Annotated in this window: 45 protein-coding genes and 2 pseudogenes (2 of these 47 only partly in view); 35 read left to right on the forward strand and 12 right to left on the reverse strand. The window is 71.2% G+C overall.

The window, feature by feature from the left end; all coding sequences use genetic code 11:
- Nucleotides 1-1,117: pseudogene (locus tag ACIO9J_RS20705) on the forward strand (IS701 family transposase); it begins 94 nt to the left of the window's first position.
- 124 nt (nt 1,118-1,241) lie between these two features.
- Nucleotides 1,242-1,545: pseudogene (locus tag ACIO9J_RS20710) on the forward strand (AraC family transcriptional regulator); the annotation flags it as partial.
- Between the two features lie 55 nt (nt 1,546-1,600).
- On the opposite strand, the gene ACIO9J_RS20715 reads toward ACIO9J_RS20710, so the two are convergent.
- The 3 genes from ACIO9J_RS20715 to ACIO9J_RS20725 all read right to left on the reverse strand — a co-directional run bounded on the left by ACIO9J_RS20715 (nt 1,601) and on the right by ACIO9J_RS20725 (nt 3,424).
- Nucleotides 1,601-2,554: a zinc-binding alcohol dehydrogenase family protein gene (locus tag ACIO9J_RS20715; protein WP_402001308.1), complete on the reverse strand. Its 954-nt coding sequence runs from the start codon at nt 2,552-2,554 to the stop codon at nt 1,601-1,603.
- A 333-nt stretch (nt 2,555-2,887) separates the two neighbouring features.
- Nucleotides 2,888-3,160: a hypothetical protein gene (locus tag ACIO9J_RS20720; protein ID WP_402001311.1), complete on the reverse strand. Its 273-nt coding sequence runs from the start codon at nt 3,158-3,160 to the stop codon at nt 2,888-2,890.
- A gap of 12 nt (nt 3,161-3,172) precedes the next feature.
- Nucleotides 3,173-3,424: a helix-turn-helix domain-containing protein gene (locus tag ACIO9J_RS20725; protein ID WP_402001314.1), complete on the reverse strand. Its 252-nt coding sequence runs from the start codon at nt 3,422-3,424 to the stop codon at nt 3,173-3,175.
- Nucleotides 3,425-3,998: 574 nt separating this feature from the next.
- On the opposite strand from ACIO9J_RS20725, the gene panD reads away from it, so the two are divergent.
- The 6 genes from panD (at nt 3,999) to ACIO9J_RS20755 (ending at nt 8,313) form a co-directional block, all read left to right on the forward strand.
- The gene (gene panD, locus ACIO9J_RS20730; protein WP_402001317.1) at nt 3,999-4,415 is read left to right on the forward strand and encodes an aspartate 1-decarboxylase; all 417 of its coding nucleotides are present in this window, start codon (nt 3,999-4,001) and stop codon (nt 4,413-4,415) included.
- A gap of 25 nt (nt 4,416-4,440) precedes the next feature.
- A complete protein-coding gene (locus ACIO9J_RS20735) occupies nt 4,441-4,779 on the forward strand; it encodes a GNAT family N-acetyltransferase (RefSeq protein WP_402001320.1) in 339 nt (112 codons plus the stop codon).
- Entirely contained in the window at nt 4,773-5,417 is a 645-nt protein-coding gene (locus tag ACIO9J_RS20740; protein ID WP_402001323.1) for an arylsulfatase, read from the forward strand. Before ACIO9J_RS20735 ends, ACIO9J_RS20740 begins: the two co-directional genes overlap by 7 nt.
- 183 nt (nt 5,418-5,600) lie before the next feature.
- Nucleotides 5,601-5,780, forward strand: a complete 180-nt coding sequence (locus ACIO9J_RS20745; protein ID WP_402001326.1) for a hypothetical protein — start codon at nt 5,601-5,603, stop codon at nt 5,778-5,780.
- A 162-nt stretch (nt 5,781-5,942) separates the two neighbouring features.
- Nucleotides 5,943-6,923, forward strand: a complete 981-nt coding sequence (locus tag ACIO9J_RS20750) for an acetylxylan esterase (protein WP_402001329.1) — start codon at nt 5,943-5,945, stop codon at nt 6,921-6,923.
- Between the two features lie 121 nt (nt 6,924-7,044).
- Entirely contained in the window at nt 7,045-8,313 is a 1,269-nt protein-coding gene (locus ACIO9J_RS20755; protein ID WP_402001332.1) for a transglycosylase family protein, read from the forward strand.
- 28 nt (nt 8,314-8,341) lie between these two features.
- On the opposite strand, the gene ACIO9J_RS20760 is transcribed toward ACIO9J_RS20755, so the two are convergent.
- Nucleotides 8,342-9,424, reverse strand: coding sequence for a DMT family transporter (locus tag ACIO9J_RS20760; RefSeq protein WP_402001335.1), 1,083 nt, complete (start codon nt 9,422-9,424; stop codon nt 8,342-8,344).
- Nucleotides 9,425-9,661: 237 nt separating this feature from the next.
- Here ACIO9J_RS20760 and ACIO9J_RS20765 point away from each other — a divergent pair, with 237 nt between their 5' ends.
- Genes ACIO9J_RS20765 through glgC form a run of 3 tightly spaced genes read left to right on the forward strand, consistent with a single transcriptional unit; the run spans nt 9,662 to nt 12,905 of the window.
- A complete protein-coding gene (locus ACIO9J_RS20765) occupies nt 9,662-10,447 on the forward strand; it encodes a (2Fe-2S)-binding protein (protein WP_402001338.1) in 786 nt (261 codons plus the stop codon).
- A gap of 47 nt (nt 10,448-10,494) precedes the next feature.
- Nucleotides 10,495-11,664, forward strand: coding sequence for a glycogen synthase (glgA, locus tag ACIO9J_RS20770; protein ID WP_402001341.1), 1,170 nt, complete (start codon nt 10,495-10,497; stop codon nt 11,662-11,664).
- Between the two features lie 20 nt (nt 11,665-11,684).
- The gene (glgC, locus tag ACIO9J_RS20775) at nt 11,685-12,905 is read left to right on the forward strand and encodes a glucose-1-phosphate adenylyltransferase (RefSeq protein WP_402001344.1); all 1,221 of its coding nucleotides are present in this window, start codon (nt 11,685-11,687) and stop codon (nt 12,903-12,905) included.
- 58 nt (nt 12,906-12,963) lie between these two features.
- On the opposite strand, the gene ACIO9J_RS20780 is transcribed toward glgC, so the two are convergent.
- The 5 genes from ACIO9J_RS20780 to ACIO9J_RS20800 all read right to left on the reverse strand — a co-directional run bounded on the left by ACIO9J_RS20780 (nt 12,964) and on the right by ACIO9J_RS20800 (nt 18,706).
- The gene (locus ACIO9J_RS20780) at nt 12,964-13,998 is read right to left on the reverse strand and encodes an ABC transporter permease (protein ID WP_402001347.1); all 1,035 of its coding nucleotides are present in this window, start codon (nt 13,996-13,998) and stop codon (nt 12,964-12,966) included.
- On the reverse strand, nt 13,995-14,963 hold the full coding sequence (locus ACIO9J_RS20785) for an ABC transporter permease (RefSeq protein ID WP_402001349.1): 969 nt from the start codon (nt 14,961-14,963) through the stop codon (nt 13,995-13,997). The genes ACIO9J_RS20780 and ACIO9J_RS20785 overlap by 4 nt, the downstream gene beginning before the upstream one ends.
- Nucleotides 14,960-16,447 carry a sugar ABC transporter ATP-binding protein gene (locus ACIO9J_RS20790; RefSeq protein ID WP_402003513.1) on the reverse strand — a complete coding sequence of 496 codons (1,488 nt, stop codon included), beginning with the start codon at nt 16,445-16,447 and terminating at the stop codon, nt 14,960-14,962. Before ACIO9J_RS20790 ends, ACIO9J_RS20785 begins: the two co-directional genes overlap by 4 nt.
- A gap of 19 nt (nt 16,448-16,466) precedes the next feature.
- Nucleotides 16,467-17,549 carry an ABC transporter substrate-binding protein gene (locus ACIO9J_RS20795; protein WP_402001352.1) on the reverse strand — a complete coding sequence of 361 codons (1,083 nt, stop codon included), beginning with the start codon at nt 17,547-17,549 and terminating at the stop codon, nt 16,467-16,469.
- A gap of 143 nt (nt 17,550-17,692) precedes the next feature.
- Nucleotides 17,693-18,706, reverse strand: coding sequence for a LacI family DNA-binding transcriptional regulator (locus ACIO9J_RS20800; protein ID WP_402001355.1), 1,014 nt, complete (start codon nt 18,704-18,706; stop codon nt 17,693-17,695).
- Nucleotides 18,707-18,924: 218 nt separating this feature from the next.
- Here ACIO9J_RS20800 and ACIO9J_RS20805 point away from each other — a divergent pair, with 218 nt between their 5' ends.
- The 8 genes from ACIO9J_RS20805 (at nt 18,925) to ACIO9J_RS20840 (ending at nt 33,091) form a co-directional block, all read left to right on the forward strand.
- Nucleotides 18,925-21,558, forward strand: coding sequence for a PA14 domain-containing protein (locus ACIO9J_RS20805; protein ID WP_402001358.1), 2,634 nt, complete (start codon nt 18,925-18,927; stop codon nt 21,556-21,558).
- A gap of 164 nt (nt 21,559-21,722) precedes the next feature.
- Entirely contained in the window at nt 21,723-24,074 is a 2,352-nt protein-coding gene (locus ACIO9J_RS20810) for a GH92 family glycosyl hydrolase (RefSeq protein WP_402001360.1), read from the forward strand.
- A gap of 139 nt (nt 24,075-24,213) precedes the next feature.
- The gene (locus tag ACIO9J_RS20815; protein ID WP_402003516.1) at nt 24,214-25,623 is read left to right on the forward strand and encodes a wax ester/triacylglycerol synthase family O-acyltransferase; all 1,410 of its coding nucleotides are present in this window, start codon (nt 24,214-24,216) and stop codon (nt 25,621-25,623) included.
- A gap of 71 nt (nt 25,624-25,694) precedes the next feature.
- Complete coding sequence (locus tag ACIO9J_RS20820) at nt 25,695-27,182, forward strand: SDR family NAD(P)-dependent oxidoreductase (protein WP_402001363.1); 1,488 nt, start codon at nt 25,695-25,697, stop codon at nt 27,180-27,182.
- Between the two features lie 518 nt (nt 27,183-27,700).
- Nucleotides 27,701-27,874 (forward strand): hypothetical protein, encoded by a 174-nt coding sequence (locus ACIO9J_RS20825; RefSeq protein ID WP_384547461.1) that lies wholly within the window; start codon nt 27,701-27,703, stop codon nt 27,872-27,874.
- Nucleotides 27,875-28,385: 511 nt separating this feature from the next.
- Entirely contained in the window at nt 28,386-30,248 is a 1,863-nt protein-coding gene (locus ACIO9J_RS20830) for a family 20 glycosylhydrolase (RefSeq protein ID WP_402001366.1), read from the forward strand.
- 46 nt (nt 30,249-30,294) lie between these two features.
- Nucleotides 30,295-31,884: an alpha-L-fucosidase gene (locus ACIO9J_RS20835; protein ID WP_402001369.1), complete on the forward strand. Its 1,590-nt coding sequence runs from the start codon at nt 30,295-30,297 to the stop codon at nt 31,882-31,884.
- Nucleotides 31,885-32,182: 298 nt separating this feature from the next.
- A complete protein-coding gene (locus tag ACIO9J_RS20840) occupies nt 32,183-33,091 on the forward strand; it encodes a nitroreductase/quinone reductase family protein (protein ID WP_402001372.1) in 909 nt (302 codons plus the stop codon).
- A gap of 16 nt (nt 33,092-33,107) precedes the next feature.
- Here ACIO9J_RS20840 and ACIO9J_RS20845 read toward each other — a convergent pair whose 3' ends face one another.
- A complete protein-coding gene (locus ACIO9J_RS20845; protein WP_402001375.1) occupies nt 33,108-34,121 on the reverse strand; it encodes a LacI family DNA-binding transcriptional regulator in 1,014 nt (337 codons plus the stop codon).
- 350 nt (nt 34,122-34,471) lie between these two features.
- On the opposite strand from ACIO9J_RS20845, the gene ACIO9J_RS20850 reads away from it, so the two are divergent.
- The 5 genes from ACIO9J_RS20850 to ACIO9J_RS20870 all read left to right on the forward strand — a co-directional run bounded on the left by ACIO9J_RS20850 (nt 34,472) and on the right by ACIO9J_RS20870 (nt 42,103).
- Nucleotides 34,472-35,767, forward strand: a complete 1,296-nt coding sequence (locus ACIO9J_RS20850; protein WP_402001378.1) for an ABC transporter substrate-binding protein — start codon at nt 34,472-34,474, stop codon at nt 35,765-35,767.
- Nucleotides 35,768-35,800: 33 nt separating this feature from the next.
- The gene (locus ACIO9J_RS20855) at nt 35,801-36,781 is read left to right on the forward strand and encodes a carbohydrate ABC transporter permease (protein ID WP_402001380.1); all 981 of its coding nucleotides are present in this window, start codon (nt 35,801-35,803) and stop codon (nt 36,779-36,781) included.
- Nucleotides 36,782-36,852: 71 nt separating this feature from the next.
- Complete coding sequence (locus ACIO9J_RS20860) at nt 36,853-37,674, forward strand: carbohydrate ABC transporter permease (RefSeq protein WP_402003519.1); 822 nt, start codon at nt 36,853-36,855, stop codon at nt 37,672-37,674.
- A gap of 58 nt (nt 37,675-37,732) precedes the next feature.
- Nucleotides 37,733-38,989 (forward strand): glycosyl hydrolase, encoded by a 1,257-nt coding sequence (locus ACIO9J_RS20865; protein WP_402001383.1) that lies wholly within the window; start codon nt 37,733-37,735, stop codon nt 38,987-38,989.
- A gap of 96 nt (nt 38,990-39,085) precedes the next feature.
- Entirely contained in the window at nt 39,086-42,103 is a 3,018-nt protein-coding gene (locus ACIO9J_RS20870) for an alpha-mannosidase (protein WP_402001386.1), read from the forward strand.
- A 99-nt stretch (nt 42,104-42,202) separates the two neighbouring features.
- Here ACIO9J_RS20870 and ACIO9J_RS20875 read toward each other — a convergent pair whose 3' ends face one another.
- On the reverse strand, nt 42,203-42,913 hold the full coding sequence (locus tag ACIO9J_RS20875) for a FadR/GntR family transcriptional regulator (RefSeq protein WP_402001390.1): 711 nt from the start codon (nt 42,911-42,913) through the stop codon (nt 42,203-42,205).
- A gap of 181 nt (nt 42,914-43,094) precedes the next feature.
- Between ACIO9J_RS20875 and ACIO9J_RS20880 the strand changes: the two genes are divergently transcribed.
- Genes ACIO9J_RS20880 through ACIO9J_RS20915 form a run of 8 tightly spaced genes read left to right on the forward strand, consistent with a single transcriptional unit; the run spans nt 43,095 to nt 51,207 of the window.
- Nucleotides 43,095-44,183, forward strand: coding sequence for a sugar ABC transporter substrate-binding protein (locus ACIO9J_RS20880; RefSeq protein WP_402001393.1), 1,089 nt, complete (start codon nt 43,095-43,097; stop codon nt 44,181-44,183).
- 8 nt (nt 44,184-44,191) lie between these two features.
- Nucleotides 44,192-45,841, forward strand: a complete 1,650-nt coding sequence (locus ACIO9J_RS20885; protein ID WP_402001396.1) for a sugar ABC transporter ATP-binding protein — start codon at nt 44,192-44,194, stop codon at nt 45,839-45,841.
- Nucleotides 45,834-46,880, forward strand: a complete 1,047-nt coding sequence (locus tag ACIO9J_RS20890; RefSeq protein WP_402001399.1) for an ABC transporter permease — start codon at nt 45,834-45,836, stop codon at nt 46,878-46,880. Before ACIO9J_RS20885 ends, ACIO9J_RS20890 begins: the two co-directional genes overlap by 8 nt.
- Before the next feature lie 50 nt (nt 46,881-46,930).
- Nucleotides 46,931-48,286: an L-fuconate dehydratase gene (locus ACIO9J_RS20895; protein ID WP_402001402.1), complete on the forward strand. Its 1,356-nt coding sequence runs from the start codon at nt 46,931-46,933 to the stop codon at nt 48,284-48,286.
- Nucleotides 48,283-49,038, forward strand: coding sequence for an SDR family NAD(P)-dependent oxidoreductase (locus tag ACIO9J_RS20900; protein ID WP_402001404.1), 756 nt, complete (start codon nt 48,283-48,285; stop codon nt 49,036-49,038). Before ACIO9J_RS20895 ends, ACIO9J_RS20900 begins: the two co-directional genes overlap by 4 nt.
- Nucleotides 49,035-50,054: an aldo/keto reductase gene (locus tag ACIO9J_RS20905; protein ID WP_402001407.1), complete on the forward strand. Its 1,020-nt coding sequence runs from the start codon at nt 49,035-49,037 to the stop codon at nt 50,052-50,054. The genes ACIO9J_RS20900 and ACIO9J_RS20905 overlap by 4 nt, the downstream gene beginning before the upstream one ends.
- Complete coding sequence (locus ACIO9J_RS20910; RefSeq protein ID WP_402001410.1) at nt 50,051-50,365, forward strand: L-rhamnose mutarotase; 315 nt, start codon at nt 50,051-50,053, stop codon at nt 50,363-50,365. The genes ACIO9J_RS20905 and ACIO9J_RS20910 overlap by 4 nt, the downstream gene beginning before the upstream one ends.
- Nucleotides 50,362-51,207 carry an amidohydrolase family protein gene (locus tag ACIO9J_RS20915; RefSeq protein ID WP_402001412.1) on the forward strand — a complete coding sequence of 282 codons (846 nt, stop codon included), beginning with the start codon at nt 50,362-50,364 and terminating at the stop codon, nt 51,205-51,207. The genes ACIO9J_RS20910 and ACIO9J_RS20915 overlap by 4 nt, the downstream gene beginning before the upstream one ends.
- Here the strand turns inward: ACIO9J_RS20915 and ACIO9J_RS20920 are convergent.
- On the reverse strand, nt 51,195-52,622 hold the full coding sequence (locus ACIO9J_RS20920; protein WP_402001415.1) for a lipase maturation factor family protein: 1,428 nt from the start codon (nt 52,620-52,622) through the stop codon (nt 51,195-51,197). The genes ACIO9J_RS20915 and ACIO9J_RS20920 overlap by 13 nt on opposite strands.
- Before the next feature lie 128 nt (nt 52,623-52,750).
- Here ACIO9J_RS20920 and ACIO9J_RS20925 point away from each other — a divergent pair, with 128 nt between their 5' ends.
- The 3 genes from ACIO9J_RS20925 to aroF all read left to right on the forward strand — a co-directional run.
- Nucleotides 52,751-53,929 (forward strand): DUF6777 domain-containing protein, encoded by a 1,179-nt coding sequence (locus ACIO9J_RS20925; protein ID WP_402001418.1) that lies wholly within the window; start codon nt 52,751-52,753, stop codon nt 53,927-53,929.
- 422 nt (nt 53,930-54,351) lie between these two features.
- Nucleotides 54,352-57,219, forward strand: a complete 2,868-nt coding sequence (locus ACIO9J_RS20930) for an ATP-binding protein (protein ID WP_402001421.1) — start codon at nt 54,352-54,354, stop codon at nt 57,217-57,219.
- A 409-nt stretch (nt 57,220-57,628) separates the two neighbouring features.
- A protein-coding gene (gene aroF, locus ACIO9J_RS20935) for a 3-deoxy-7-phosphoheptulonate synthase (RefSeq protein ID WP_402003521.1) crosses the window boundary here: on the forward strand, nt 57,629-57,671 show its start. Its footprint extends 968 nt past the window's final position; the window shows 43 of its 1,011 coding nt (coding positions 1-43); its start codon is at nt 57,629-57,631; its stop codon lies off the right edge, out of view.

The raw sequence follows: 57,671 nt of genomic DNA on the forward strand, positions 1-57,671 counted from the left end.
CGATGGCAGCCCGGCTGGGCGAGGACGGCAACCGGCAGGCCCTGGCGCACTTCGTCACCTCCAGCCCGTGGGAGGCGGCGCATGTGCGGGCCCGTCTCGCGTGGCGCATGCAGTCGGCCGTCAAGCCCACCGCGCTGATCATCGATGACACCGGGTTCCTCAAGGACGGGAACGCATCGGCGTGCGTGACCAGGCAGTACACGGGGACGGCGGGCAAGGTCACCAACTGCCAGGCCGCGGGGTCTCACTGCACCTGGCGTCCAACGGCGCCTCGGCGGCGGTGAACTGGCGTCTGTTCCTGCCCGGTAGCTGGGACCCGGCCTCGCCGAGGGTCGATGCGGACAAGGTGGCCCGCCGGGCGCAGTGCCAGATCCCCGACGAGGTCGGGCCTGTCGAGAAGTGGCAGCTGGCCCTCGATATGATCGACGAGACGCGGTCCTGGGGCATCGAGGTGCCCCAGGTCATCGCCGACGGAGGCTACGGGGACACCGTCGCCTTCCGGCTCGGCCTGGAAGAGCGCGGGCTCACCTACGTGGTCGGCATCTCGACCACAACCACCGCCCAGCCCGCAGACGCACGAACGTGCACTGCGGGCTACACCGGCCGGGGCCGACCGCCAACTCCTGCCTACCCCGAGTGGGCCCAGAGGGTGAAGAGCTTGGTCATCGCGGCCGGTAAGTCTTCCGCTCGGCCGGTGCAGTGGCGGAAGGGATCACGTCCGGGCAGCGGCCGCAGCGGACACAAGCGCATGTACTCGCGCATCGTGGCGCTGCGGATCAGGCCCGCCGGACGTGAGATCCGCAAAGCCACCGCCGGTGCCGAACTGCCGGTGCGCTGGCTGCTGGCCGAGTGGCCGGCCACCGAGAACGAGCCGGTGCAGTTCTAGCTGTCCAACCTGCCCGCCAACACCCCGCTCGCCACCCAGGTCCGCACCGCGAAGCTCCGCTGGCGCATCGAGAACGACTACCGCGAGGCGAAACAGGCCCTGGGCCTGGCCCACTTCGAAGGCCGCACCTGGCCCGGCTGGCACCACCACGTCACCCTCGTCTCGGTCGCCCACGCGTTTTGCACCCTGCAACGGATGCCCCGATCCCCAAAAGAAACGGCGTCAGCCTGAGCCTCTACCAAGTCGTCCGCGAACTGCAAATACTCCTCGCACTCTGGACCGGCGCCTGCCCCACCTGTCACCGCAACATCCCCGAACGCGCACCAACTTGACCAAGCCCTACTAGGAATGGCGCATGCCGAAAGAATCCTCGCACGCACCTGTCGCGGCAGGAGCGCACCGGGGCGTCGTGATCGTGGACGCGAACTCGAATCCCTTCGAACTGGGCTGCGCGACGGAGATCTTCGGCCTGCGCAGACCCGAAATCGGACGCGAGCTCTACGACTTCACCCTCTGCTCCCCTGAACCGCACACCCTGATGCGGGGCGGTCCTTGCCGCCGTGCGGCGGGCGCACGAACGTGGCGCGCGCCTGGTCGGATTCTGCAGCTGCGCTTTCACGCCGGCCGAGGCCGGAGTGCTCGACGGGTGCCGGACGACCGGCCAGCCCATTTCACCCCTGCGCACAGGATGAAAGAGGTTCGCTGACGCGCGGGTCAGGGAGACAGAACGACCTTGCCGAACAGGCCCCCGCCTTCGACCAGTTCGTGAGCCTGGTGCGCCTGTGCCAGAGGCAGCACCTCCTGGACGACACCTCGCAGTCGCCCTGCTGCAGCAGCCTCAAGCAAGACCTGGGCCTGCTGGACGATCGCCGGCCCCGGGAGCGAACCGAGACTGAAGGCGATGAATGTGGGCGACTTGTGGTAGTTCTCCAGCAGCACCTCGCCGAAGTTGGTGTCAGGGACCCCACCGGCGGCGCCGCACAGAACGAAGCGCCCGTTCGGTCGCAGCCGGGCGACCCACGCGCCGACTTCGTCACCGCCGACCGTGTCGACGACGACGTCGTACTCGCCTGAGGCCCCGGCTTCGGCACACGGCACCACACGGGACGCACCGAACTCCTCCAGCCGGTCGTCCGGGCGCCTGCGAGAGACGACCGCGGTGACCTCGGCCCCGAGGGCAGCCGCCTGCTGAACGGCCATGAGACCGATCCCGCCCCGTGCTCCTCGGACCACCACGGAGTCGCCCGAACCGACACCGGCCCGCGCGAGGCCGATGCGGGCCACCAGCCCGTTCACACCAATGGCTACGGCCTCACTCGCACTGATCCCCTCCGGCACAGCGGCCAGGCTGTCGGCTTCAACCAGCGTTTTCTGCGCATAACCACCGCCCTGGACCTGCGCGAACACGCGGCGTCCGATCCAGCCGCTGTCCACGCCTTCACCAACCTCTGTGACCACCCCCGCGATCTCCACTCCGGGGGTGAAGCCCGGCACTGACAGCGGGCTGTACTCGCCGCGCCGGGCCATGACGTCCACGTACCCCACGCCGCTGGCCTCCACCGTGACCACCGCTTCTCCCGCGCCGGCCACCGGGTCGGAGACATCGACCAGAGCCAGAACCTCGGGCCCACCAAAGGAACTCACGACTGCTGCCTTCACCGTCACCACATGCCTCACCGCTCGTCAACGTGTACGCCCCAACGAGCAGCCGACAGCGCCGTTTTGTTCCCCGAGCGGATGGGCCCGGTAATCCGACACCCGCTCACCACTGCCCTCAGCCCACCAGCCGATTCAGCAGCCCAGGTCAGCGGCTTGCGTCGAACGGGATTCATGAAGAAGAAGACCGCGGCCAAGACGACCACCGCGAGCAGGAAGACGACGGCGAAGCGGCGCGGCGCCTGAGGACCCGTCTGGCACGCCTTCGCACCGTTCGCCGCCCGGACCTGGCAGCGAACGGGCTTGACCTTCCCGGTGGACGAGTACCAGGCCCCTGTGTGCTGGTCATCCGACGGGCGCGGGGAGAGGCAGCGAGCCCTCGCCGTCGTCGGCGAACAGCCTTGTCACGAGGGGCTGAGCGGCCCTCAGTTCGTAACGGATCCTGCGGCACTTCGTGTCGGCCCAAGCCCAGTCACCATCGAGCACGCGGCGGGCATGGGCGTCTTCCAGCTCCAGGCGAAGCCTCTGTACCTCGCTGCGGGTGGCATTGACCAGCCCGATGGCCATCTCCTCGTCTATGTTCCGCTCGCGGACGCCCAGGAGCAGGGAGCCGAGCATCGTGAGGACTGTCTACTGGATTTTCTGCTGCTCCAGCCACTTGAAGACCTCGGCCCTCTTGTACAGGACCTTGGCGTTCCTGCCTCGGCCGAGCTTGTAGCCCTTCAATCCCAGTTTCGATGCCTCCCTATAGACCCAGCTCGTGGACATATTGAGCATCGCAGCGACCTCAGAAGTGTCCATGAGGACGGGCTCGACGCTGCGGTGCCTGCGCGACGAGTCGATATCGGTGCGGGTCTCGTCGGGGTGCGACTGCGGTCCCACGGGCAAGATGGCTCCTCGAGGCTGGCCTGAGTCTGATCGCGTCAGTGGTTCGCGCTCTGCTCTGGTCGAATTCCAAACGTCTTTGATGCCCGCCCTGTGCGACCGCCAAGAGTCACCGGACGAGCCACAGCCATGGTCGTGAGGATCGCCGGTTTGGCTAACCGGCGATCCGCCGCTATATTGCCGCCCTGCTTCGGCCACTCAAGTGCATGGAGCTGTGGGCGCCTCATTCTTTGAGACGTGCTAGAAGGGGCCTGGGTCAGCTGACCCAGGGCGGTGCGTGGTCAGACTTCGGGCGAGTGCCTTCGCTCCTGACTGCCGTCCAGACCGCGTGACGGTGATCACGGGCACCCTGCGGGGGTGTTGCGTAAGGTCAGGGAGTCGCCACGGCGGGGGGAGGGGGTGAAGCCCTCTCCAGCTACCTGACGAGGCGTCAGGAAAGTCAGCAAGTGGTCAGCATGAGTCCTGAAAAACGCGGGGGCAGCTGCCCGAACATGCGACTCGTTGTAGAGTGTCGAAACGGCCCTTGACCTGCAAAAAGGCAGGCAGGGAGCCTACTTGTGGAAGTGTTCCGATGTTGCGTACAATGTTCAAGTCCAAGATCCATCGCGCCACGGTGACCCAGGCCGACCTGCACTACGTGGGGTCCGTGACCATCGACGCCGACCTCCTCGACGCCGCCGATCTGCTGCCCGGCGAGCTCGTTCACATCGTCGACATCACCAACGGCGCGCGCCTGGAGACCTACACCATCGAAGGGGAGCGCGGCAGTGGTGTGATCGGCATCAACGGCGCGGCCGCGCACCTCGTGCACCCCGGCGATAGGGTGATCATCATCAGCTACGCCCAGGTCGACGACGCCGAGGCGCGGGCGCTGCGGCCCCAGGTCGTGCACGTCGACGAGGGCAACCGCGTCGTGGCCCTCGGCACCGACCCGGCCGAGCCCGTGCCGGGCGACCACGACCAGGCGCGGAGTCCGCTGAGCCGGTGAAGCGCCCACGGCCTGAGGAGAGTCGATGACCGAGATCAAGGACGACCGGGCCCGGGGTGTGCTCGAAGCGCGCGAGGACGGCGAAGTCGTCGGCCACATCGTGTACTTCACGCTGGCCGAACCCGAGGCCGCACTCGTGCCCGTGCACACCGAAGTGGTGTCCTCGCACGAGGGCAAGGGCATCGCGGGGGCGCTGGCCACCGAGCTGTACGCCGTCGCGGGGCGCGAGGGACTCGCCGTCGCGCCCCTGTGCCCGTACGTGGTGAAGTGGGCCGAGCGCCACCCCGAGCAGGCGCCCGCCGCCTCCGTCGAGCTGCTCCGTGCCGCGCTCGACAAGGTGCGGACGGACCCGTCGGCATGGTGACGCTGGGTCTCCTGCACACGTCGCCGGCGCACGTGCCGGTCTTCGACGCGCTGCGGGACGCGCACCGCCCCGCGCTCGAACTGCGCCACTACGTGGACGAGTCGCTGCTCGAACGGGCCCGGCAGGAGGGCCCGGACGCGGTCGCCGCCGACGTGCGGGCCGCGCTCGAACGGGCCGTCGCGGACGGGGCGGGTGCCGTGCTGTGCACCTGCTCCACCATCGGCGGTGTCGCCGAGGAGGTGGGCGAGGGCGGCGTTCCCGTGCTGCGCGTCGACCGGCCGATGGCGGCGGAGGCCGTCGCCGCGGGGCCCCGGATCGTCGTGCTCGCCACGGTCGAGTCCACGCTGGGCCCCACGGTGGAGCTCGTCGAGGAGGAGGCGCGGCGGGCCGGACGCGCCGCCGAGGTGCGCCCGGTCCTCGTGGCGGGCGCCTGGGAGCTGTTCGGGGCGGGCGATACCGACGGGTACGTGCATTCGGTCGCGGCGGCGGTCGCCGAGGTCCGCGACGCCGACGCGATCGTGCTCGCGCAGGCGTCGATGGCGGTGGCCCAGGAGCTCGTACGGGAGCAGGGCGGAGCGCACGCGCCCGTGCTGTCCAGCCCCGCGCCAGGATTCTCGGCGGCGGCGCGGCTGGTGTGAAGGACCGGCGGGTGGCGCGGGGCCGGTGCGGGCGGCGCGGCGCGGCCAGGTCGCGGGTGGCGCGGCCCGGCTCCGGCCGGTGTGCCCGCCCGCGCGGGCCCGGTCGAATGGTGGAAGGCTTGGGGGCGGGGGCCTCGGGTACGCGGGGGTGAAGCCGACTGAACCACTGGCTGGAGGACCGCAATGACCCATCCGCATCCCGATCCCGTGCCGCCGAAGCCGCTGCCCGACCCGGACCGGCCCTTCCCCGACCCGGAACCCGTGCCGCGGCCCGAGCCGCTGCCCTCGCCGGAGCCGTCGCCGATCCCGCAGCCGCCGGGACCGGAGCCGACGCCCGAGCCCCAGCCGGGACCCCTTTCCTGACGCCACTCCGGCGATTTCCTGACGCTTCCGCACATGTCCGGCGCTTCTCCCGAAGCCGTCCGCGGGACGTCGTGCGGGGGTGCGCGAGGCCGACCGGCCCGCGCGCCCCCGCCCCCGCGTAGCGTGGCTCGTCCGAGCCCGCGTACGGAGGAGGAGCCGCCCGTGCCCCATTTCGACCTGCCGCTCGACGAACTGCGCCGCTACCGGCCCACGTCGACCGAACCCGACGACTTCGACGCCTTCTGGGAGAAGAGCCTCCTGGAGGCGCGTGAGCACGACCTCGACGCACGGTTCGAGCCCGTGCGGCTGCCCCTGCCTGGGGTGCGCGTGTACGACGTGACGTACGCGGGGTACGGCGGGCACCCGATCAAGGGCTGGCTGGTGCTGCCCGCAGGCGCCACGGCCGGCGAACCGCTGCCCGCCGTCGTCGAGTACATCGGCTACGGCGGCGGTCGCGGGCTGCCGCACATGCATCTGCTGTGGGCCGCCGCGGGGTTCGCGCACTTCGTGATGGACACCCGTGGACAGGGCAGCGGGGGATGGGCGCAGGGCGACACCCCCGATCCGGTGGGCAGCGGGCCCGCCCACCCCGGCTACCTCACCCGTGGCATCGAGGACCCCCACGAGTACTACTACCGGCGCGTGTTCGTCGACGCGGTGCGGGCGGTCGACGCGGTCCGCGCCCACCCGCTGGTGGACTCCGCACGGGTCGCCGCGCTCGGCGCGAGCCAGGGCGGCGGCATCAGCCTCGCGGTCGCCGGACTCGTCCCCGACCTCGCCGCCATCGCGCCCGACGTGCCGTTCCTCTGCGACTTCCCGCGCGCCGCCACCCTCACCGACCGGCCCCCGTACAGCGAGATCGGGCTCTACCTGAAGGCGCGCAGGGGCGGCGAGGAACGGGTCTTCCGGACCCTGTCGTACTTCGACGGCGTGAACTTCGCGGCCAGGGGCCGGGCGCCCGCGCTGTTCTCCGCGGCGCTCCAGGACCAGACGTGCCCGCCGTCGACGGTGTTCGCCGCCTTCAACGCGTACGCGGGCCAGGAGCGTTCGATGGAGGTGTATTCCTTCAACGATCACGAGGGCGGCGGGCCCTACCAGCAGGGAGTGCAACTCCAGTGGTTGTCCGCCCACTTGGGGCGGTAGACGGACCAACATCAGTCACGCGTCGCGGTCTTGTCAGTACTTGGTCGAACCCGCTAGCTTGCGGGCTTGTCGTGTGTCCGAGGTGTGCAATCCGTGATGACGTGTGTCTGAGGGGGCTCCCATGGCCGTACGGGGCCGGCACCGCCGGTATCAGCCGAACCGCATCAACCGCGCGTCGCTGACCGTCACGGCGGGCGGCGCGGGCATGGCGCTCCCGCTGACCGTCGCGGGCACCGCGGGCGCCGCCGACGTCGACACCTGGAACAAGGTGGCGGCCTGCGAGTCCACCAACAACTGGAGCATCAACAGCGGCAACGGCTACTTCGGTGGCCTCCAGTTCACGCAGTCCACCTGGGAGGCGTACGGCGGCACGGCCTACGCCCCGCGCGCCGACCGGGCCACCAAGGCCCAGCAGATCGCCGTCGCCGAGAAGGTCCTCGACGCCCAGGGCCCCGGCGCCTGGCCAGTCTGCTCGGCCAAGGCGGGCCTGACACGCGGCGGCGGCACCCCGGACGTGACCCCCGCCGTCGCGCAGGACAAGGCGAAGCCGAAGCCGAAGCGCGACGTCAAGGACGTCAAGCCGGAGGTCACCCCGCAGTCCGCGGCGGGCAGCGCCGAGATGTACACGGTGGTGCACGGCGACACCCTCTCGGGGATCGCCACCGACCGCCATGTCCGCGGCGGCTGGCAGCGGTTGTACGACACCAACCGCCGCGTCATCGGCGGCGACCCCGATCTGATCACGCCGGGGCAGCGGCTCTCCGTGCACGGCGGGGGATCCGGCAAGCGGCCGGCCTCCGACAGCACGGCACGCGAGCGCGCCGCGGACAAGGCCGAGCGGCAGCGGGCCGAGGCGAAGAAAGAGGCCGCCGCCAAGGAGCGGGCGAAGGAGCGGGCCAGCGAGAAGGCCAAGGACGCGGCCAGGGAGAAGGCGCGGGAGAAGCCCAAGGAGCGGCCCAAGGAGCAGGCCAGGCCCGCCACTTCGGCCGCCGCCTTCGCCCCCGTGGCCGCCTCGCCGAGCACCCCCTACCGTGCGGCGGGGAGCTCCTGGTCGAAGGGCTACCACACGGGCGTCGACTTCCCCGTGCCCACCGGCACTTCGGTGAAGTCCGTCGCCGCGGGCCAGGTCGTCTCGGCGGGCTGGGGCGGCAGTTACGGCTACCAGGTGGTCATCCGGCACGCCGACGGCAAGTACAGCCAGTACGGCCATCTCTCCGCGCTCTCCGTGAAGGCCGGCCAGAAGGTCGGCGCGGGACAGCGCATCGCGCGCTCCGGATCCACCGGAAACAGCACGGGCCCGCATCTGCACTTCGAGGTGCGGACGGGGCCCGGCTTCGGTTCGGACATCGACCCGCTGGCCTATCTGCGGGCGCGGGGCGTGCGGATCTGAGGCCGCCCCGGCCGGTCGGGTCCTGGGCTCAGGACCCGATCCGCTGCCCCTTGTGCAGCGGATACCGGGGCACGGACCCACGGCGGCGCGTGCGGATCATGCCGTGCTGCGCGGGAAGCGCGGGCAGCGGGCTCACCGACGGGCGTGGAGCGGGCGTGGACGGCCGTTCCTGACCCGCCTGGGCCACGGGGGCCTCCGACGGCTCCGGGGCGTCCTGCGCCGCCGCCAGAGGGCCCTCGGTGACCTTCAGGCTCGGCGCGGGCGTCGCCACGCCGCCCGTGTCGCCGATCCGCTCCGTGGTCAGCAGGATCAGACCACCCGCGGCGACGACGCCGCAGCCGAGCGCGACGACCGTGCCCGCCGTGCCGTAGCGGAAGGATTCACCGAACAGTGTGAGACCGACGGCCGCGGCGACGACCGGGTTCACGACCGTCACCGTCGACAGCGGCGCCGCGAGCCCGGCACCCCGGTAGGACGCCTGCGAGATCAGCACACCGGCCGCCGCGAGCACCGCGATCACACCGAGGCTGGGGAGCTGCTCGACCAGGCTGACGTGCCGGTCCCAGTCGACCGCCACGCTCTTGGTGAACACCGAGGCGATGCCGAACGCCGCACCGGCCGCGCAGGCCAGGAGCACGCTGCGTACCACCGGGTGACGGTGCACCGCGTGCGCCGCCACGATCAGGGCGAGCACGCCGCCGCCGGTGACGAGCGCGAGCATCATGCGCTCGGCCGCGTCCAGGGTCCCCGCGTCGGAGGCCGAGGTCAGTGAGAGCAGCCCGGCCAGGCCCACCGTCGCCATGATCGCGCCGCGCCAGGCGGTGGCCCCGGCCTTGCGGCGTACGAAGAGGGCCGCCATCGGCAGCGCGAAGACGATGGTCAGGGCGCCCAGCGGCTGCACCAGGCTGAGCGGGCCGTAGGCCAGGGCCACCACGTGCAGCAGCGCGCCCAGGCCGTTGAGGCCGATCGCGCACCACCAGACGCCCCGGCGCAGCGGCGCGTACCGCCGGTCCGGCGTGGACGTCGCCACGCGCTCCTGGAGGATCGCACCACCCGCGTACGCCACGGCGGAGACGAGGGAGAGCAGCACGGACAGCGCGAGGGCACTCATGAGGTGCTCCGCGGTGTGCGGTGCGCGCGGTGATCCCGGCGGGGCGAACGGTCGGCTTCCATGGTTACAACGATGCCTCGCGAAGCGCCGCACGTCGTCGTACCTGAGCACGCAATGGGTCCTACTACCGATGGAGTACGACCAGCCCTTCGTCCTCCCCAGGAGGGGGTACCCCCTAGGGACGGAAGTGGACACCCCGCAGGCCCCGAGGGCGCGGGGACTTGCTGTACTGCTGTCGTGACCACCCACATCGACCTGGCAGAACTCGGCTCCGTCGGCGGTTTCTTCGCGCTGCGCGAGGGGCCGCCGATCGTCAGGGGTACCGCTCCGTTCGCCACGGTGTACGCACCGGCGCCACCGTCCCCCTACCGGTCGGTAGGGGAGGCCCGCGGCACGCCCCCCGAGGGCCAGGACCGTGATCCCCTCGCGTTCCGCGTCGACAAGGTCGGACGGCGGCTCGGCGCCCCCGAGGAGCGCATCGCGGTCTCCGTGGCCCAGCTCGGACTGGCCGCCCGGCTCTGGTCCGTGGCGCTGGGCTCCGCCGCCCTGTACGGGGCCGTGCCCGACCTCGACCCCGCGCTGCTGCACTGGGACGCCGACGGCACGTCCCCCGACGACCTGTGGCTCACCGAGGTGCGCCCGCGGCCCGGCGACCCCGGCACCATCAGGGACGTCGTGCAACACGGGCACCTGGCGCCGCTGTCGGCCGCGCTGCGCGACCGCTACCGCATCTCCCCGGGGCTGCTCAAGGGCAACGCGGGCTCCGCCCTCGCGGGCGCCGCGCGCGAACTCCACGGCTGGGCCGCGCGCGTGGGCCGCGCCGACGTGGGGGAGCGGGCGCTCGATCTGGCCGCCGCGCTCTTCGACCACCCCGAACTGCGCGGCACCGGCACGCTGGAGGGCACCGCCTTCCGGCGCCGCAGCTGCTGCCTCTACTACCGGTGCCCGAACGGCGGCCTGTGCGGCGACTGTTGCTTCGAACGGCCGCCGCAGCGGTCTTCCCCCGGGGCCTCGTCTGGGTGACCATGAGGGAGCGCGGCCGGCCTCAGGCGGACGACGGAGGGTTCTACGTGAAGGTGGGACTGCTCACCCGGGAGTACCCGCCCGATGTCTACGGCGGGGCCGGTGTTCATGTCGAGTTCCTCGCACGGGAGTTACGCACCCTCGCCGACGTCGACGTGCACTGCTGGGGCGAGGGCGAAGCCCCCGAGGGCGTCCAGCGGCACCGGGCCTGGCCCGCGCTCGACGGCGCCAACGACGCGCTGCGCACCTTCTCCGTGGACCTGTCGATGGCCGCCGCCCTCACCGGCTGCGACCTCGTCCACTCGCACACCTGGTACGCCAACCTCGCCGGCCACCTCGGCAAGCTCCTGCACGGCGTCCCGCACGTGCTCACCTGCCACTCCCTGGAGCCCCTGCGGCCCTGGAAGGCGGAGCAGCTCGGCGGCGGATACGCCCTGTCGAGCTGGGCGGAACGCACGGCGGCCGAGGCCGCGGACGGCGTCATCGCGGTGTCGGGCGCCATGCGCGACGACATCCTCGCCTGCTACCCGGCGATCGACCCCGCCAAGGTCCGCGTCGTCCACAACGGCATCGACACCGCCCTGTACAGGCCCGACCCCGGCACGGACGTCCTGGCACGGCTCGGCATCGACACCGAACGCCCCTACGTCCTCTTCGTCGGCCGCATCACCCGGCAGAAGGGCGTCCCCCATCTGCTGCGCGCCGCACGGCGGTTGGACCGCGACGTACAGCTCGTGCTGTGCGCGGGCGCGCCCGACACCCCGGAGATCGACGCGGAGTTCCGCACGCTCTTCGACGAGCTCAGCCGCTCCCGCGCGGGCGTGCGGTGGATCCCGCAGATGCTGCCGCGCCCCGACATCGTCCAACTCCTCACCCACGCCGCGGTGTTCGCCTGCCCCTCGGTGTACGAACCGCTCGGCATCGTCAACCTGGAGGCGATGGCCTGCGGCACCGCCGTCGTCGCCTCACGCGTCGGCGGCATCCCCGAGGTCGTCCAGGACGGCACCACCGGACTGCTCGTGCCGTACGAGCAGAAGGACCCCGAGGGGTTCGAGCACGACCTCGCACTCCTCCTGAACAGGGTCGCCACCGACCCGGAGCGGGCCAGGGCGATGGGCGGCGCCGGGCGCTACCACGTGGTCAGGGAGTTCGGCTGGGACGCGGTCGCCCGGCGCACGGTCGAGGTGTACGAGGAGATCCTGCACGCCGACAGTTAGCCGACAAGTAGGAGGCCGGGATGCGCGGTGGACCTTCGGTGCTGGGAATCGTGCTGGCGGGCGGGGAGGGCAAACGGCTGATGCCGCTCACCGCGGACCGCGCCAAACCCGCCGTCACGTTCGGCGGGACGTACCGCCTGGTGGACTTCGTCCTCTCCAACCTCGTCAACGGCGACATCCTGCGCATCTGCGTCCTGACGCAGTACAAGTCGCACTCCCTGGACCGGCACGTGACGACGACCTGGCGCATGTCCAGCCTGCTGGGCAACTACGTCACCCCGGTCCCCGCCCAGCAGCGCCTCGGCCCGCGCTGGTTCTCGGGCAGCGCCGACGCCATCCTCCAGTCCCTCAACCTCGTCCACGACGAACAGCCCGACTACATCGCGGTGTTCGGCGCCGACCACGTCTACCGCATGGACCCGCGGCAGATGCTCAAGCAGCACGTCGAGAACGGCGCCGCGGTGACCGTCGCGGGGATCAGGGTGCCGCGCGCCGAAGCGTCCTCGTTCGGCGTCATCACGCCCGCGCGCGACGGGACGAAGGTCGAGAGCTTCCTGGAGAAGCCGGCCGACCCGCCGGGCCTGCCCGGCGCCCCGAACCAGGTCTACGCCTCGATGGGCAACTACCTCTTCACCACCAAGACCCTCGTCGACGCCCTCCAGCAGGACGCCGAGGACGAGGACTCCGCGCACGACATGGGCGGCTCCATCCTGCCGCTGCTCACCGAGCGCGGCCTCGCCCAGGTGTACGACTTCGACGGGAACCACGTGCCCGGCGAGACCCCGCGCGACCACGGGTACTGGCGTGACGTCGGCAGCCTGGACTCGTACTACGAGGCGCACATGGACCTGATCTCCGACCACCCCGTCTTCAACCTGGACAACCGCCGCTGGCCCATCTACACCCACCCGGGCGGCCTCCCGCCCGCCAAGTTCTGCGCGGGCGGCATCGCGGGCGAGTCGATCGTCAGCCCCGGCTGCGTCATCCGCGGCCAGGTCACCCGCTCCGTCCTCTCGCCCGGCGTGAGCATCGAGGAAGGCGCCGTCGTCCAGGGCTCCGTGCTCCACGACAACGTGCGGGTCGGGCGCGGCGCGGTGGTGCGCGGCGCCGTGCTCGACAAGAACGTCGACGTCCCGCCGGGGGCGACGATCGGGGTCAACCCGGAGCGGGACGAGGCGCTCTACACGGTTTCCAAGGGCGGCGTGATCGCGCTGGGGAAGGGGCAGATCGTGCCGGAGTGAGGCGGGCCGGGGACGGGGCCGTGCCGAGGCGGGAGCGGGCACTTCGTCCGCTCGCCGCTCACAGCACCCGCCGCCTGCGCCCCAGCCACGTCTGCGCGATCACCACCACGGCGAGGAACGCGCCGCTGACCACCTGCTGGTACGCGGAGTCCAGCGAGCCGATCTGGTTGATCACGTTCTGGATCACCTTCAGGAGCAGCACGCCCACCAACGACCCGCTGATGAAGCCGAATCCGCCGGTGAGCAGCGTGCCGCCGATGACGACCGCGGAGATCGCCTCCAGCTCCATGCCGGAGCCGAGGATCGTCACCCCGGAGACCAGCCACGCCGCGTTGAGCGCGCCGGCGAGACCCGCGCAGAGCCCCGAGAGGGTGTAGACCGCGATCTTCGTACGGGCCACGGGCGCGCCCATCAGGGCCGCCGCGTCCTCGTTGCCGCCCACCGCGTACACGTACTGCCCGAAACGGCTGCGGCGCAGCACCACCGCGCCCGCCACGAACAGCGCGAGCGTGATCCAGACGGGCACGCCCACACCGAGCAGCTCGCCCTGGCCGAGCTGCGCGAAGAACGAGTCCTTGTCCACGAGGTAGGTCTTGGAGCCCTCGTCCGTGACGGCAAGGAGGATGCCGCGCGCGCCCAGCATCGCCGCCAGCGTCACGATGAAGGGCGCGAGCCGGGAACGGGCGATGAGCAGGCCGTTGACCAGGCCGATCAGCGCGCACACGGCGAGCGGAAGGAGTAGCGCCACGGCCGATCCGTACCGCGACCCCCACGCGGCGAGCACCCCGCCCAGCGCGAACAGCGAGCCCACGGAGAGGTCGATGCCGCCGGTGATGATCACGAACGTCATGCCGAGCGCGACGACCGCGAGGAACGCGGACGACACCGCCATGTTGCCCAGGTTGTCGGTGGTCAGGAACGTGTCGAAGCTGAGCGAGGCGGCGCACACCGCGACGATCAGCGTGACGAGGGCGCCGTGCTGCTGGGCGAGGGCGCTGAGGCGTTCGGAGCGGGTGGGCGAGGTGGCTGCCTCGTCCCCCACGGCAGGGGCGTCGCTCATGGGGTCCATCGGCTTGTGGGTGTCGGTCGTCATCGCTTGACCCTTTCGCGGGCCGCGTAGACGGCCAGGACGATCACCACGGCCTGCGCGATCTGGGTCCAGGACGGGGGCAGGTCGTGCTTGATGAGCGTGGCGGTGAGCAACTGGATGAGGACCGCTCCCGCGACGGTGCCGCCGATCCGGACGCGGCCGCCGCTCAGGGGCGTGCCGCCGACGACGACCGCGGTGATCGCGGAGAGTTCCATCAGGGTGCCGAGCGAGGTCGGGTCGCTCGCGGTGAGGCGGGCGGTGGCCAGCACCCCGGCGATCGCCGCGAGGGCGCCGGACGCGACGTACACGAGGATCAGGACACGGCGTACGGGGAGGCCCGCGAGCCGGGCGGCGGGGCGGCTGTCGCCGATCGCCAGGAGCTGGCGGCCGAAGGTGGTGCGGCGCACGACGAAGGCGACCAGGAGGGTCAGGGCGGTGGCGATCAGGACCAGATAGGGGACGCCGAGGAGGTCGCCCGAGCCGAGCGATGCCATGTTCGGGTCGTGGACGTCCTTGAGCTGGGGGAGCAGGACCAGGGCGAGGCCGCGTCCCGCGACCATCAGGGCGAGGGTCGCGACGATGGGCTGCACGCCGATGAAGGCGACGAGCGCCCCGTTCGCGGCGCCCACGGCGGCGCCGCCGAGGATCGCGGCGGCCAGGGCGATCCAGATGCCGTAGCCGAGGTAGAGCGAGATCAGGGAGGTGGCCAGCGCCATCACCGAGCCGACGGAGAGGTCGACCCCCTCGCTGCCGATGGCCAGCGCCATGCCCAGGGCGACGATCAGGACGGGGGCCACCTGGACCGCCTGGGTGCGGAAGTTCTCGGTGGAGAGGAAGTGCGGGGTGAAGACGATGTTGACGAGGAGGAGGACGGCCACGCCCAGATAGACGCCGTAGTCCTGGAGGACGCGCAGGGTGCGGGTGTGGTCCTTGGCCGCGGTGGGGGCGGTTGCCAGGTCGGTCGTCATGCGGGCTCCGTCGCGGCGATGGCGTGCAGCAGGTTCTCCTCGGTGACCGACGTGCCCGTCAGTTCCGCCACGGTGGTGCCGTCCCTGAGGACCACGACGCGGTCCGAGCCCTCGATCAGTTCCTCGGGGTCGGAGGAGATGAGCAGGACGCCCAGGCCCTGTTCGGCCAACTCGTCGATCAGCGCCTGGACTTCGGCCTTCGCGCCGATGTCGATGCCGCGGGTGGGCTCGTCCAGGAGGAGGACCTTGGGGTGCATCGCCAGCCAGCGGGCGAGCAGGACCTTCTGCTGGTTGCCGCCGGAGAGCTCGCCGACCTTCTGGTGCGGGCTCGACGCCTTGATGCGCAGGCGCCTGACGAAGGTGTCGACGACGGCGTCGATGCGCTTCTCGTCGACCAGACCGAAGCGGGAGAGGCGGGGGAGCGCGGCCAGGGCGATGTTCTCGCGGACCGAGAGGCCGGGGACGATGCCCTCGGCCTTGCGGTCCTCGGGGAGCAGGCTGATCCCGGCCCTGATGGCGGCGGGTGTGCTGCCGGGGCGGACGCTGTCGCCCGCCACCGTGACGCTGCCGGAATCGGTCGGCAGGGCCCCGGCGATCGCCTTCGCGGTCTCGCTGCGGCCCGATCCGAGGAGGCCGCCGAGTCCGACCACCTCACCCGGACGGATCGTGATCGACACGTCGTGGATGTGGTGAGCGACCGTCAGATCGCTGGCCCGGAGGATCGGTTCGGTCTGTGTGTCGTGCGTGCCCGTGAAGTTCGTCAGGCCCTCTTCGCGTACGGTCTCGATCTCCCTGCCCAGCATCAGTGCCACCAGACGCAGCCGTTCGAGCTCGGCCAGCGGGCCCGTGTGGACCACCTTGCCGTCGCGCAGGACGGTGACGCTGTCGCATATCTCGTAGAGCTCGTCCAGGCGGTGGCTCACGTAGATCACCGCGATGCCGCGTTCGCGCAGCATGCGGATCACGCCGAACAGGGTGCGGACCTCGCGCGGTTCGAGGGAGGACGTCGGCTCGTCCATCACGACGACGCGTGCGTCGACCGAAACGGCGCGGGCCAGCGCCACCATCTGCTGGGCGCCCACGCCCAGTTCACGCAGCGGGCGGCGCACGTCGACGCTGACGCCGAGGCCGCGCAGGGCCTCCTCGGCCTCGCGGTGCATGCGGGCGAAGTCGATCAGGCCGAGGCGCCCGCGGGGCTCGCGGCCCAGGAACAGATTGCGGGCCACGCTCATCAGGGGGACGAGGTTGACCTCCTGGTAGATCGTGGAGATGCCCGCGTGCTGGGCGTCCAGGGGGGTGGCGAACCGGACGGGCGAGCCGTCGTAGGTCAACTGGCCCGCGTCGGGAGAGTAGACGCCCGTCAGGACCTTGATCAGGGTGGACTTGCCCGCGCCGTTCTCGCCGATGAGGGCGTGCACCTCGCCCGCGCGTGCGGTGAAGTCGACCTCGTCCAGGGCGCGCACGCCGGGGAACGTCTTGGACATCGCCTTGGCCGACAGCACGTCAGTAGGCCTTGTTCAGGTCCGACTTGGCGTTGTCCTCGGTGTACGCGCTGTCCTTGATGACGATGTCCTGGCCCACCTTCTTGCCCTGGGTGAACGCGTCCAGGGTCTGGAAGGCCAGCGGGCCGAAGCGCGGGTTGGACTCGATGACGCCGTCGATCCAGCCGTCCACGATGCCGCGCACGGCGCCCTTCGTGCCGTCGATCGTCACGATCTTCACGTCGCCGGCCTTCTTGCCCGCGCCCTTGAGGGCGTTGACGGCGCCGAGGCCCATCTCGTCGTTCTCGGCGTAGATACCGGTGATGTCCGGCTTGGACTGGATCAGCTGCTCGGTGACCTGCTGGCCCTTCTCGCGGGCGAACTCGCCGGTCTGCTTGAAGACGACCTTCAGGTCAGGGGCCTTCTCCTTGATGCGGTCCTCGAAGCCCTTGGTCCGCTCGGTGGTGACGTTGTTGCCCGCCGCGCCGAGCAGGATCGCGATCTTGCCCTTGCCGCCCGTGGTCTTGATCATCTGGTCGGCCGCCCGCTTGCCCTGTTCGACGAAGTCGGAGCCGATGAACGAGACGTAGTCCTTGCAGGCGGCCGCGTTGATCTTGCGGTCGATGGTGACGATCGGGATGTGCTTGGCGCCCGCCGCGCGCAGCACGGGCTCCCAGCCGTCGGAGTTGAGCGGCGCGATGACCAGCAGGTCGGCGCCCTTGGCGATGAGGTCCTGGACGTCGCTGATCTGCTTGGAGAACTGCGACTGGGCGTTGGCGGTGAGCAGCTTGACGCCGCGCTTGTCGGCCTCGGCCTTGAGGGACGCCGTCTCGGCGATGCGGAACGGGTTGGCCTCCTTCTCGGACTGCGAGAAGCCCACTGTCGCGTCCTTCAGGTCGAGCTTCTTGCCGCCGTAGGCGTCTATCGCGCAGGTCTTGCCGCCGCCCGGCTCCGAGACGACCTGGCCGGAGTCGCCGCTCGCCGTGCTCTTGTCGTCGGACGCGTCGTCCTCCGACTTGGCGCATCCGGCGGTGAGGGCGAGACTCGCGGCGAGGCCGGCGGCGAGCAGGGTCCTGGCTGAGGTACGGAGGGTGATCGGCTTCATGGAGTCCCCAAAACGGCACGGCCCCGGCACTGAGAGCGCTCACGGGAGGATCGGCACTTGCGGTCAACTCGCGGTACGGGGAGCTTTTTACATCGTTGAAAGTGGGCTGTAAACCCTCCGCGCAGCGGCCGTGGGCCGTTCGCTCAGCGCCGGCCGAGCGTGCTCTCGCGCTCCACCAGGCGGAATTCCGCGGTGATCTCCCGTCCGCCGGGCTCCGCGGGGGTGGCCAGGCTGCGCAGCAGCGACTCGACCGCGAGCCGCGCGATGGCCCGCTTGTCCGGCGCGACCGTGGTGAGCGTGACCGCCCCGAACTGCCCCTCCGCGATGTCGTCGAACCCCACCACCGCCACGTCCCACGGCACCCGCAGGCCGCGCTCGTGCAGCACCCGCATCGCGCCGATCGCCACCAGGTCGTTGTACGCGAACACGGCGTCCGGCCGCACCCCAGCGTCCAGCATCCGCGCCATCGCCTTGGCCCCGTCCCAGCGGTCCCAGCCGCCGACCGGCCCCACCAGGCTCTCCGGCGCGGCGATCCCGGCCGCCGTCAACTCCTCGCGCCAGCCCTGGAGTCGCAGGTGGGCGGGCCGGTTCGCGGAGTCGGTACGGGCTCCGAGGAAGGCGATGCTGGTGCGGCCGCGGCCGATGAGGTGGCGCACCGCGGTGCGGGCCGCGGCGACGTTGTCGATCGCGATGTGGTCGTAGGGCTGGTCGTACTCGCGCTCGCCGAGCAGCACCAGCGGGACGTCGTCCTCGCGGCCCCGCAGGTCCTCCGACTCCAGCTCCAGCGGGCTGAGGATCAGACCGTCGATGACCCGGGTGCGGAAGCCCTGGCTGACCAGGACCTCCTGCTCGCGGTCGCCGCGGGTGTGGTCGAGCAGGACGGTGAACTCGTGCTCGGCGGCCGCGTCGATGACGGCGCCCGCGAGCTCGGCGAAGTACGGGTTGCCCAGCTCGGGGACGGCGAGCGCGATGATGCCCGTACGCCCTTTGCGCAGATGCCGCGCGGTCAGGTTCGGCCGGTAGCCCAGCTCGTCGATGGCCTCCTGTACGCGGGCCCGCATCGCCGGGGTGACGTGCTGATACTTGTTCACCACGTTCGAGACGGTCTTGATCGAGACGCCCGCGCGCTCCGCGACGTCCTTGAGGCTAACCCGCACTGGATCTCCCTGCGTCCGTGAACCACCCCGGCCGACCGGGGCAGTCGTCCTGCACCCTGGACAGCACGCCGGAGCCGTGCTGTCATGCCAACTGCCGTTCCTTCCAACGTTGTACAGATTCGTTGTACCGACTGCGACGGCGAGCCGCCACCCTTCCCCGGTACGAGCCGCCGCGCTTCCCGTAACGAGCCGCCACCCTTCCTCGACAAGGAGGATCCGTGCGCATACGACGTCCCAGACGACCCGCGAGAATCGGTCCACGACTGGCCCTGCTGCTCGCCCTCGCCCTGGCCCTCGCCGGGCTGACCGCCGTGCCCGCCACGACCGCGACCGCGGCCGACGAAACCCCCGAGGTGCACGGCCTGAAGGGCGAGTACTACACCCAGTCCGCCCCCGGCGCCTTCGACTTCCACGAGCTCAAGGCCACGGGCTTCGACCCCAACATCGACTTCGACAACCTCGAACCGCGCCTGTCCTTCGCCACGGGCAAGCCCGACGACGCCACCGTCCGCTGGACCGGCAAGGTCGTCCCGGAGAAGTCCGGCGCCCACACGTTCTCGATCACCGGTGACAACGGCTTCCGCCTGTGGGTCGACGGCAGGCTCGCCATCGACCACTGGGTCGACGACTGGGACAAGGAACAGACCTCCGCGCCCGTCGAGTTGACCGCGGGCAAGGCCTACGACATCAAGGTCGAGTACTTCGAGCACTACGGCGGGTCCAACCTGCATCTGCGCTGGACCGAGCCCGGCGGCGCCAAGAAGGCCGTGCCGAGCTCCGCGTTCCGCCTTCCGGACGGCTACGACTACGACGGTGCCACCGCCGCCACGGTCGGCGAGGACGGCCGCACCCTCAAGCTCGACTTCGCCCAGCGGATCGCCCCGCCCCCGGCCGGACTCGCCGCGCACATCGAGGCCGTCATCGGCGGGGCCAAGTGGCCGCTGAGCGACGTCAAGGCGGACCCGGACGACCCGCGGGCGCTGCTCGTCGGGCTCAAGGAACCCGTCGTCGGCAACAAGCAGGGCACCGCTCGCGGCACCGCCGATCTGCGCTACGACGGCAAGGGCGGGCTCGCGGGCGACGACGGCGAGTCCGTCGCCGCGTTCTGGAGCAGCGGGCCCAACCACTCGACGCACGAGCTCAGCACCAAGTGGGGCGACGAGGTCACGCCCGGCAACGCCCACCGGGAGTACCCCAGGCCGCAGTTGAAGCGCGACGCCTGGCAGAACCTCAACGGCTCCTGGCAGTTCGCCGCCGCCGAGAAGGGCGAGAAGCCGCCGGTCGGCAAGCAGCTGGGGGAGAAGATCCTCGTTCCCTACCCCGTCGAGTCCCAGCTCTCCGGGATCCAGCGGCACGAGGACCGCATGTGGTACCGCCGCACCTTCACCGTGCCCGCCAACTGGAAGGTCGGCGACGGCAAACGGCTCCGGCTGAACTTCGGTGCCGTCGACTGGCAGTCCGAGGTGTACGTCAACGGCAAGAAGGTCGCCGAACACCAGGGCGGCTACGACAAGTTCAGCGCCGACATCACCGACGCCCTGAAGCCAGGACGCACCCAGGAACTCATCGTCGGCGTGCACGACCCGACCGACTCGGCGGACGGCGCGAACCCGCCCGTCGGCAAGCAGCGCCTGGACCCCAGCGGCATCTGGTACACGCCGTCGTCGGGCATCTGGCAGACGGTGTGGATGGAGCCGGTCGCCGCCGACCACGTCGACTCGCTGAAGCTCACGCCTGATGTGGGACGCGGTCAACTGGCCGTGGAGACCAAGGGAGTCCGGGACGGTCTGCCCGTCACCGCCACCGCGTACGCGGGCGGCAAGAAGGTCGCGGAGGTGCGCGGCAGGACCGGCGCCCCGCTGACCTTGAAGATCGCCAAGCCGCGCCTGTGGTCACCGAGCGACCCGTTCCTCTACGACCTGAAGGTGAGCGTCGGCGGGGACCGCGTGCGCAGCTACTTCGGGATGCGCTCCATCTCCGTCCAGAAGGTGAACGGCACCCCGCGCACCATGCTGAACGGCAAGCCGGTCTTCATGATGGCCACGCTCGACCAGGGATTCTGGCCCGACGGGCTGCACACCGCGCCGAGCGACGAGGCCCTCGCGTACGACCTGAAGATGCACAAGGAGATGGGCTTCAACTCCGTGCGCAAGCACATCAAGGTCGAGCCGGACCGCTGGTTCTACTGGGCGGACAAGCTGGGCCTGCTCGTCTGGCAGGACATGCCGTCCATGCGGTCCGACCGCAATCCGAGCACGGCGGCCCGCGCGCAGTACGAGCACGAGATGAAGCAGATGATCGACGAGCACGCGAGCCATCCCTCGATCATCATGTGGGTGACCTTCAACGAGGGCTGGGGCCAGTACGACGTGGGGCGCATCGCCGCGCAGGCCAAGTCCTGGGACCCGACGCGCCTGGTCAACAACATGTCGGGGCTCAACCTCGGGGCCGACGGCGGCACCGGCGACATCATGGACGAGCACGGCTATCCGAGCCCCGCGCTGCCACCGCACCCCGACGGCGAACGGGCCCTGGTGAGCGGCGAGTACGGCGGACTCGGACTCGCGGTGCCCGGCCACGCCTGGTCGGTGCAGCAGAGCTACGTCGACGTGGATCCGGCCGCCTACACGGACGGGTACATCGCCAAGCTCCAGGAACTGCGCAAGCTCGCCTGCAAGGGCGGCAACGGCGCGGTCTACACCCAGATCTCGGACGTGGAAGGCGAGTTGAACGGTCTGCTGACCTACGACCGCAGGGTCGTCAAGCCCGACGTGAAGCGGCTGAAGGCGGCGCACGAAGCGCTGATCCGCGACGCGTCGCAGGCCACGGTGCCGGGCTGCGCCGGCTCCTGAGCACGCGGTCCCCGGTCCGCCCGCACGGGCGGACCGGGGGCTTCCACCCTCCGCCACCGCCGGGGTGCACGCCCCTTGACGGGTGTGCGCGGGCGACCCAAGAATGAGCGCGAAGCGTGCTCTGACAACGTTGTCGAATGGTTTTCGAGGAGGCGTTCCCACGCATGAGATGGACCCAACGGCTGCGCGGCGCTGGGACGGTGGCGCTGACGGCCGCGCTCATCGGCGGCGCCCTCGCGATCCCCTCGGCCGAGGCGGCGGCCCCGCACCCGGGCCGCCTCACCGACCTGGTCAACCCGTTCATCGGCACCGAGAACGAGGGCAACACCTACCCGGGCGCCGCCGTCCCGTTCGGCATGGTCCAGCTCTCGCCCGACACCGGCCACAACACCGGCTACGACCACTCCGACACCCACATCCGGGGCTTCTCCACGGTGCACCTGTCCGGGGTGGGCTGCGGGCTCGGCGGGGATCTGCCGGTGCTGCCCACGACCGGTGACGTGACGGAGACCGATTACGCCAAGTACGCCGCCGAGTTCAGCCACGACGACGAGAGCGCGAGTCCCGGCCGCTACCAAGTGGGCCTCAAGGGCGGCATCGACGCCGAACTGACCGCGACCGAGCGCACCGGCGTGCAGCGCTACACCTTCCCCGCCACCGGCAAGGCCAACGTCCTGCTGAACGCGGGCCAGTCGCTGCACAAGACCGTGCGCACCAAGGTCGAGATCCTCGACAGCCGCACGGTGCGCACCTCCCTCACCGGCAGCGGCTTCTGCCAGGACACCAAGCCGTACACGCTGCACACGATCACCCGCTTCGACCGGCCCTTCAAGACGTCCGGCACCTGGCGGGGCGGCACGGTCACGGCGGGCTCGAAGGAGTCGTCGGCGGACGACGAGCGCAACGGCGCCTACGTCCGCTTCGACACCACCAAGGACCGCACCGTCGAGGCCACCACCGCGCTCTCCTACGTCGACGCGAAGGGGGCGGCGCTCAACCTCCGTGCGGAGGGCGGGCGTTCGTACGACCGGGTGGCGAAGGCGGCGCGGTCCGCCTGGGAGGACCGGCTCGGCGCCGTACGGGCCAAGGGCGGCAGCGAGACCGTGCGCCGCACGTTCTACTCGTCCCTGTACCGCTCGTTCCTCGCGCCGAACATCGGCAGCGACGTCGACGGCCGCTACACGGGCTGGGACCAGAAGCCCCACCGCGCTGCCGACGACGGGGGATTCACGTACTACCAGAACTGGTCCCTGTGGGACACCTACCGCACCCAGGCGCAGCTCCTCGCGCTGCTCGCGCCGCGCGAGTCACGGGACATGGCGCTCTCCGTCCTGAAGATCGACAAGGAGAGCGGCTGGCTGCCCAAGTGGGGCTACGGCACGGTCGAGACGAACATCATGACCGGCGATCCGGTCACGCCGTTCCTCACCAACGCGTATCAACAGGGCCTGCTCAAGGGGCATGAGGAGGACGCGTACCGGGCGCTGAAGAAGAACGCCGACGGCGTGCCGCCCGCGGAATCGGCGCCGGTCGGCCGCGAGGCCAACAAGGAGTATCTGGCCGACGGTTTCGCGCCGTACGTCAAGGGCCGCCCGCACGCCAAGCCCGGTGACTCCGACTACGACCACGGGGCGTCCGCGACGCTCGAATACGCGCTCTCGGACGCGATGCTCGGGCAGATGGCGCGCGACCTCGGGCACGAGGACGACGCGCGGCGGTACGCGGCGCGCGCCCAGAACTACCGGAAGATCTTCGACCCGTCGACCGGCTTCTTCCGTGCGCGCGACGCGGCCGGTGCCTTCACGGGCCCCGCCGACCCGGCCAAGAGCGAGGGCTTCCACGAGGGCACGTCCTGGCAGTACCAGTGGCTGGTTCCGCAGGACCTGCCGGGGATGGTCGGCCTGATCGGCGGCAAGAAGGCGGCCGGCGAGCGACTCGACTCCTTCTTCGCCTACGAGCAGCTCCTGAAGGACCCGGCGAAGACGGCCCGCGAGGTGTGGGTGAACGGGCCCTACGACTACTACAACGCCGACAAGTACAACCCGCAGAACGAGCCCGACCTCATCGCCCCGTACACCTACCTCTCGACGGGCCAGCCCTGGAAGACGACGGACGTGGTGCACGCCGCGCTCACCCTCTTCACGGACGCCCCGACCGGCATGACCGGCAACGACGACCTCGGCACGATGTCCGCGTGGAACGTGCTGTCCTCGATCGGCGTCTTCCCGGTCCAGCCGGGCACGGACACCTGGGGCCTGTCGACGCCGGTCTTCGAGCGCGTGGACATCCGGCTCGACCGGCGGTACTACCCGCGCGGCGCGCTGACGGTAAAGGCGCCGGGCACGTCCGACACCAAGCGGTACATCCAGTCCGCGCGGACCGACGGGGCCGCGCTGGAGAACACCTATCTGACCACCGGCGATCTCCGCGGCATCCGAGAGCTCTCCTTCACGGTGGGGGAGCGGCCCTCGGACTGGGGAACGTCACCCGCCGCGGCGCCGCCCGCCCTGAAGTAACAGCAGTTCACTTTTGCACCACCTGAGTCACACGAGACCCGCCTCTCTCAGAGAGGCGGGTCTTAATCTGTTGTTAACTCAGCGTAGCTTGATCGTACTTGACTGTAATTGCCGGTCGGCGCTTGACTGCGTGCTTGCCATCCCCCGCATCGACCCCCGACGCGAGAGCGAGCCATTGACCACATCGCCTGTTGAGTCCGCTGACCTGCTCGCACCTCTCGATCTGGCCTTCTGGAACATCGAGACCGCCGAACACCCCATGCACCTCGGGGCCCTCGGCGTCTTCGAGGCCGACGACGAGCCCGACGCGGCGGAGCGGGCCGCGGGGCTCCTCGCGGCCCGCGCGGAGGGCGTGCCCGGCCTTCGCATGCGCATACGTTCCGTATGGCTGCCCTTCGGCGGCGCCACCCGCGCCCCGGTGTGCGCCTTCGACCCGTTCGACCACGTGCGGATCGCCGCCCCGGTGGCCGACTTCCACGCCGCGGCGGGCGAGCTGATGCAGCGCCCGCTGGACCGCGCCAAGCCGCCGTGGGAGGCGCACGTGCTGCCCGGCACCGACGGCACCTCCTTCGGCGTGCTCTTCAAGTTCCACCACGCGCTCGCCGACGGGCTGCGCGCGCTGACGCTCGCCGCCTCCCTGCTCGACCCCGTCGACCTGCCCGTGTCGCGTCCCAGGCGCCCGGCGCCCGTGGTCGCGAGGCGGCCCCTGCCGGACCCGCGCAGGCTGCCGGGCCTTCTGCGCGAGACCGTCAGCGAGGTCGGCCAGGCCCTCGGCATCGGCACCTCGGTGGCCCGCGCCACCCTCGGCGTACGCTCATCGGCCTCGCTGACCTCGGCCGCCACCGGCACCCGCCGCACGGCGGGCGTCGTCCTGGACCTGGACGACGTCCACCAGGTGCGCAAGGCGGTGGGCGGCACCGTCAACGACGTACTGATCGCGGTGGTGGCCGGAGCCCTGCGTCGCTGGCTCGACGAGCGCGGCGACTGCAGCGAGGGCGTCGAGCCGCGCGCCCTCGTGCCCGTCTCGCGGCGCCGCCCGCGCACCGCCCAGCCGCCGGGCAACCGGCTCTCCGGCTATCTGGTGCGCCTCCCCGTCAGCGACGAGGACCCCCTGGTGCGGCTGCGCAGCGTGCGCACCGCCATGGACCGCAACAAGGACGCGGGGCCCGAGCGCGGCGCGGGCGCCGTCGCGCTGCTCGCCGAGCGCGTGCCCGCGCTGGGGCACCGCATCGGCGGCCCGGTGGTGGCCCAGGCCGCCCGGCTGCTCTTCGACATCCTGGTGACCAGCGTGCCGCTGCCCGGCATCGGGCTGCGCCTCGGCGGCTGCCCGCTCGCCGCCGTCTACCCCTTCGCGCCGCTGGCCAGGGGCCAGTCGCTGGCCGTCGCGGTCTCCACCTACCGGGGCCGGGTGCACTTCGGCCTGGTCGCCGACGCCGCCGCGGTGCCCGACCTGGAGCTCCTCGCGGACAGTGTGCGCAAGGAGATCCACGACCTCGTGGCGCTGTGCGCCAACGGCGCGGGTTTGGTGACGGGGCCCCGCGCTACGTAAAGTTGCGCTTTTGGAGCTTCCGCGGACGACCCGACGCGCCGCGGCACGGAATGACACGAGGACGAGCGGCGATGACGGTGACAGACGAAAGCCAGGAGGGGACCGTCTCGTACGGCCCCGGCATCGACCCGGACCGCCTCGCCGTCTGCCTCGAGGTCCTCGACGAGCTGGACAAGCTGGACGTCGACCACCCGGACGCGATCGCCGTGCGCCGGGCCACGGCCGGGATCTACCGCACGGTGAAGCAGCGCCGCCGCCAGGAGCGCCGGGCCGCCAAGACCGCCCACGACAAGGCGGTCACCGAGTCCACCGCGACCGGCTCCGCGCAGCGCATCGACGACGAGACCGAGGGCCTGCTGCCCTCCTCGCAGACCGAGGAGGGCCGGGTCGCCGGGATACTCCAGCGCCCGCGCTCCTGCTACACCTGCAAGACCCGGTACGTGGAAGTCGACTACTTCTACCACCAGCTCTGTCCGGACTGCGCCCGCCTGAACCGCGCCAAGCGCGACGCCCGCGCCGACCTCACCGGCAAGCGCGCCCTGCTCACCGGCGGCCGCGCCAAGATCGGCATGTACATCGCGCTGCGGCTGCTGCGTGACGGCGCCCACACGACCATCACCACACGGTTCCCCAAGGACGCCATCCGCCGCTTCAAGGCGATGGACGACTCGGCGGACTGGCTGCACCGCCTGGAGGTCGTCGGCATCGACCTGCGCGACCCGGCGCAGTCCGTCGCGCTCGCCGAGCGGCTCACCGCGGCGGGGCCGCTGGACATCCTGATCAACAACGCCACGCAGACCGTGCGCAGGCTGCCCTCCGCGTACGCCGCCCTGGTCGACGGCGAGAGCGCGCCGCTGCCCGCGGGTGAGCTGCCCGCCCACTCCGTGATCGGCGCGTTCAACTCGGGCGCGGTGGACGGCCTGGCCGCGCTGCCCGTCGGCACCAGCGGCCTGGACGCCCAGCAGGTCGCCGACCTCGCGCTCGTCGCGGGCAACGCCAGCGTCGCCCGGCACCTGGACGGCACCGCCATCGACGCGGGCGGCCTGGTCCCCGACGTGGTCGACAGCAACACCTGGGTGCAGACCATCGAGCAGATCTCCCCCGTGGAGCTGCTCGAAACCCAGCTGTGCAACTACACCTCGCCGTTCATCCTGATCAGCGCGCTGCGCTCGGCGATGGCCGACGCCGCTAAGAAGGCGTCGAGCGGCCGCGCCTACGTCGTCAACGTCTCGGCGATGGAGGGCGTCTTCGGCCGCGGCTACAAGGGCGCGGGCCACCCGAACACGAACGCGGCCAAGGCCGCGATGAACATGGTGACGCGGACCAGCGCCCAGGAGATGTTCCAGACCGACGGCATCCTGATGACCTCCGTCGACACCGGCTGGATCACCGACGAGCGCCCGCACTACGACAAGCTGCGCCTGGCCGAGGAGGGCTTCCACGCCCCGCTCGACCTGATCGACGGCGCGGCCCGGGTGTACGACCCGATCGTGTGCGGCGAGGCCGGCGACGACCTCTACGGCGTCTTCATGAAGGACTACGCGCCCGGCAAGTGGTAGACCGTCCGGGGCGGCGGCCGCCGCCCCGCACCTGACGCGCGCCGAAGGGCCGCCCCGCTCGCCGGGGCGGCCCTTTTCGCGTCCGGTCGCACGCGACGCGTTCGCGCCAGTCGTACGGGGTAAGACGATGGCTGTTTCTCGCCTTCGCGCCCGTCACGGGTGGTGCGGGCGGGCCGTCGGATGCCCGTGGGGCGGTCCGCCGCGCCCGGCGGTGCGGGGCAGCGGGCGCACCGGCCCCCGTGCGCGACGCGGCCCCCTCCCACCCCGTCGGGACCCGCCGGCCGACGTCGTCCGGGGAGGGGCCATTGTCCGGAATCTGTCCAACCTTTGGGCCCCATCGAGCGCGGGCACGCTCATTTGGTTAACCTGGGGCGAACGGGCTGCCACGAGAGATCCACAAACATCTCTCGGCGGCCCCGGGACAGGCCGGCAACCACGGCCGCGGTCCCGCCTCGAACCGGCGCCACCGCGACCGAACTGCCCTTGTCCTTCCGTTACGCGACACAAAGGAGTGCGCGGTGACACCAGATCTGACGAAGCAGGAAAAGCGACCGGCGGAACGCGGCGGCGAGCGGGCCGGTCGGCCCCAGAAGCTCCGCAACCTCGAAGCATGGGCCAAGGCGGCCCCGATCCGCCTGGCCGGATACGAGGACGACCTCGCCGAGCCGCACATCCTGCCCGGAATCGACTGAGCCGACCCCGGAACGGCCGATCCGGCAGGAGCCCCGGTCACCCCGACCGGTCCGCTTCGCCACGTGCCCCCGCCCCTCGGGCGGGGGCACGGGTGTGTGGGGCCGCCCCTCGGGCGGGGGCACGGGTGTGTGGGGCCGCCGTCCGCGCGGGTTCCCCCGGGTGCGGACGGCCGTCCCCTCCACGGCCGTCCGCACCTCACGCGGCGACGGGCCGAGCGTCATCGGCACGCGCTCGGCCCGCCGCGTGCTCTACGGCCGCGTGGGGCGGGGGAGTTGCCGCTGTGACGGCCGGTGCTCCCAGTGCCCCTGCGAAGCCGAGTGATCCACGATGCGGAAACTACAATAAGCAGGGTGACTTGACCATCCCGCGGGGCGGATCTTCGCCACGCCCGGCGCGCCGCGGAGTGTCCTAGTGCCTCTCCATTCATCCGATGGGTCATCGGAAATGTCCAAGACCCCGCCGGGATCAATGCATTGACTCCCTCCGTGGCTGCTTGAATCATCGGATGTCATGACCGAACTGCGTTCGTTCTTCGCCGCCTCGTGTGTCGTCCTGGTTCTGTTCTCCTCGGTCGCTTCTCCGGCCGGTGCGGCCGACGGAGGGCCGCCACGCGCGCCCCGTACCGTGCCCGCCCTGACCGACTGGACGCCCGCCGAGGGCAGTTACCACTACGGACCCGCGACCCGCCTCGTCGCCAGGGACCCCGCGTCGCGGCGCGTCGCCGCCACGCTCGCCGACGACCTGGACGCCGCGGGCCGGGACGCCGTGCGCATCACCGCGGGCCGGGCGCGCGCCGGGGACATCGTCATCGACGTCGACCGGAAACGCCGCGCGCTCGGCGCCGAGGGGTACGAACTCCGGGCCGGCCAGCGCCTGGAGATCACCGGAGCCAGTGAGGCCGGCGCCTTCTACGGAACCCGGACCCTGCTCCAACTGCTCGACCGGAGCGCGGAGGTGCCCGCGGGCCGCACGGTCGACGTGCCGCGCTACGAGGAACGCGGCGTCGGCGTCTGCGCCTGCTACATCAACATCTCCCTGCCCTGGCTGGAGAACCTGGTGCGCGACATGGCGTACCGGAAACAGAACCAGCTGCTCCTCGAACTCAAGGTGAAGAGCGAGGCGCACCCCGAGGCCAACTCCTGGGGCTACTACACCAAGAGCGAGCTGCGGCGGCTCGTCGCACTCGGCGAGAAGTACCACGTCACGATCGTCCCGGAGATCAACTCGCCGGGACACATGGACCCCTGGCTGGAGAAGCGGCCCGACCTCCAGCTCACCGACTCCGACGGGACCCCGCAGCCCGCGCGCCTCGACGTCACCAAGGACGCGGCCTTCGACTACTACACGAGCCTCGTCGACGAGTACGCCGAGGTCTTCCCCGCCACGTCCTGGCACATGGGCGCCGACGAGTACATGCTCGGCTCCGACTTCGCCAAGTACCCGCACGTCCTGGAGTACGCCAGGAAGAAGTACGGCGCGCACGCGACCCCGCAGGACGCGTTCATCGACTTCGTGAACCGCGTGCACGCCTACGCGGGGACCAAGGGCAAGCGGCTGCGCATCTGGAACGACGGGCTCACCGGCGACAACACCGTCCCCGTGGCGCCCGGCACGACCGTCGAGCACTGGCTGGACGTGCGCACCAAACCCAGCACCCTCATCGCGCAGGGCCACCCGGTGATGAACGCCGCCTACTCCCTCTACCTCGTGCGCGGCGGCTTCCACACCGACACGCGGAAGCTGTACGACGAGCGCTGGGACCCGCGCGTCTTCGAGGGCGAGCGGCTTGCCACCGGCAAGGGCGTGACCGGCGCGAAGATCAGCCTGTGGCCCGACAACGGACGCGGTGAGACCGAGAACGAGGTGGCCGCGACCATGGCGGCGCCGCTCGCCCACATCGCGCAGGTCACCTGGGGCGATCCGCACCCCGACACCACGTACGACGCGTTCGCCGCGCGCGCCGAGTCCGTCGGCCACGCCCCCGGATGGCGCGATCCGACCCGGGTGCCCGTCGCCGACGGGACGTACACGCTGCGCGACACCGAAGGGCGTGCCGAGCCCGTCGACGTCGAGGTGAGGCGCACCGCCGACGGGTACGTCACGCTGCGCTCCGCCGCGAGCGGCGCGTGCCTGGAGACCCGGAGCGGAAAGCTCACGCTCAACGTGCCGCTGCAACCGGGCACCGCCGTCACCGAGGAGACCTGCGACCCCGGCAACACGCTCCAGCGCTGGGAGATCGGCGGGGCGGCCGGCGGCTACCGGCTCACCAACGCCGTCACGCGCATGGCGGCCCACGTCACGGACGACGGGCGGCTCCTCCAGTACCCGGCCGACCAACGCCCGCCCGCCGTATGGACCTTGACCGCAACCTGACCCCGTTCGTGCCGCCCCCCCCCGCCCCGAGGGAGATCCGCAGCCCATGACCGTCAGCAGACGCCTCTTCATGGCCGCCGCCGTCAGCACCGCCGTCGCCGCCTCCAGTGCCTCGCTTCCCCTCTCCGCCGCTGCCGCCGCCACCCGTCCCGGCGGCGCGGAACCGCCCTACCGCATCCCGGTCGGCCCCGGCGACTCGCCGGAGTCCGTCGTCGCCAAGGCCTCCCGAGTCCGGCCCACCGCACGGCAGATCGCCTGGCAGAAGCTGGAGCAGACCGCGTTCCTGCACTTCGGGGTCAACACCTTCACCGGGCTCGAATGGGGGACGGGCGAGGAGGACCCGGACGTCTTCCAGCCCTCAGGCCTCGACACCGACCAGTGGGCGCGCGCCCTGCGCGACGGCGGCTTCAAGCTCGCCATCCTCACCGTCAAGCACCACGACGGGTTCGTCCTCTACCAGACGCGCTACACCAAGCACGGTGTGGCGAGCAGCAGTTGGCGCCAGGGCAAGGGGGACGTGCTCAGGTCGTTCGCCGATTCGCTGCGGCGGTACGGCATCAAGGTCGGCGTCTACATCTCGCCCGCCGACGAGAACCAGTACCTCGACGGCGTCTACGCCAACGGCAGCGAGCGCGCGCCGCGCACCATCCCGACCCTGACACCCGGCGACGACCGGGCGGACGACGCCCCGCGCACCTTCACGCTCGACGCCACCGACTACGGCGCCCACATGCTCAACCAGCTCTACGAAGTCCTCACCGAGTACGGGCCCGTCGACGAGGTCTGGTTCGACGGGGCGCAGGGCCGCATCCCGCCGGACAAGGTGGAGACGTACGACTGGGACAGCTGGTACACGCTGATCCGCGCCCTCGCCCCGAACGCCACGATGGCGGTGCGCGGCCCCGACGTGCGCTGGGTCGGCAACGAGGGCGGTCTCGCCCGCGAGAACGAGTGGAGCGTCGTCCCCGTCAAGGACTCGGGGAACGGGAGCGTCGACTACGCGCTCAAGTACGACGCGCCGGACCAGGGCAGCCGCGCCGCGCTCGCCGATGCGCGCTCCGTCGCCCAGTACGTGCAGTGGTGGCCCGCCGAGTGCGACGTGTCCATCAGGCCCGGCTGGTTCTACCACGAGGACGAACAGCCCAAGACCGTCGAGCAGTTGACGGACATCTGGTTCCGCTCGGTCGGACGCAACTCGGTGCTGCTGCTCAACATCCCGCCGGACAAGAGGGGACTCCTCCCCGACGCGGACGTGACCCGGCTGCGCGAGTTCCGCGAGCGGATCCGCAAGGAGCTGCCCAAGGACCTCGCAGGGGGCGCGCGCACCCGGCACGACCGCGCGGCGGGCACCGTCACCGTCGACCTGGGCCGGGCCCGCGAGGTCGACAGGATCAGGCTCGCCGAGGACATCCGGCACGGGCAGCAGCTGGAGCACGCCGTCGTCGAGGCGCGCGTCGGCGACGCCTGGCGGACCGTGACCGAGGTGGACACGGTGGGCGCGAGCCGCGTCCTGGTGCTCGCGGGGCCGGTGACGGCGCGGCGGTGGCGGCTGCGGGTGACGAGGTCGCGGCGCACGGTGCGGATCGCGGAGTTCGGCCTGTACCGCTCCGACCTGCCGGAGGTGCCGGCGCGGTAGGAAGGTGTGCGGGAACCCGCGTTGACAAGCGGGGGAGTGGATGTCTGTAATGGTGCTCGTGCCGCGTGGCGCCGACCACGGAGCAGTGGGCAGGTCGGCGACCGGGCGAGCACCTTCACTCAAGGACGACGCCGATGACCACGTCGTGAGTTCACACCCCCGGGCCACCGCCTGACCGTGCGCTGTAGCGCGCCGTCACCCGTGCCCCGCGCATCCCCCTCATTCGTACCGCTGTCGACGTGCGCGAGCGTGCGGTCGACGCGGGCCCGCACACCCCGTACGGAGTTCTGACACCGTCATGCCCACACCCTTCAACCAGTCCGTCATCGACGAGTTCCGCGCCCACGGCGGCCGGGTCGGCGGCCCTTTCGAGGGCGGCGACCTGCTGCTGCTCACCACCACCGGCGCCCGCACCGGCAAGGAGCACACCACTCCGCTCGGCTACGTCCGGGACGGTGACCTGCTCCTGGTCGTCGGGTCGAACCTCGGCTCGCCGCACCACCCCGACTGGTACCACAACGTCCTCGCCCGCCCCGCGGTGCGCGTGGAGCTCGGCACCGAGGAGTTCCAGGCGATCGCCGTGCCCGCGGAGGGGGAGCGCCGCGACCGGCTCTTCGCGCGGGTGGTGGCCGCCGACGCCGGATACGGCGACTACCAGGCGCGGACCGGCCGCACCCTGCCGGTCGTCGTCCTGGAACGGCCCGCGCACGAGGCCGACATCCCCGAAGAGGCCGCGAACTTCGCCGACAAGATGGTGCAGGTGCACCTGTGGCTGCGCGGTCAGCTGCGGCACGTGCGCGCCGAGACCGACGCGCACTTCGCGGCGCTCGCCGCGCACCGGGGTCCGGGAGCGCCGCCCGCGCCCGGCCTCGGGCTCCAGATCAGACAGCACTGCCTGGCGTTCTGCGACGCCCTGGAGTTCCACCACACCAGCGAGGACGCGCACCTCTTCCCCACCATGGCGGGCTACCACCCCGAGCTGCGCGACACCTTCGACCGGCTCGCCGAGGAACACCGCACCGTGGCCCGCATCCAGCGTGGTCTCGCGGAGCTCCTCGGGGGTATCGACGGCGCCGACCCGGAGCGCTTCCGTGCCGAACTGGCCCGGATGTCCGCTGAGTTGACGGCCCACCTCGACTACGAGGAGGAGGCGCTGCTGCCGATCCTGGCGGCGCTCCCGTGGCCGCCGGGGCCGCCGCGCGACTGACGTCCGGTCACGGGCCTCAGCCCCGCACCCGGCCCGTGCTCTCCCGCTCGATGAGCCGCGGCAACGGCACCTGGACCGTCGCCGCGGGTCCGTCGTCGAGCAGCGCGAGCAGTTCCCTGGCCGCCGACCTGCCGAAGGCCACCGTGTCCCGGGAGAGCGCGGTCAGCCACGGGTGCACCATGCGGCACAGCGCCGAGTCCTCCCACGCGACCACCGAGAGGTCGCCGGGGACCGCGAAGCCCAGGGAGGTCGCGGCGGCGACACCGGCCACGGCCATCACGTCGTTGTCGTACACCAGGGCCGTCGGCGGCTCGGCGGACTCCAGGACCCGCCGGGTCGCCGCGGCGCCCTCCGCGTCCGAGTAGTCCGTCGTCACCGAACGCACCCCGTCCAGGCCGCGCCCCGCCGCCTCGGCCCGCAGCGTGCGGATGCGCCGCTCGGTGTGCGCGAGCCCTTCGAGGCCCGCGACGTGCACGATGCGGCGATGCCCGAGCGCGTACAGATGGCCGACGACCGACGCCATCGCGCCCGCGTCGTCCGCCCACACCGTCGAGAGTCCCGGATGGCCGGCCTCCGGATCGGGCACGCCCCCCGTCACGACGGCGGGCAGCCCCAGCTCGTCCAGGAGCGCGGGCCGCGGGTCGTCGGTGCGCGGGTCCACCACGAGCACGCCGTCGACCCGGTGTTCGGCCCACCAGCGCCGGTAGACCGCGCACTCGGCCGCCACGTCCTCGACGACCTGGAACAACAGCCCCAAGTGCCGCTCCGCGAGCACCTCCTGGACGCCCGAGATCAGCTGCAGGAAGAACGAGTCGACGCCCAGCGTCGCCGCGGGCCGCGCCACCACGAGGCCCACCGTCGCCGAGCCCTCGCCGGACAGGGCGCGCGCCGCCGTGCTGGGCCGCCAGCCCAGCTGCTCGGCGACCCGGCGCACCCGGTCACGGGTGAGGTCGGAGACCCCGGGCCGGTCGTTGAGCGCGAAGGAGACCGCGCTCTCGGAGACTCCGGCGCGGCGCGCGATGTCCTTCATGGTCGGCCGGCGAGCCGGTGACCGCTTGCCTTGCACCCGTTGCCCCTTTCCTGACGCCCGAGTACTCCTGACGTCTGAGCACTCCTGACGCCCGAGTACTAATGCGCTTGAGCGATCCGACCCTAAAGCGCATTAGTGCTTCGCCGCAAGAGTCTCAACGCACCCTGTTGACCTGGTCAGTTGTCATCGAAGGCAGACGATCCGGGATATCCGCAAGACGATCGTCGGCCGGAATCCATTGACATTTATCCGCAGTTGGATGCAAGGTCTGCCTCGGCGAGGATTGCCCGGCTCGGACGGCCGCAGTCACCGCCGTCTCACGCTGGGCCGAGCAAAGGAGCCGTTTCACCGTGCGTATCTCCCGTACCCCCCGCAGAGCGGTCGCCGCAGGCGCCGTCCTCGCTGTCCTGCTGCCCCTGAGTGCCTGTGGCGACGGGGACGAGGGCGGTTCCACGGACGCCTCGGGCAAGATCGAAGGCAAGATCACCTTCCAGACCTGGAACCTGAAGGCCAACTTCAAGCCCTACTTCGAGGGCCTGGTCGACGAGTTCGAGAAGAAGTACCCCGGCACCGAGGTCCACTGGGTCGACCAGCCCGGCGAGGGCTACGCCGACAAGATCAGCGCCGACGCCGCCGCCGGTACGCTGCCCGACGTCGTGAACGTCTCGCCCGACCTGGTCGCCCCGCTCGCCAAGGCGGGCATCGCGATGGACCTGGACAAGGCCGCGGGGAAGTACGAGAAGGAGTACCTGCCCGGCGCCTGGAAGAGCCACCAGATACCCGGCACCGAAGGCACCTACGCCTTCCCCTGGTACCTGAACACCGGGCCGCTGTTCTACAACAAGCGCCTCTTCAAGGACGCGGGCCTGGACGCGGACAAGCCTCCGAAGACGTACGACCAGCTCTTCGACGACGCCCTGAAGCTCGCGGAGAAGAGCGACGGCAAGGTCGCCACGCTCGCCAACGTCCCCACCATCGAGGACTTCGGCCGCTACGGCGTGCCGCTGATGGACAAGGAAGGCACCGGCTTCTCCTTCAACGACGCCAAGGGCGTCGAACTCCTCACCAAGTACAAGAAGCTGTACGACGCCAAGGCCCTGGACGGTCAGGCGCTGACCGCGACGCCCGAGTCGACCGGCAAGAAGTTCCTCACCGAGGCCGTCGCCATGAACCCGGGCAGCGCGCTCGACCTGGAGAAGTTCAAGAAGGACGCGCCGCAGCTGTACAAGAACATCGGCATCACCCCGCAGATCAGCAGCACCGGCAAGGACAACATGTACGTGATGGGCGTGATGGTGAACGCCCGCACCAAGCAGACCCCCGCCGCCGTCGCCTTCGCGCACTTCGTCACGGACGCGCGGCACCAGATGGAGTTCGCCAAGAAGGTCGCGATCTTCCCCAGCACCGAGGGCTCCCTGGACGACCCGTACTTCACCAAGCAGGACGGCAAGGAGGAGACGCGGGTCCGCGTCGCCGCCGCCAAGTCCATCAAGACCGCGGTGAACTACACGCCCGTGCTCTTCAGCGAGCAGATGAAGGTCGAGCTGCGCAACGCCGTCGCCCGCGCCCTCCAGGGCAAGGAGAGCCCCAAGGAAGCGCTCGACAACGCTGTCAAGAACTGTGACCGGCTGCTGAAGCAGAGCTGAGCCGTGCCGAGCCGCGACCCGGGAACACCAGCCATGAAGAGCCCCACCGCCGAGAAGGCGACCCCGAACGACACGAGCACCACGGGTCAGGCCCCTCAGGGCCGGCCCGCGGGCGCCCGCCGCGACGCAGCGGGCGCCACCCGCATCAGGCGCCAACTGCCCACCAGTCCCTGGCTGTTCGCCGCTCCCGGGCTCGCGATCGTCGCCGTGTTCATCCTCTATCCGTTCCTCAGCACGCTCAACAACGCGTTCACCGACAAGCGCACGCTGATCCCCGGCGAATACGTGGGCTTCGCCAACTTCCAGGAACTGCTGCACGACGACATGTTCTGGATCGGCCTGCGCAACAGCACGATCTATGTGCTCGTGGTCGTTCCCGCGCTCGTGCTGCTGCCCCTGCTGCTGGCGATGCTCGTCCAGAAGCACATCCCCGGCATCACCTTCTTCCGGTCCGCCTTCTACACCCCGGTGGTCGCCTCCATCGTGGTCGTCGGCCTGATCTGGGTGTGGATGCTCGACGAACGCGGCCTGGTCAACGCCCTGTTGGAGGCCGTCGGCGTCGGGAAGGTCGGCTTCCTCAGCGACCAGTGGCTGCTCCTGTTCAGCGCCATGGCGGTCACGGTCTGGAAGGGCCTCGGCTACTACATGATCATTTACCTCGCGGCGCTCGCCAACGTGCCCCGCGAGCTCCACGAGGCGGCCGCCGTCGACGGCGCGGGGCCGGTGCGGCGCTTCATCAGCGTCACCGTGCCCGCCGTGCGCTCCACCATGGTGCTGGTCGGTGCGCTCTCCTCGGTCGCCGCCTTCAAGGTCTTCTCCGAGGTCTATCTGATGGCGGGCCCCACCGGCGGACCCGCGGGCGAGGACACCACGCTGGTGATGCTGGTGCAGCGCGTCGGCACCGGCCTCACCGGACGCGTCGGCTACGCGTCGGCCATCTCGGTCGTCGTCTTCGTCGTCACCGTCGCACTGATGCTGCTCGTGCTGCGGGCGGACCGTAAGGAGGACGCGTGAGCGCCACCGACCACGCGACGGAGACCAGGCCCCGGCGTGGGCCGCGGCTCACCGACGAGAACGGCCGCCGGATGCCGGTGTGGGAGATCGTCCTGCGCTACGGACTGCTGCTCGCCGTCCTCGCGCTGATGATCGGCCCCTTCCTGTGGCAGCTGTCCACGTCCCTCAAGGGCCCGCACGAGAACATCTTCAGCTCACCGCCGAAGTTCCTGCCATCCGACCCGACCCTCCACAACTACGAGCGGGTCGCCGACACCATCCCCGTCTGGGACTACGCGCTCAACTCCCTGAAGGTGGCCGCCGCCAACGTCGTCACCAACTGCGTGGGCGCCACCCTCGCGGGCTACGCCCTGGCGCGCCTGCGCTACCGGGGACGCAAGGCGGCCACGATCGTCTTCATCCTGGCCATGCTGGTGCCCGTCGAGGGCATCATCATCGCCCAGTTCACCACCATGCGTGAGCTCGGCCTCAACAACACCCTCATCGGCGTGCTGCTGCCCGGCTGCGTCTCCGCGCTCAACGTCCTGCTGATGCGCAACGCCTTCCTCAACGTGCCCTACGAGATCGAGGAAGCCGCGTTCGTGGACGGCGCGAACGTCTGGCAGCGGTTCCTGCGCATCGCGCTGCCCGCGGTCAAGGGCACCCTCGCGGTCGTCGCGATCTTCGCCTTCATGGGCGCCTGGGACGACTTCCTGTGGCCCCTGATCGTGCTCAGCGACCCGGACCGCTTCACGCTGACCATCGGCCTGAACTATCTGCACGGCACCTTCGCCAACGACGAGCGGCTCGTCGCGGCCGGCACGGTCATCGCCGTGCTGCCGCTGATCGTCCTCTTCGCCTGCCTCCAGCGGTACTTCTTCCGCGGGGTCGGCGAGGGCGCGGTCAAGGGCTGAGCCCCGCCGCCGTTCTGCCCCGCGGCTCGCGCGCCCCTCTCCAGAACCAGGATCCGCCTTGCTCTCCTCCGCACCGCCTTCGGGCACGCCGCGCTTCGGCGCCAACTACACCCCGAGCCAGGGGTGGTTCCACCACTGGCTCGACTTCGACATCGACGCCGTACGGACCGATCTCGACGCCATCGCCTCGCTCGGCCTCGACCACATCCGGGTCTTCCCGATCTGGCCGTACTTCCAGCCCAACCGCACTCTGATCCGCCCCCGCGCCGTCGAGCAGCTGGTGGCCCTCGCCGACGCCGCCGCCGAACGCGGCCTCGACGTCAACGTGGACGGGCTCCAGGGCCATCTGTCCAGCTTCGACTTCCTGCCCGCGTGGACCCAGACCTGGCACCGGCGGAACATCTTCACCGACCCCGACGTGGTGTCCGGGCAGGCCGAGTACCTGCGCACGCTCGCCGCGGCCCTCGCCGACCGGCCGAACTTCATCGGCATGACCATCGGCAACGAGATCAACCAGTTCTCGGCGGGCCCGCACCCCGACCCCGACCACATCACCGAGGAGCAGGCGGAGAGCTGGCTGCGCACCGTCCTGGACGCGTGCGAGCGGGGCGCCCCCGGCAAGCTGCACCTGCACGCCGAGTACGACGCCGCCTGGTACCAGGACGACCAGCCCTTCACCCCGGCGCAGGCCGCGCGGCTCGGCGGGGTCACCGCGGTGCACTCCTGGGTGTTCAACGGCACGGCGCAGCGGCACGGGCGGACCTCCGCGGCGACCCGGGGGCACGCGGCGTACATGATCGAGCTGTCCAAGGCGTGGGCGCTCGATCCGCGCAGGCCCGTCTGGCTCCAGGAGGTCGGGGCGCCCGCGCCGCTGATCCCCGCGGAGCACGCGGCCGCGTTCACCGAGGAGACGATCGAGGGGGCGCTCGACTGCCAGGACGTGTGGGGCGTGACGTGGTGGTGCTCCCACGACGTGTCCCGCGACCTCGCGGACTTCCCGGAACTGGAGTACAGCCTCGGCCTGTTGACCAACGACGGGAAGGTCAAGCCCGCGGGGGCCGCGATCGCGCGGGTCGTCGAGGAGTGGCGGGGGCGTTCGTACGATCCGGCGCCCCGCACGACCGCGGTGGTCGTGGACGACGCGGTGTCGCGGCGCTCGGCCTGTGCCCCTGGGGGTGCGGTCTTCGAGGCGTTCGCGCGCCTTGCCGGGGACGGCGCCCGGCCGACGGCGGTCCTCGCGAGCCGGGCCGCCGACGCGGAGCACCTCGCTGCGCGGGGCATCGGCGAAGTGGTGCTTCCCGGCTCCGTCGGGTAGGCGCCGGTCCTGGCCCGACACGGGGCTCCGCCCCGGACCCCGCTCCTCGAACGCCGGAGGGGCTGACCTTGCACGACACTCACCTGGGAGAACCCCATGCATGACGACCGCACCCTGGTCGAAGCCCGCCTCAAGCGCGTTCTGGACGAGCGCATCAGGCCCGCCGTGTATCCCGCGTCCGTGCCGCTCGACGTCGCCGTGTGGAACGCGCCCGGCGAGCCCGTGCCGGTAGCCGAGGGGCTCGCCGCCGAGCCCTCGCCGACCGCCGTCGGTCAGAAGTGGGGCGCGCCCTGGGGCACCAGCTGGTTCCGGGTGACGGGGACCGTGCCGAAGGAGTGGGCGGGGAAGACCGTCGAGGCGATACTCGACCTCGGGTTCGACGAGAACATGCCCGGCTTCCAGTGCGAGGGCCTCGTCTACCGTCCCGACGGCACCCCGGTGAAGGGCCTCAACCCGCGCAACCAGTGGGTGCGCGTCGCCGCCCCCGCCGAGGGCGGCGAGGAGGTGCGCCTGCACATCGAGGGCGCCTCCAACCCCGTCATCCTCGACTACCACCCCTTCCTGCCCACCCAGCTCGGCGACAAGGAGACCGCGGGCAGCGAGCCCCAGTACACGCTTGAGCGCATGGACCTCGCTGTCTTCGACGAGACGGTGTGGCAGCTCGTCATCGACCTGGAGGTCCTCGGCGAGCTGATGCAGGAGCTGCCCGCCGACTCCGGGCGCCGGTACGACATCGTGCGCGCGGTCGGCCGCGCGCTCGACGCAGTCGACCTCCAGGACGTGAACGGCTCGGCCGCCGCCGCGCGCGCCCAGCTGGAAGGCGTGCTCGCCACCCCCGCCGAGCCCTCCGCACACCGCATCAGCGCCATCGGGCACGCGCACATCGACTCCGCGTGGCTGTGGCCGCTGCGCGAGACGGTCCGCAAGGTGGCGCGCACGACGTCCAACATGACCGCGCTCCTGGAGGACGAGCCGGACTTCGTGTTCGCCATGTCGCAGGCGCAGCAGTGGGCGTGGATCAAGGAGCACAGGCCCGAGGTGTGGGCGAAGGTCAAGAAGGCCGTCGCCGACGGGCGGTTCGTGCCCACCGGCGGCATGTGGGTCGAGTCGGACACGAACATGCCGGGCTCGGAGGCGATGGCCCGTCAGTTCGTGCACGGCAAGCGGTTCTTCATCGACGAGTTCGGCGTGGAGAACGACGAGGCGTGGCTGCCCGACACCTTCGGCTTCGCCGCGGGCCTGCCGCAGATCATCAAGGCGGCGGGCGCCAAGTGGCTGCTCACGCAGAAGATCTCGTGGTCGCAGACCAACCGCTTCCCGCACCACACCTTCAACTGGGAAGGCATCGACGGCACCCGCATCTTCACGCACTTCCCGCCCGTCGACACCTACAACTGCTCGATGAAGGGCAGCGAGATCGCCCACGCGGCGAAGAACTTCAAGGACAAGGGCGTCGCCCGGCACTCGCTCGCGCCCACCGGATGGGGTGACGGAGGCGGCGGCACCACCCGCGAGATGATCGCCAAGGCCGGGCGCCTGCGGGACCTGGAGGGCTCGGCGACCGTTCAGTGGGAGACGCCCGCCGCCTTCTTCGAGAAGGCCGAGGCGGAGTACCCGAACGCCCCCGTCTGGGTCGGCGAGCTCTACCTGGAGCTGCACCGCGCGACCCTCACCAGCCAGGCCGGCACCAAGCAGGGCAACCGGCGCAGCGAGCACCTGCTGCGCGAGGCGGAGCTGTGGGCCGCGACGGCCGCCGTGCGCGACGCGGAATTCGCCTACCCCTACGAGCAGTTGGACCGCATCTGGAAGACGGTGCTGCTCCACCAGTTCCACGACATCCTGCCCGGCTCGTCCATCGCGTGGGTGCACCGCGAGGCCCGCGCGACGTACGCGGCGCTCGCGCAGGAGCTGACCGGCATCATCGACAAGGCACAGCGCGCGCTCGCGGGCGAGGGCAGCGGCTCGTTGGTCTTCAACTCCACGCCGCACACCCGTGAAGGCGTGCCCGCGGGCGGCGCCAGGGCGGCCGCGGTCGACGGCCAGTCCGCGATCGCCTCCCGCGCCGACGGCGGCTTCGTCCTGGACAACGGTCTGCTGCGGGTCGAGATCGACGCGCGCGGCCTGGTCGTCTCCGCGTACGACCTGGTGGCCGACCGCGAGACCGTCCCGCAGGGCCAGGCGGCCAACCTGCCGCAGATCCACGGCGACTTCCCCAACATGTGGGACGCCTGGGACGTCGACGAGTTCTACCGCAACACCGTCACCGACCTCACGGAGGCCGACGAGGTCGAGCCGGGCGAGGGCGCTTCGGTGCGGATCGTGCGCTCCTTCGGCGACTCGCGCCTCACCCAGGTGCTGACCCTCGCCGCAGGCGCCCAGCGGCTCGACATCGACACCGAGGTCGACTGGCACGAGACGGAGAAGTTCCTCAAGCTCGCCTTCCCGCTGGACATCCACGCCGAGCGGTACGCGTCGGAGACCCAGTTCGGGCACTTCTACCGGGCCACCCACACCAACACCAGCTGGGAGGCGGCGAAGTTCGAGGCGTGCAACCACCGCTTCGTGCACCTGGAGGAGCCGGGCTGGGGCGTCGCGCTCGTCAACGACTCGACGTACGGCCATGACGTGACCCGCACGGTCCGCGCCGATGACTCCGGCACGACCACCACGGTCCGCGTCTCCCTGCTGCGCGCCCCGCGCTTCCCCGACCCCGAGACCGACCAGGGCGTCCACCGCTTCCGGCACGCGCTGGTGCCGGGCGCGGCGATCGGCGACGCGGTGCGCGAGGGCTACCGCATCAACCTGCCCGAGCGCCGGGTGAACGGCGGCGCGGACGTCGCGCCGCTGGTCACGCTCGACAACGACGCCGTGGTCGTCACGGCGGTCAAGCTCGCCGACGACGGCAGCGGCGACGTGGTCGTGCGCTTCCACGAGTCGCGCGGCGGCCGCGCGAAGGCCACGCTGACGGCGGGCTTCCCGGCCGGCGCGGTCGCGGTGACCGACCTCCTGGAGCGCCCGCTGGCCGACGCCGTGGCGCCGGAGCTCGCGGACGGCGCGGTGGCGCTGACGCTGCGGCCCTTCGAGCTGGTCACGCTGCGGTTCAGCAGGGGCTGAGGCGTAGCCCGTCCCGCTTGACGGCCCCCGGTGCCACGGCACCGGGGGCCGTGCGCGTGCGCGGTCCCGTACGCGCCGTCCCGTGTGCCAGGGGCGGTGCTACCCGTCCAGCTGCGCCCGCAGCCACTCCTCCACCTCGCCCACGTGCGCGGCCGCCGCCGCCCGTGCCGCCTCCGGGTCGCGGGCGACCAGGGCGCGGTGGATGCGGGCGTGCTCGCGGCGGGTGCGTTCGAAGGCGCCCTCCTCCTGGTAGCCGCGCCACACCCGCGCGCGGAACGTGCGCGAGGAGAGGCCCTCCAGGATCGCGGCCATCGTGTCGTTGCCCGCGGCGAACGCGATCGTGCGGTGGAAGGCTAGGTCGTGGGAGAGGATCTCCTCCGGGTCGTCGGTGGCGTTCATCGCCTCCAAGTGTTTCTCCACATCGGCCAGTTGGTCCGGTGAGATGCGTGCGGCGGCCAGTGCCGTGGCGGTCGACTCCAGGACCCGCCGTACTTCCAGGAGTTCCACGAGCTGCGGGCCCCTGGACAGATCGGCGACCACCCCGAAGGTCTCCAGGAGGTCGCCCGCCTCCAGCTGGGTGACGTAGATGCCGGAGCCGTGCCGCGCTTCGAGCACCCCGAGCACCGTCAGCGCGCGGATCGCCTCCCGCATCGAGCTGCGCGAGATGCCCAGTTGGACGGCCAGGTCCCGTTCCGTGGGCAGGCGTTGGCCCGGTTCGAGCCTGCCCTCGCCGATCATGGCCTTGATCTGCTCGATGGCCCGTTGCGTCACGGTGCCCTTCTGGGGGGCCAACTGCTCTGGCTGGTCCACGTAACGCTCCTCCACTAGCCGGATGCGCGGCAGTCTAGCCAGGGATGTGGTCCGACCACTACGGCCTGAAACCGCGAAAAGTTGGCGACGAGGGGTGTTGATGGGGCCAAGTGGTCTGATAAATATTCGCGTCATCAGGGTCCGTGAATCCGTTCGATCTCGCCCGATGAGGAGCCGTCAGATGGCCGGCAGTACAGAGCGCAACAGGCCCAGCAGGCCGAGCAGGACGGGGACTTCGCGCGTGGCGCGCATCGCCGCGGCGGCCGCCTGCGCGTCCCTCGCGCTCACCGCGTGCGGCAGCACGAAGGACACCGCGTCGTCCGGCGGTGGAGGCGGCGAGGGCAAGGTCGGCGTGATCCTGCCCCTGCTGACCTCGCCGTTCTGGCAGTCCTACAACGACTACGTGCCGAAGATGGCGAAGTCCGAGGACGTCGACGCGATGAAGACCGTCAACTCCAACAGCGACCCCTCGCAGCAGATCACGGACATCAACAACCAGCTGAACCAGAACGTGAAGGGCCTGGTCGTCGCGCCGCTCGACAGCGCCGCGATCTCCGCGGGCCTCGACCAGGCCGAGCGCAAGGGCGTGCCCGTGGTCGCCGTCGACGTCGCGCCCGAGAAGGGCAAGGTCGCCATGGTCGTACGCGCGAACAACGTGGCGTACGGCGAGAAGGCCTGCGACTACCTCGGCAAGCAGGTCAAGACCGGCAAGGTCGCGCAGATCATGGGCGATCTGGCGTCCGTGAACGGCCGGGAGCGCTCCAAGGCGTTCCGCGACTGCGTGAAGGACAAGTACCCGAAGCTGAAGGTCCTGGAGATCCCCGCCAAGTGGGAGTCCGACACGGCCGCCTCCAAGCTGGACACGCTCCTCAACTCCAACCCCGACCTCAAGGGCATCTACATGCAGGCGGGCGGCGTCTACCTCGCGCCCACCCTCCAGACCCTCAAGTCCAAGGGGATGCTGAAGAAGGCGGGCGAGAAGGGGCACATCACCGTCATCTCCAACGACGGCATCCCGCAGGAGTTCGACGCGATCCGCAAGGGACAGATCGACGCCACCGTCTCGCAGCCCGCCGACGCGTACGCCAAGTACGGCATGTACTACATCAAGGCCGCGATGAACGGGAAGAAGTTCAAGCCGGGACCGACCGACCACGACTCCGAGATCGTCAAGCTGCCCAGCGGCATCCTGGAGGACCAGCTGCCCGCCCCGCTGGTCACCAAGGAGAACGTCGACGACTCCAAGCTGTGGGGCAACACGGTCAAATGAGCGAGCCGATGACCAAGCCAGCCATGGACCGGGCCGCCGTGCCGCCGCTCGTCGAGGCGTCCGGCATCGTCAAGCGGTACGGACCCACCGTCGCGCTCGGGGACGGCCGTCTGACCGTCCTGCCGGGTGAGTCGCACGCCCTCGTCGGCCGCAACGGCGCGGGCAAGTCCACCCTCGTCACCATCCTCACCGGACTCCAGGCGCCGGACGCGGGCACCGTCCGCTTCGACGGCGAGAGCGCGCCGCCGCTCGCCGACCGCGACGCCTGGCGCCGCAAGGTGGCCTGCGTCTACCAGAAGCCCACCGTCGTCCCCGAACTCACCGTCGCCGAGAACCTCTTCATCAACCGGCAGCCCGCGGGCCGGGGCGGGGTCATCAGCTGGCGCCGGCTGCGCACCCAGGCGGCCGAGCTCCTCGACACCTGGGACGTGCACGTCGACCCCGACGCGCGCACCTCGGAGCTCAAGGTCGAGGACCGGCAAATGGTGGAGATCGCACGGGCGTTGAGCTTCGGCGCACGGTTCATCGTCCTCGACGAGCCGACCGCGCAGCTCGACAACCGCGAGATCGAGCGCCTCTTCACACGGATGCGCGCCCTCCAGGAGTCCGGCGTCACCTTCCTGTTCATCTCGCACCACCTCCAGGAGGTGTACGAGGTGTGCCAGACGGTCACCGTCCTGCGCGACGCCCACTGGATCATCAGCGCACCCGTCGCCGAACTGCCGCACGGCGCCCTGGTGGAGGCCATGGCGGGCGAGGTCATCGCCGAACAGGCCGAGGCCGAACGGGCGGTGGCCCGCACCGAGGTCCCCGCCGACGCCCCTGTCATGCTCGACGTCAAGGGCCTGACCAGCGAGTCGTACGCCGACGTCGACCTGACCGTGCGCAAGGGCGAGGTCGTCGGCCTCGCCGGATCCAGCGGCAGCGGCAAGATCAACCTCGCGGAGAGCTTCGCGGGACTGCACACGCCGACCGGCGGCACCGCCGAACTCGACGGCGAGAAGCTGCCGTTCGGAGACGTCACCGCAGCGCTGCGCGCCGGGGTCGGCTGCGTGCCGCGCGACCGGCACGACCAGGGCCTCGTCTTCGGGATGTCCATCGGCGACAACGCCACGATGAGCGTCCTGGACCGCCTCGGCAGGTACGGCTTCGTCGCCACCGACAGCAAGCGCCGCTTCGCCGACGAGCTGATCGACCGCCTCGACATCCACGCCGAGGGCCCCGACCAGCCCGTGTCCGACCTCTCCGGCGGCAACGCCCAGAAGGTCGTCATGGCCCGCGCCCTGGCCTCCGACCCCCGCCTGCTCGTCCTCATCAACCCCACCGCGGGCGTCGACGTGAAGTCCAAGGAGTCACTGCTCGCCCGCATGGACGGCGCCCGCGAGGACGGCACCGCGGTACTCGTCGTCTCCGACGAACTCGACGACCTGCGCCGCTGCGACCGCGTCCTGGTCCTCTTCCACGGCCGGATCGTCGCGGAACACCAGGCGGGCTTCAACGACCACGACCTGATCGCCTCGATCGAGGGCGTGGGCCCCGTCAGGGGCGCGGGGAGTGCCGAGGGCGCAGACCACGACGGCCCCGTCAGGGGCGCGGGGAACTGCGCGAGCAACCACAACGGGCCCGCGGCCAAAATGCAAGGAGACCACCATGGCTGACATCAAGGCCCCGGCGGCAGCCGAGAAGACGACCACCACCCCCGTGCGACAGGAGCGGAACTCCGGGTCGGCCAAGACGATACTGCTACGCCGCGCCCGCGAACTCGCCCTCGTACCCGCCCTGCTCCTGCTCACGCTGCTCGGATCACTGGTCAACGACTCGTTCCTGACCGAGCGGAACCTCATCTCGATCCTCGGCGCCTCCGCCGCCCTCGCGATGGTCGTGCTCGCCGAGTCCCTCGTCCTCATCACCGGCAAGTTCGACCTGTCCCTGGAGTCGGTCGTCGGCATCGCGCCCGCACTCGGCGCGCTCCTGGTCCTGCCCGCCGCCCAGGCGGGCTTCGGCACGGACCTGCCCGCCGCCGTCGGCATCGTCGCCATCCTGCTCGTCGGCGCGGCCATCGGCGCCTTCAACGGCATCCTCGTGGTGAAGCTCAAGCTCAACGCGTTCATCGTGACGCTCGCCATGCTGATCGTGCTGCGCGGCCTGCTCGTCGGCTCCACCAAGGGCAAGACGCTGTTCGGCATGCCCGACGCCTTCTACACCCTGGCGACCTCCACCTTCCTGACCATCCCGCTCTCCGTGTGGCTCGCGGCGGTCGCCTTCGGCGTCGCGGGGTTCGTGCTCAAGTACCACCGGGTGGGGCGCGCCCTCTACGCGATCGGCGGCAACCCGGACGCGGCCCGCGCCGCGGGCATCCGCGTGGAGCGCGTCATGCTCGGCGTCTTCGTCGTCGCGGGCGCCCTCGCCGCGATCGGCGGCCTCATGCAGACCGGCTACGTCGGCGCGATCAACGCCAACCAGGGCCAGAACATGATCTTCACCGTGTTCGCGGCGGCGGTCATCGGCGGCATCAGCCTCGACGGCGGCAAGGGCACCATGTTCGGCGCCCTCACCGGAGTGCTGCTGCTCGGCGTCGTACAGAACCTGCTCACCCTCGCCCAGGTGCCTTCCTTCTGGATCCAGGCCATCTACGGCGGAATCATCCTGGTCGCCCTGATGATCGCGCGCGTCACCACGGGCCGCGCGCAGGACTGACCGCGAGCCGGTTCCCCCCGCGCCCCCGCCCCTTTCCGGAAAGGCCTCCTGTGTCCCCGACTCCCACCCGCGTCACCGCGGTCGACACCTACGACATACGGTTCCCGACCTCACGGGAGCTGGACGGGTCCGACGCGATGAACCCGGACCCCGACTACTCCGCCGCCTACGTGGTCCTTCGCACCGACGCGGACGACGGCCTGGCGGGGCACGGCTTCACCTTCACCATCGGCCGGGGCAACGACGTCCAGGTCGCCGCGATCCAGTCGCTGCGCCACCACGTCGTGGGCCGCGAGGTCGACGCGCTCTGCGCCGACCCCGGCACCGTCAACCGCGACCTGATCGGCGACAGCCAGCTGCGCTGGCTCGGGCCCGAGAAGGGCGTGATGCACATGGCGATCGGCGCGGTCGTCAACGCCGTCTGGGACCTCGCCGCCAAGCGCGCCCGCAAGCCGCTCTGGCAGCTCCTCACCGACGCCACCCCCGAGTGGCTCGCCTCCCAGGTCGACTTCCGCTACATCGCCGACGCGCTCACCCCCGAGGAGGCCGTCGGCCTGCTGCGGGCGGGCCGCGCGGGCGCCGCGGGGCGCGCGGCCACCCTCCGCGAGCGGGGCTTTCCCGGCTACACCACCTCGCCCGGCTGGCTCGGCTACAGCGACGAGAAGCTCACCCGTCTGGCCCGCCAGGCCGTCGCCGACGGCTTCACCCAGATCAAGCTGAAGGTCGGCGCCGACCTCGCCGACGACATCCGCCGCTGCCGCACCGCACGCGGCGCCATCGGGCCCGGCATCCGGATGGCGATCGACGCCAACCAGCGCTGGAACGTCGGCGAGGCCGTCGAATGGACGCGCGCGCTCGCCGAGTTCGACCCCTACTGGGTCGAGGAGCCGACCAGCCCCGACGACGTGCTCGGGCACGCCGCGATCCGCACGGCCGTCGCCCCGGTCAAGGTCGCCACCGGCGAGCACGTGCAGAACCGCATCGTCTTCAAGCAGCTCCTCCAGGCGGGCGCCATCGACATCGTCCAGATCGACGCGGCGCGCGTCGGCGGCGTCAACGAGAACCTCGCGATCCTGCTGCTCGCCGCGAAGTTCGGCGTCCCCGTCTGCCCGCACGCGGGCGGCGTCGGCCTGTGCGAACTCGTCCAGCACCTGTCGATGTTCGACTACGTCGCGCTCTCCGGTACGACCGAGAACCGCGTCATCGAGTACGTCGACCACCTCCACGAGCACTTCGTCGACCCCGTGGTGATGCGCGCGGGCCACTACACGGCCCCGACCGCACCCGGCTTCTCGGCCACCATGAGACCGGAGTCGATCGCCGAATTCACCTATCCGGACGGCTCGTTCTGGGCCGCCGACCTCGCCCGGAACAAGCTCACCCAAGGAAAGGGAGCAGCCGCATGACCGACTTCCAGGGGCTCAAGGCACTGGTCACCGGGGGCGCGTCCGGCATCGGCCTGGCCACCGCCGAACTGCTCGCCGCGCGCGGTGCCCAGGTCGCCGTGCTCGACCTCGACCCGAGCGGCGTCGACAAACCGCTGCGCGGCTACACCGCGGACGTCGCCGACGACACCTCCGTACGGGACGCGGTCGCCGCGGCCGCCGCCGACCTCGGGGGACTGGACGTCCTGGTCAACAACGCGGGCATCGGCGCCCAGGGCACCGTCGAGGACAACGACGACGCCCAGTGGCACCGGGTCATCGACGTCAACGTCCTCGGCATCGTCCGCACCATCCGCGCGGCCCTGCCCCACCTGCGCGCCTCGTCGAGCGCCGCGATCGTCAACACCTGCTCGATCGCCGCGACGGCGGGCCTGCCGCAGCGCGCCCTGTACTCGGCGTCCAAGGGCGCGGTGCTCTCCCTGACCCTCGCGATGGCCGCCGACCACGTACGCGAAGGGGTGCGCGTCAACTGTGTGAACCCCGGCACCGTGGACACCCCCTGGGTCGGCCGCCTCCTGGACGCGGCCCCCGACCCGGCCGCCGAACGGGCCGCGCTCCAGGCCCGCCAGCCGACCGGACGCCTGGTCGCCGCCGGGGAAGTCGCGGGCGCCATCGCCTACTTGGCGAGCCCGCTGTCCGGCGCCACCACCGGCACCGCGCTCGCCGTCGACGGCGGCATGCAGGGCCTGCGGCTGCGGCCGGTGGGCTCGTGAGCGCCCTGGCGCGGCGCACCCTGGGCTCCGGCGGCGTCGAGGTGACCGAGCTGTCCTTCGGCGCCGCCGGCATCGGCAACCTCTACTCGCCGATCACCGACGAGCAGGCGGCCACCGCCGTCGACCACGCCTGGAACGCGGGCATCCGCTACTTCGACACCGCGCCGCACTACGGCCTCGGCCTCTCCGAGCGCCGCATCGGCGAGGCGCTGAGCGGCCGCGACCGGTCCTCGTACACGCTCTCGACGAAGGTGGGGAGGGTACTCGAACCGCTCGACGAGACCAGCGGGGACGACCTCGCCGACGGCGGCTTCGCGGTGCCGCGCACCCACCGCAGGATCTGGGACTTCAGCGCGGACGGCATCCGCCGCTCCATCGAGTCCAGCCTCACCCGCCTGCGCACCGACCGCGTCGACGTCGTCTTCCTGCACGACCCCGACCACCACGCCGAGGAGGCGTTCCGCGAGGGCTACCCGGCCCTGGAGCAGCTGCGCTCCGAGGGCGTCGTCGGCGCGATAGGCGCGGGCATGAACCAGGCCGAGATGCTCACCCGCTTCATCCGCGACACCGATGTCGACGCGGTGCTGTGCGCGGGGCGCTACACGCTCCTGGACCACCGGGCCCTGACGGAACTGCTGCCCGCCGCGAGCGAACGGGGCGCCTCCATCGTCATCGGCGGCGTCTTCAACTCCGGTCTGCTCGCCGACCCGAAGCCGGGGGCCCGCTTCGACTACGTCGAGGCGCCGGCCCAGCTCCTCGAACGCGCCCGCGCCCTGCGGGTCCTCGCCGAGCGGCACGGCACCACGCTGCGGGCGGCCGCGCTCGCGTTCCCGTTCGGCCACCCGGCCGTCGCCAGCGTACTGGTCGGCATCCACGCGCCCGAGCAAGTCACCGACGCCGCGCGGCAGTTCGCCTCGCGCGTGCCGGACGACTTCTGGTGGGAGGCGCGGGCGGAGGGGCTGCTGCCTGCCTCGGCGCCGATCCCTTCGTCCGTCGCGGGAGGGGAGCGCCCATGAGGATCGCCCTGCACACCAAGGTCCGCGCCGACCGGATCGAGGCGTACGACGCCGCGCACCGTGAGGTGCCCGCCGAACTCACCTCCGCGATCCGTGCCGCGGGCGCCACCTCCTGGACCATCTGGCGCAGCGGCACCGACCTCTTCCACCTCCTGGAGTGCGCGGACTACGCCCGCATGCTCGCCGAGCTGGAGAAGCTGCCGGTCAACATCGCCTGGCAGGCCCGCATGGCCGAGCTGCTCGACGTCGTGCACGACTACTCTGCCGAGGGCTCCGAGGCCGGTCTGCCCGTCGTCTGGGAGCTGCCGTGACAGACCTGGTGGACGCCCACCACCATGTGTGGGACCTCTCCGTACGCGACCAGGAGTGGATCACCGGCGACGAACTCGCGCCCGTCCGGCGGAACTTCTCGCTCGCCGACCTGGCCCCCGAGGCGCGCGCGGCGGGCGTCACCGCCACGATCCTCGTCCAGACGGTCACCGTCCCCGAGGAGACGCCCGAGTTCCTCGCGCTCGCGGCGGACAGCGATCTCGTCGCGGGCGTCGTCGGCTGGACCGACCTCACCCGCCCGGACGTCGCCGACACCCTGGCCGCGCTCCGCGAACTCCCGGGAGGGCAGCACCTGGTGGGCATCCGCCACCAGGTCCAGGGCGAGCCCGACCCCGAGTGGCTGCTGCGCCCGGACGTCCGCAGGGGCCTCGCCGCCGTCGCCGACGCCGGGCTCGCCTACGACCTCGTCGTCCTGCCCCACCAGCTCCCCGCCTGCGCGAGGGCGGCGGCGGAGCATCCCGAACTCACCTTCGTCCTCGACCACTTGGGCAAGCCGCCCATCGTGACGGGCGCCCTCGAACCGTGGGCGGCGACGGTCCGTGCGCTCGCCGCCCGTCCCAACACCGTCTGCAAACTCTCCGGCATGGTCACCGAGGCGGACCACCGCACCTGGACCGTGGACGACCTGGCGCCGTACGCGCGGACCGTCCTGGACGCGTTCGGGCCGCAGCGCCTGATGTTCGGCTCCGACTGGCCCGTCAGCACGCTCGCGGCCACGTACGGCGAAGTCCTCGACGCCGCACGGCTGTTGACGCGCTCCCTGGACACGGACGAACTGGGGGAGGTCTTCGGCGGCACGGCGCGCCGGGTCTACCGCTGCTGAGCCCGGGTGGAGAGCCGCGTCGGCGCCAAGTACTCACGGACGTAGGTCCGTTCCCAGTGCGCGCCCGTCGCGCGCAGCTCGCGCCAGGTCGTGTACCGGTAGCGGTAGAGCCGGGCGCGGACGTACGCGGGCGGCGCTTCGGGAGGGAACGGGCTGGCGCGCAGCAGCCGCAGCGTGTCCCTGTCGCCGTCCAGGAGGCGTTCCACCAGCGGGCCGAACCATGGCCGCGCGTACGCGGGGGAGAGCGCGGCGAACCACATCATCCAGTCGAGCCGCAGGTGGTACGGCGCGAACTGGCGCGGCCACCGTCGTACGTCACCGGGCTTGCCCTTGAACTCGTAGGCGCGCCAGTCGGAGTCCTCGCGCGGCACCGGGTCGGCCGTGCCCTCAAGGACGATCTCCTGACGCACCCGGCTGACGCTGCCGAACGCGCCGTAGGAGTTGACCAGGTGCAGCGGGTCGAAGGAGGTGTTCATGACCTGGCGCCGCGACAGCAGATTGCGCACCGGACGGTAACTCAGCGCCAGGAGCCCCACGGTGACCGCGCCGACCACCGCCTCGTACCAGAGCGGAGCGGGCGCGAACGTGCGCGGCGTGTGCCACGCGGAGAGGTCGAGGGCGGACACGGCGAGCACGATGGTGAGCCAGTTCAGCCAGGCGAAGTTGCCGGAGAGGACCAGCCACAGCTGGGTGGCGATCATCAGGAAGGCCGCGCCCGTCGCCACCGGCTGCGGGGTGAACAGCAGGACGGGTACGACGAGTTGGGTGACGTGGTTGGCCGCCACCTCGACCCGGTGCAGCGGCCGGGGGAGCTGGTGGAAGAACCGGCTCAGCGGGCCCGGCATCGGCTGTGTCTCGTGGTGGAAGTAGAGGCAGGTGAGCCTGCGCCAGCACGCGTCGCCGCGCATCTTGATCAGCCCGGCGCCGAACTCCACGCGGAAGAGCACCCAGCGCAGCAGGAAGAGGACGAGGACGGGCGGCGCGACCTCGTCGTTGCCGAGGAAGACCGCGAGGAAGCCCACCTCCAGGAGCAGTGACTCCCAGCCGAAGCCGTACCAGGTCTGCCCCACGTTCACGACGGAGAGGTAGAGCGCCCAGGGGATCAGCCACAGGAGCATCGCGCCCCACAGCGGCAGCAGGCCGTCCGCGCCCGCGAGCAGCGCCACCGCGACCGTGCAGCCCGCCCAGGCGCAGAGCGCGAAGAACCGGTCCGAGTAGCGCAGCTGGAACAGGCTGGGCGCCCGGCGGAACGGCATGCGCGCCACGTACCGGGGGACCGGCAGCATCCCGTGCTCCCCGATGAGCGGCCGGAACTGGCGGGCCGCCCCCAGGAACGCCACGAGGTACAGCGCGGCGAGGGCCCGCTGGAAGATCAGCCGGCTCAGGTCGTACGCGTCCGCCGTGAACCACTGCACCCCTCCATTGTGACGCTGGGTGAGGCGTCCCGGCTTGCGACGTGATCGGAGAGCCAGCAGACAATGAAGGGCAAATGCCCCGAAGACGGCGGGAGAACCCGGTGCGCGTCCCCACCAGGACCCATGCGATGACCTTCGCGATATCCACGGCCCTCGCGGTCGCGGGCATCGCGGGCTGCTCCGGCGACGGCGACAAGAGCGCCGCAGGCGGGGAGCGCGAACTGTTCATGCAGCCCGTCGCCGCACAGGGGCCCGACCCGTTCACCGACTCCACCGCGAAGAGCGCCGCGACACCGCCGCCCGTCACCCGTTCGCCGCAGCCCTCACCCACCGGATCGGCCACCCCGCAGGGCACCCGCTCGATCTCGGGCGGCACCCCCGGGCTCTACGGCGGCACGCACGCGGTCGGCAGTTGCGACGTCGGCCAGCAGATCCGCTTCCTCACCGGGGACCGGGCCAAGGCCCGTGCCTTCGCCGAGGCCTCCGGCATCGAGGCGTCCGCGATCCCCGGCTTTCTGCGGGGCCTGACCCCGGTCGTGCTGCGGGCGGACACCCGGGTCACCAACCACGGCTTCCGCGACGGCTCGGCCACCAGCTTCCAGTCCGTGCTCCAGTCGGGCACCGCCGTCCTCGTCGACGAGCGCGGCCTGCCGCGGGTGCGCTGCGCGTGCGGCAATCCGCTGAAGCCGCCCGTCGCGTTCCAGGGCACCCCGCGCCACAACGGGCAGCCGTGGAGCGGCTACCAGCCCACCCGCGTCGTGGTGGTGACCCCGGCGCCGCAGCCGATCACCAACATCACCATCGTCAACATCGTCAACAACACCTGGATCGAGCGGAAGATCGGGGACGAGGACGCGAACGAGGACCGCAGGGCGAAGCCGCCGGTCCCTCCGTCGCCCAAGCCCACGGACTCCGACGGCGACCAGGACCGGAACACGCCCGACGGCAGCGTCACGCCCAGCGACCCGGACGCCACCGGGCCCACGGACCCGGACTCCTCCTCGACCGCGTGCCCGACGCCTTCCCCGGTGACCGGTACGCCGACGGAGCCCGCTTCCCCGCTGCCGCCCGGCTGCCCCACGCCGACGACGACGCCGTCGACCGAGGTGCCGTCTCCCCCGGAGGACTCCACGGACGTCTCTCCGCAGGAGCCGGAGGACCAGCCCTTCGACCAGAGCCCGGAGGACATCGGCCCGGAGACCGTGCCCGATACGCCGGACCAGTCCGACGACGGCCTCGTGCCGGACGACCCGTACCTGTCCGAGAACCCCCTCGACGACAGCGACCCGGGCACCTTCGCCAGCTGACCGGGCGCACGGGCTCTGGCCGGAGCGTGGCGGGAGCGACGCGCGGGAACCAGTCAGACGGTCGGGAGCCGGGGCATGCCGATCGCGCCATTTGTGCACCCGGCCCTGGTGTCACTGCCGTCCCTGCTGCCTCTGTCGTCGTTTCTCCCGCGTCTCGGCCGCCTTCCGAAAGAGCGATGATTTCACTCATCAGGCAAATACGCATGAGTTTTCGACGGATACGGAGCGGGTAAATCCGATTTCTCGCCACTTGGCGCATTCGCATCGGTTATAAGGTGGCATTGAGTCAAATAGCGCTGGTAGTTGATTTTCAGATATGGCAGAGTCTTCGGACGGGTGGACGGTCAAGTCGGAGGAATTGATCCAGCTGTTCGACCGGGCGCTCAAGGATCAGCCGTCAGGCGCGGGGGAGAAGTCGGCTCATGGACTTGGTGGAACGTGGTGAAGAATTCTCGATCATGCACAACATGCTCGGCTCCTGTGAGGCCGGGCATGGCGGAGTCCTTCTGGTAAGCGGCGCGGTGGCGAGCGGCAAGACCGCGCTGCTGCGTGCCTTCGGCGAGCGGGCGACCGCAGCCGGTGCACTGTATTTGCAGGCCACGGCCTCAGCGGCGGAGAGCGACCTGCCCCTCGGAGTGATGGGACAGCTGTTGCTCGGCGCCGATCCGCTCGGCGTGGACACCCGTCGCGCGGCCCGGATCGTGGATCTGATGGCGGAATCGGATCCGTCGGGGCGTACGCGGGGGGTACGCCACGGCGTACCGATGGGTGAGATTCCCGAACTCTGCTCGATTGTCCTCGAAAAAGCCAGGGAAAGGCCGGTGCTGCTCAGCATCGATGATGTGCATCACGCCGACAGCCACTCCCTTGAATGCCTCCTCTACCTGTCCCGCAGGCTGGACGTGAGTCGCATTCTGGTCGTCCTGGGGGAAAACAACGGCTTCCTGGCCGGTAATACGCGATTGCGGGTCGATTTGCTGCGCCTGCCGGGGTGCCGGAATATCAGGCTAGGCCCGCTCCAGCGACACGGAGTCGCGGAAATGATCTCCGGATTCGGCGGACCCGGGTGGCGGACGCGCAAGCTCGTCTCGGACGTCCACCGGATCGGCGGCGGCAGCCCCTTGCTGACGCGCGCGCTGATCGAGGACCACCGCGCCACCCTCGCCGCCGACGGCACTTCGGCGGAACTGGTGCCCGGCGAGTCCTTCGTGCAGGCCGTCGCCACCGGCCTGTACCGCAGCGATCCGGCCACCCGTCGTACCGCCTGGGCCCTGGCCGTCGCGGGTCCCGAGGTCACGCTCGCCGAACTGGGGGAGGCGCTCGGCAGCAGCCGGGAGTCCTTGCACCGCAGTCTGCGCGCGTTGAACGAGGCGGGGCTGCTCGACGCGGGCTGGTTCCGCCACGAAGCGGGACGCACCGCGGTGCTCAGGAGCATGGACCCCGCCGACCGCGCCCGCCTGGAGGCCCGGGTCGCCCGGGTGCTGCACGAGCACGGCGCGGCCGCGACCGTGGTGGTCCAGCACCTGATCGCGGCCGAGACCGTCGAGGCACCCTGGGCGCTGCGTACGCTCATCGAGGCCGCCGAGCGGGCCCTCGCCGACGACGAGGTCGAACTCGCCCTCACCTGTCTGCGGGTCGCCCGCGACACCTGCTCCGACCCGCGCCAGGCCCTGGAGATCAGGGCCGCGCTGACCCGGGCGGGCTGGCGCGTCAACCCGGCCGCCGTCGACCAGCACCTGCCCGAACTCGGCGCCGCCGCGCTCGAAGGCCGCCTGGGCGCCCGCGACACCGGTGAACTCGTCGGCCACCTCCTGTGGTTCGGCCGCTTCGACCGTGCGCTCGACGTGCTCAAGGCGGCGGAGCGGCACGGCGTGGTGGCCTGTGGGAAGACCGCCGCCGGCGGGCCCCGCGGCCACGACTGCCCGCGCCGCTGGCTGACGTACGCCTATCCGGGACTCCCCGCGTCCGCGCGGACCTGCCTCGGTGTGACGCCGGAGCACGCCCAGGCCGCCGAGCACGCGCCGAGCCTGGAGCGCAGCCCGCACCAGCGGGCGGCCTGTCTGATGCGAGCGGTCCTGGACGGCGCGGGCGACGACGTGGTGGTCAGGGCCGAACAGATCCTGCAGAGCACCCGGCTCGACGACCGCACGCTGACCGCGCTCCTGGTCGCCCTGCACTCCCTGGTGCTCGCCGACCGCCTGGACGCGGCCGCCTTCTGGTGCGAGACGCTGTTCAACGAGGCCGCCGAGCGGCGTGCCCCGATGTGGCAGGCGCTCCTCGCCTCGGCCAAGGCGCGCATAGAACTGCGGGCCGGTTCGCTCGTCGCGGCCGACGCCTCCGCGCGGTCGGCGCTCGCCCTGGTGCCCGCCGAGGGCTGGGGCGTGGCCGTCGCCTCGCCCATCGCCACGGCCGTGTTCACCAGGACCGTCCTCGGCAGGATCGACGAGGCCGCCGCTCAACTCAGCGTCCCGGTGCCCGATGCGGCCTTCCAGACCCCCGACGGGCTGCTCTATCTGCGCGCACGCGGCCACTACTACCTCGCGGCCGGGCGCCCCTACGCCGCGCTCGACGACTTCCTCACCTGCGGGGACCTCATGACCCGCTGGGAGTTCGACCTGCCCGCGCTGGTGCCATGGCGCACCGACGCGGCACAGGCCCACCTCCGGCTCGGGGACGCGGCCCGTGCCCGCGCCCTCGCGGAGGAGCAGCTCGCCCTCGTCGGGCCCGGCGGCACCGCGGCGCGGGCCGTGTCGCTGCGGGTGCTCGCGGGCACGCTGGTCGCGGGGCGCCGCGCAGCGCTCCTCGGCGAGGCCGTCGAGATCCTCAGAGAACGCGGGCACCGGCTCGAACTGGCCGTCGCGACCGACGAGTTGGCCAGGACCCAGCGCGAACTCGGGAAGGTGGGGCAGGCGCGCAGCCTGGCCCGCAAGGCTCAGCAGCTGGCGGGGGAGTGCGGCATTCCGGTGCCCCGGGTGGCACCGACGGAAGGCGCGGGCTCCCTGGCCGCCGAGCGCCCGTGGCCCCCGGGCACCCGCCGCAACCCCGTCGAACTCAGCAACGCCGAACTGCGTGTGGCCACGCTCGCCGTCCGTGGCCACACCAACCGGCAGATCGCCGACAAGCTCTGCATCACCGTCAGCACCGTCGAACAGCATCTGACCCGGGCGTACCGGAAGCTCGACGTCCAGCGCCGTGCCGACCTGGCCGCGAAACTCAGCCCCCTCCTCGGTCCCGGTGGGGGCGAAGGTCCCGCCAGTCACGACGACTGCGACCGGCTGCATGTGGTCTGAGCGGCCCCGGATAAGGGAGAGACCGTAGAGACAGCCGAGACCTAAGAGACCGAGGAGCTGAAGGACGTCGGTCATCTGGCTGCCCCCCCGTCCGCGTCTCCGTGTGCCGTTCCGTTTCTACGCGGCGGGCGGTCACAACGCGGTCCGAAGATCTGTGATCGTCACAGCCCTGGCCACCGGGACCGGACCAGGGAATTCCGTTCCCGGCGCGCGATATTGCGCAGTTGGACAATGTCGGATGCCTCCGTTGAGGAAAAGCGCGGGCACTCCTACCGTGGTCGCTCAATGGATTTCGCTCCGCCCGTTGGATTCCCCTGCCCCGCGAGTTCCGGCCGTCCCCGGAAATCCCGGAAATCCCGGCGAGCGCTTTCCCTTCAGCGATCACGGGAGGAACGCCTTGGTAGTGGTGATGGCCCCCGAGGCCACACAGAAAGACGTGGAAGCAGTCGTCG

Origin of the sequence: Streptomyces sp. NPDC087300 (assembly GCF_044744425.1) — a bacterium.
Classification (GTDB): domain Bacteria; phylum Actinomycetota; class Actinomycetes; order Streptomycetales; family Streptomycetaceae; genus Streptomyces.

Coding starts and splice junctions, on each gene's coding strand:
- glgC (WP_402001344.1), top strand. CDS start 11,685: ATGCGCGGTGGACCTTCGGTGCTGGGAATCGTGCTGGCGGGCGGGGAG.
- ACIO9J_RS20760 (WP_402001335.1), bottom strand. CDS start 9,424: ATGAGTGCCCTCGCGCTGTCCGTGCTGCTCTCCCTCGTCTCCGCCGTG.
- ACIO9J_RS20740 (WP_402001323.1), top strand. CDS start 4,773: ATGGTGACGCTGGGTCTCCTGCACACGTCGCCGGCGCACGTGCCGGTC.
- ACIO9J_RS20745 (WP_402001326.1), top strand. CDS start 5,601: ATGACCCATCCGCATCCCGATCCCGTGCCGCCGAAGCCGCTGCCCGAC.
- ACIO9J_RS20925 (WP_402001418.1), top strand. CDS start 52,751: ATGACCTTCGCGATATCCACGGCCCTCGCGGTCGCGGGCATCGCGGGC.
- ACIO9J_RS20790 (WP_402003513.1), bottom strand. CDS start 16,447: ATGTCCAAGACGTTCCCCGGCGTGCGCGCCCTGGACGAGGTCGACTTC.
- ACIO9J_RS20860 (WP_402003519.1), top strand. CDS start 36,853: ATGCCGGTGTGGGAGATCGTCCTGCGCTACGGACTGCTGCTCGCCGTC.
- ACIO9J_RS20835 (WP_402001369.1), top strand. CDS start 30,295: ATGACCGTCAGCAGACGCCTCTTCATGGCCGCCGCCGTCAGCACCGCC.
- ACIO9J_RS20870 (WP_402001386.1), top strand. CDS start 39,086: ATGCATGACGACCGCACCCTGGTCGAAGCCCGCCTCAAGCGCGTTCTG.
- ACIO9J_RS20855 (WP_402001380.1), top strand. CDS start 35,801: ATGAAGAGCCCCACCGCCGAGAAGGCGACCCCGAACGACACGAGCACC.
- ACIO9J_RS20845 (WP_402001375.1), bottom strand. CDS start 34,121: ATGAAGGACATCGCGCGCCGCGCCGGAGTCTCCGAGAGCGCGGTCTCC.
- ACIO9J_RS20810 (WP_402001360.1), top strand. CDS start 21,723: ATGAGATGGACCCAACGGCTGCGCGGCGCTGGGACGGTGGCGCTGACG.
- ACIO9J_RS20820 (WP_402001363.1), top strand. CDS start 25,695: ATGACGGTGACAGACGAAAGCCAGGAGGGGACCGTCTCGTACGGCCCC.
- ACIO9J_RS20795 (WP_402001352.1), bottom strand. CDS start 17,549: ATGAAGCCGATCACCCTCCGTACCTCAGCCAGGACCCTGCTCGCCGCC.
- ACIO9J_RS20840 (WP_402001372.1), top strand. CDS start 32,183: ATGCCCACACCCTTCAACCAGTCCGTCATCGACGAGTTCCGCGCCCAC.
- ACIO9J_RS20755 (WP_402001332.1), top strand. CDS start 7,045: ATGGCCGTACGGGGCCGGCACCGCCGGTATCAGCCGAACCGCATCAAC.
- ACIO9J_RS20885 (WP_402001396.1), top strand. CDS start 44,192: ATGACCAAGCCAGCCATGGACCGGGCCGCCGTGCCGCCGCTCGTCGAG.
- ACIO9J_RS20735 (WP_402001320.1), top strand. CDS start 4,441: ATGACCGAGATCAAGGACGACCGGGCCCGGGGTGTGCTCGAAGCGCGC.
- ACIO9J_RS20780 (WP_402001347.1), bottom strand. CDS start 13,998: ATGACGACCGACACCCACAAGCCGATGGACCCCATGAGCGACGCCCCT.
- ACIO9J_RS20890 (WP_402001399.1), top strand. CDS start 45,834: ATGGCTGACATCAAGGCCCCGGCGGCAGCCGAGAAGACGACCACCACC.
- ACIO9J_RS20720 (WP_402001311.1), bottom strand. CDS start 3,160: ATGCTCGGCTCCCTGCTCCTGGGCGTCCGCGAGCGGAACATAGACGAG.
- ACIO9J_RS20900 (WP_402001404.1), top strand. CDS start 48,283: ATGACCGACTTCCAGGGGCTCAAGGCACTGGTCACCGGGGGCGCGTCC.
- ACIO9J_RS20930 (WP_402001421.1), top strand. CDS start 54,352: ATGGACTTGGTGGAACGTGGTGAAGAATTCTCGATCATGCACAACATG.
- ACIO9J_RS20910 (WP_402001410.1), top strand. CDS start 50,051: ATGAGGATCGCCCTGCACACCAAGGTCCGCGCCGACCGGATCGAGGCG.
- panD (WP_402001317.1), top strand. CDS start 3,999: ATGTTGCGTACAATGTTCAAGTCCAAGATCCATCGCGCCACGGTGACC.
- ACIO9J_RS20785 (WP_402001349.1), bottom strand. CDS start 14,963: ATGACGACCGACCTGGCAACCGCCCCCACCGCGGCCAAGGACCACACC.
- ACIO9J_RS20830 (WP_402001366.1), top strand. CDS start 28,386: ATGACCGAACTGCGTTCGTTCTTCGCCGCCTCGTGTGTCGTCCTGGTT.
- ACIO9J_RS20880 (WP_402001393.1), top strand. CDS start 43,095: ATGGCCGGCAGTACAGAGCGCAACAGGCCCAGCAGGCCGAGCAGGACG.